General features: G+C 42.6%; 55 protein-coding genes (2 of these 55 cut by a window edge). 14 read left to right on the top strand and 41 right to left on the bottom strand.

What is annotated here, in order from left to right:
* The 10 genes from glnA to galU form a co-directional block, all read right to left on the bottom strand.
* Positions 1-1,149, bottom strand: partial view of a type I glutamate--ammonia ligase gene (gene glnA, locus JOC27_RS02630; RefSeq protein ID WP_205005451.1) — the 5' portion only. Its footprint begins 186 nt before the window's first position; 1,149 of the gene's 1,335 nt are visible here — the first part of the coding sequence; its start codon is at positions 1,147-1,149; its stop codon lies beyond the left edge, outside the window.
* A 62-nt stretch (positions 1,150-1,211) separates the two neighbouring features.
* On the bottom strand, positions 1,212-1,598 hold the full coding sequence (locus JOC27_RS02625; protein WP_205005450.1) for a MerR family transcriptional regulator: 387 nt from the start codon (positions 1,596-1,598) through the stop codon (positions 1,212-1,214).
* A 104-nt stretch (positions 1,599-1,702) separates the two neighbouring features.
* Positions 1,703-2,983 (bottom strand): methionine gamma-lyase family protein, encoded by a 1,281-nt coding sequence (locus JOC27_RS02620; protein WP_205005449.1) that lies wholly within the window; start codon positions 2,981-2,983, stop codon positions 1,703-1,705.
* A 31-nt stretch (positions 2,984-3,014) separates the two neighbouring features.
* Positions 3,015-4,244: a GTPase HflX gene (gene hflX / locus JOC27_RS02615; RefSeq protein WP_205005448.1), complete on the bottom strand. Its 1,230-nt coding sequence runs from the start codon at positions 4,242-4,244 to the stop codon at positions 3,015-3,017.
* A gap of 15 nt (positions 4,245-4,259) precedes the next feature.
* Positions 4,260-5,225 carry an AAA family ATPase gene (locus JOC27_RS02610; RefSeq protein WP_338062759.1) on the bottom strand — a complete coding sequence of 322 codons (966 nt, stop codon included), beginning with the start codon at positions 5,223-5,225 and terminating at the stop codon, positions 4,260-4,262.
* A 425-nt stretch (positions 5,226-5,650) separates the two neighbouring features.
* Positions 5,651-5,884 carry an RNA chaperone Hfq gene (gene hfq / locus JOC27_RS02605; RefSeq protein ID WP_205005446.1) on the bottom strand — a complete coding sequence of 78 codons (234 nt, stop codon included), beginning with the start codon at positions 5,882-5,884 and terminating at the stop codon, positions 5,651-5,653.
* Positions 5,885-6,076: 192 nt separating this feature from the next.
* Positions 6,077-7,018 (bottom strand): tRNA (adenosine(37)-N6)-dimethylallyltransferase MiaA, encoded by a 942-nt coding sequence (miaA, locus tag JOC27_RS02600; protein WP_205005445.1) that lies wholly within the window; start codon positions 7,016-7,018, stop codon positions 6,077-6,079.
* Positions 7,019-7,084: 66 nt separating this feature from the next.
* On the bottom strand, positions 7,085-8,356 hold the full coding sequence (locus tag JOC27_RS02595) for an MDR family MFS transporter (protein ID WP_205005444.1): 1,272 nt from the start codon (positions 8,354-8,356) through the stop codon (positions 7,085-7,087).
* A 530-nt stretch (positions 8,357-8,886) separates the two neighbouring features.
* A complete protein-coding gene (locus tag JOC27_RS02590; protein WP_205005443.1) occupies positions 8,887-9,264 on the bottom strand; it encodes a FlxA-like family protein in 378 nt (125 codons plus the stop codon).
* Positions 9,265-9,342: 78 nt separating this feature from the next.
* A complete protein-coding gene (gene galU, locus JOC27_RS02585; protein ID WP_205005442.1) occupies positions 9,343-10,224 on the bottom strand; it encodes a UTP--glucose-1-phosphate uridylyltransferase GalU in 882 nt (293 codons plus the stop codon).
* Positions 10,225-10,439: 215 nt separating this feature from the next.
* On the opposite strand from galU, the gene JOC27_RS02580 reads away from it, so the two are divergent.
* A complete protein-coding gene (locus tag JOC27_RS02580; protein WP_205005441.1) occupies positions 10,440-10,832 on the top strand; it encodes a hypothetical protein in 393 nt (130 codons plus the stop codon).
* Positions 10,833-11,109: 277 nt separating this feature from the next.
* Here JOC27_RS02580 and JOC27_RS02575 read toward each other — a convergent pair whose 3' ends face one another.
* From JOC27_RS02575 to JOC27_RS02535, 9 genes are all read right to left on the bottom strand, one after another.
* Complete coding sequence (locus JOC27_RS02575; RefSeq protein ID WP_239529396.1) at positions 11,110-12,006, bottom strand: AEC family transporter; 897 nt, start codon at positions 12,004-12,006, stop codon at positions 11,110-11,112.
* Between the two features lie 39 nt (positions 12,007-12,045).
* Positions 12,046-13,011, bottom strand: coding sequence for a DMT family transporter (locus JOC27_RS02570; protein WP_239529394.1), 966 nt, complete (start codon positions 13,009-13,011; stop codon positions 12,046-12,048).
* A gap of 18 nt (positions 13,012-13,029) precedes the next feature.
* On the bottom strand, positions 13,030-13,653 hold the full coding sequence (locus JOC27_RS02565) for a thermonuclease family protein (RefSeq protein ID WP_205005440.1): 624 nt from the start codon (positions 13,651-13,653) through the stop codon (positions 13,030-13,032).
* Between the two features lie 200 nt (positions 13,654-13,853).
* On the bottom strand, positions 13,854-14,612 hold the full coding sequence (locus JOC27_RS02560; RefSeq protein ID WP_205005439.1) for a DeoR/GlpR family DNA-binding transcription regulator: 759 nt from the start codon (positions 14,610-14,612) through the stop codon (positions 13,854-13,856).
* Positions 14,613-14,960: 348 nt separating this feature from the next.
* Positions 14,961-15,782, bottom strand: coding sequence for a rhamnulose-1-phosphate aldolase (gene rhaD, locus JOC27_RS02555; RefSeq protein WP_205005438.1), 822 nt, complete (start codon positions 15,780-15,782; stop codon positions 14,961-14,963).
* A gap of 19 nt (positions 15,783-15,801) precedes the next feature.
* Positions 15,802-17,058 (bottom strand): L-rhamnose isomerase, encoded by a 1,257-nt coding sequence (locus JOC27_RS02550; protein WP_205005437.1) that lies wholly within the window; start codon positions 17,056-17,058, stop codon positions 15,802-15,804.
* 36 nt (positions 17,059-17,094) lie between these two features.
* Positions 17,095-17,409, bottom strand: a complete 315-nt coding sequence (rhaM, locus tag JOC27_RS02545; RefSeq protein WP_205005436.1) for an L-rhamnose mutarotase — start codon at positions 17,407-17,409, stop codon at positions 17,095-17,097.
* Complete coding sequence (rhaB, locus tag JOC27_RS02540) at positions 17,406-18,869, bottom strand: rhamnulokinase (RefSeq protein WP_205005435.1); 1,464 nt, start codon at positions 18,867-18,869, stop codon at positions 17,406-17,408. Before rhaB ends, rhaM begins: the two co-directional genes overlap by 4 nt.
* 60 nt (positions 18,870-18,929) lie before the next feature.
* A complete protein-coding gene (locus tag JOC27_RS02535) occupies positions 18,930-20,219 on the bottom strand; it encodes an MFS transporter (RefSeq protein WP_205005434.1) in 1,290 nt (429 codons plus the stop codon).
* 131 nt (positions 20,220-20,350) lie between these two features.
* On the opposite strand from JOC27_RS02535, the gene JOC27_RS02530 reads away from it, so the two are divergent.
* Positions 20,351-21,394, top strand: a complete 1,044-nt coding sequence (locus JOC27_RS02530; RefSeq protein WP_205005433.1) for an AraC family transcriptional regulator — start codon at positions 20,351-20,353, stop codon at positions 21,392-21,394.
* A gap of 343 nt (positions 21,395-21,737) precedes the next feature.
* Here JOC27_RS02530 and fucO read toward each other — a convergent pair whose 3' ends face one another.
* A complete protein-coding gene (fucO, locus tag JOC27_RS02525) occupies positions 21,738-22,910 on the bottom strand; it encodes a lactaldehyde reductase (RefSeq protein ID WP_205005432.1) in 1,173 nt (390 codons plus the stop codon).
* Between the two features lie 336 nt (positions 22,911-23,246).
* Between fucO and aldA the strand changes: the two genes are divergently transcribed.
* Positions 23,247-24,686, top strand: coding sequence for an aldehyde dehydrogenase (aldA, locus tag JOC27_RS02520; protein WP_338062758.1), 1,440 nt, complete (start codon positions 23,247-23,249; stop codon positions 24,684-24,686).
* A 426-nt stretch (positions 24,687-25,112) separates the two neighbouring features.
* On the opposite strand, the gene JOC27_RS02515 is transcribed toward aldA, so the two are convergent.
* From JOC27_RS02515 to JOC27_RS02500, 4 genes are all read right to left on the bottom strand, one after another.
* A complete protein-coding gene (locus tag JOC27_RS02515) occupies positions 25,113-25,691 on the bottom strand; it encodes a TetR/AcrR family transcriptional regulator (RefSeq protein WP_205005430.1) in 579 nt (192 codons plus the stop codon).
* Positions 25,688-26,413: an MBL fold metallo-hydrolase gene (locus JOC27_RS02510; protein ID WP_205005429.1), complete on the bottom strand. Its 726-nt coding sequence runs from the start codon at positions 26,411-26,413 to the stop codon at positions 25,688-25,690. Before JOC27_RS02510 ends, JOC27_RS02515 begins: the two co-directional genes overlap by 4 nt.
* An 80-nt stretch (positions 26,414-26,493) precedes the next feature.
* On the bottom strand, positions 26,494-27,483 hold the full coding sequence (locus JOC27_RS02505) for a bacteriophage abortive infection AbiH family protein (RefSeq protein ID WP_205005428.1): 990 nt from the start codon (positions 27,481-27,483) through the stop codon (positions 26,494-26,496).
* A gap of 369 nt (positions 27,484-27,852) precedes the next feature.
* Complete coding sequence (locus tag JOC27_RS02500) at positions 27,853-29,316, bottom strand: DHA2 family efflux MFS transporter permease subunit (RefSeq protein WP_205005427.1); 1,464 nt, start codon at positions 29,314-29,316, stop codon at positions 27,853-27,855.
* Between the two features lie 196 nt (positions 29,317-29,512).
* Here JOC27_RS02500 and JOC27_RS02495 point away from each other — a divergent pair, with 196 nt between their 5' ends.
* The 11 genes from JOC27_RS02495 to JOC27_RS02450 all read left to right on the top strand — a co-directional run bounded on the left by JOC27_RS02495 (position 29,513) and on the right by JOC27_RS02450 (position 38,175).
* Positions 29,513-30,100 (top strand): TetR/AcrR family transcriptional regulator, encoded by a 588-nt coding sequence (locus JOC27_RS02495; protein WP_205005426.1) that lies wholly within the window; start codon positions 29,513-29,515, stop codon positions 30,098-30,100.
* A gap of 188 nt (positions 30,101-30,288) precedes the next feature.
* Complete coding sequence (locus tag JOC27_RS02490) at positions 30,289-30,471, top strand: hypothetical protein (protein WP_415641012.1); 183 nt, start codon at positions 30,289-30,291, stop codon at positions 30,469-30,471.
* Complete coding sequence (locus JOC27_RS13630; RefSeq protein WP_415641011.1) at positions 30,444-30,524, top strand: YjcZ family sporulation protein; 81 nt, start codon at positions 30,444-30,446, stop codon at positions 30,522-30,524. The genes JOC27_RS02490 and JOC27_RS13630 overlap by 28 nt, the downstream gene beginning before the upstream one ends.
* A gap of 273 nt (positions 30,525-30,797) precedes the next feature.
* On the top strand, positions 30,798-31,865 hold the full coding sequence (locus JOC27_RS02485) for an LLM class flavin-dependent oxidoreductase (protein WP_205005424.1): 1,068 nt from the start codon (positions 30,798-30,800) through the stop codon (positions 31,863-31,865).
* A gap of 2 nt (positions 31,866-31,867) precedes the next feature.
* A complete protein-coding gene (locus tag JOC27_RS02480) occupies positions 31,868-32,434 on the top strand; it encodes an NADPH-dependent FMN reductase (protein ID WP_205005423.1) in 567 nt (188 codons plus the stop codon).
* A gap of 281 nt (positions 32,435-32,715) precedes the next feature.
* The gene (locus JOC27_RS02475) at positions 32,716-33,147 is read left to right on the top strand and encodes a sugar 3,4-ketoisomerase (protein ID WP_205005422.1); all 432 of its coding nucleotides are present in this window, start codon (positions 32,716-32,718) and stop codon (positions 33,145-33,147) included.
* Between the two features lie 62 nt (positions 33,148-33,209).
* On the top strand, positions 33,210-34,085 hold the full coding sequence (gene rfbA, locus JOC27_RS02470) for a glucose-1-phosphate thymidylyltransferase RfbA (protein WP_205005421.1): 876 nt from the start codon (positions 33,210-33,212) through the stop codon (positions 34,083-34,085).
* Between the two features lie 22 nt (positions 34,086-34,107).
* Positions 34,108-35,124: a dTDP-glucose 4,6-dehydratase gene (gene rfbB / locus JOC27_RS02465; protein ID WP_205005420.1), complete on the top strand. Its 1,017-nt coding sequence runs from the start codon at positions 34,108-34,110 to the stop codon at positions 35,122-35,124.
* 56 nt (positions 35,125-35,180) lie between these two features.
* The gene (locus tag JOC27_RS02460; RefSeq protein WP_205005419.1) at positions 35,181-36,110 is read left to right on the top strand and encodes a glycosyltransferase; all 930 of its coding nucleotides are present in this window, start codon (positions 35,181-35,183) and stop codon (positions 36,108-36,110) included.
* A gap of 7 nt (positions 36,111-36,117) precedes the next feature.
* Positions 36,118-37,227 (top strand): DegT/DnrJ/EryC1/StrS family aminotransferase, encoded by a 1,110-nt coding sequence (locus JOC27_RS02455; protein ID WP_205005418.1) that lies wholly within the window; start codon positions 36,118-36,120, stop codon positions 37,225-37,227.
* A 69-nt stretch (positions 37,228-37,296) separates the two neighbouring features.
* A complete protein-coding gene (locus tag JOC27_RS02450; RefSeq protein ID WP_205005417.1) occupies positions 37,297-38,175 on the top strand; it encodes a beta-1,6-N-acetylglucosaminyltransferase in 879 nt (292 codons plus the stop codon).
* Between the two features lie 248 nt (positions 38,176-38,423).
* Here the strand turns inward: JOC27_RS02450 and JOC27_RS02445 are convergent, their stop codons facing one another.
* The 17 genes from JOC27_RS02445 to JOC27_RS02360 all read right to left on the bottom strand — a co-directional run.
* Positions 38,424-39,869, bottom strand: coding sequence for a flippase (locus JOC27_RS02445; RefSeq protein WP_205005416.1), 1,446 nt, complete (start codon positions 39,867-39,869; stop codon positions 38,424-38,426).
* A 95-nt stretch (positions 39,870-39,964) separates the two neighbouring features.
* Positions 39,965-41,068 carry a glycosyltransferase gene (locus JOC27_RS02440; RefSeq protein WP_205005415.1) on the bottom strand — a complete coding sequence of 368 codons (1,104 nt, stop codon included), beginning with the start codon at positions 41,066-41,068 and terminating at the stop codon, positions 39,965-39,967.
* Positions 41,069-41,138: 70 nt separating this feature from the next.
* Positions 41,139-42,125 (bottom strand): glycosyltransferase family 2 protein, encoded by a 987-nt coding sequence (locus tag JOC27_RS02435; protein ID WP_205005414.1) that lies wholly within the window; start codon positions 42,123-42,125, stop codon positions 41,139-41,141.
* 17 nt (positions 42,126-42,142) lie between these two features.
* On the bottom strand, positions 42,143-43,378 hold the full coding sequence (locus JOC27_RS02430) for a glycosyltransferase family 4 protein (protein ID WP_205005413.1): 1,236 nt from the start codon (positions 43,376-43,378) through the stop codon (positions 42,143-42,145).
* Between the two features lie 16 nt (positions 43,379-43,394).
* Positions 43,395-44,615 carry a glycosyltransferase family 4 protein gene (locus tag JOC27_RS02425; RefSeq protein WP_205005412.1) on the bottom strand — a complete coding sequence of 407 codons (1,221 nt, stop codon included), beginning with the start codon at positions 44,613-44,615 and terminating at the stop codon, positions 43,395-43,397.
* A 14-nt stretch (positions 44,616-44,629) separates the two neighbouring features.
* A complete protein-coding gene (locus tag JOC27_RS02420) occupies positions 44,630-45,865 on the bottom strand; it encodes an O-antigen ligase family protein (protein WP_239529392.1) in 1,236 nt (411 codons plus the stop codon).
* A 40-nt stretch (positions 45,866-45,905) separates the two neighbouring features.
* A complete protein-coding gene (locus JOC27_RS02415) occupies positions 45,906-47,042 on the bottom strand; it encodes a glycosyltransferase (protein ID WP_205005411.1) in 1,137 nt (378 codons plus the stop codon).
* Positions 47,043-47,140: 98 nt separating this feature from the next.
* Positions 47,141-47,842 carry a sugar transferase gene (locus tag JOC27_RS02410; RefSeq protein WP_205005410.1) on the bottom strand — a complete coding sequence of 234 codons (702 nt, stop codon included), beginning with the start codon at positions 47,840-47,842 and terminating at the stop codon, positions 47,141-47,143.
* Positions 47,843-47,929: 87 nt separating this feature from the next.
* A complete protein-coding gene (locus JOC27_RS02405; RefSeq protein WP_205005409.1) occupies positions 47,930-48,622 on the bottom strand; it encodes a CpsD/CapB family tyrosine-protein kinase in 693 nt (230 codons plus the stop codon).
* Positions 48,619-49,368, bottom strand: coding sequence for a YveK family protein (locus tag JOC27_RS02400; RefSeq protein WP_205005408.1), 750 nt, complete (start codon positions 49,366-49,368; stop codon positions 48,619-48,621). Before JOC27_RS02400 ends, JOC27_RS02405 begins: the two co-directional genes overlap by 4 nt.
* 422 nt (positions 49,369-49,790) lie before the next feature.
* On the bottom strand, positions 49,791-51,710 hold the full coding sequence (locus JOC27_RS02395) for a PTS fructose transporter subunit IIABC (RefSeq protein WP_205005407.1): 1,920 nt from the start codon (positions 51,708-51,710) through the stop codon (positions 49,791-49,793).
* Between the two features lie 210 nt (positions 51,711-51,920).
* The gene (locus tag JOC27_RS02390; protein WP_205005406.1) at positions 51,921-52,763 is read right to left on the bottom strand and encodes a MurR/RpiR family transcriptional regulator; all 843 of its coding nucleotides are present in this window, start codon (positions 52,761-52,763) and stop codon (positions 51,921-51,923) included.
* Between the two features lie 13 nt (positions 52,764-52,776).
* On the bottom strand, positions 52,777-53,769 hold the full coding sequence (locus JOC27_RS02385; protein WP_205005405.1) for a Gfo/Idh/MocA family protein: 993 nt from the start codon (positions 53,767-53,769) through the stop codon (positions 52,777-52,779).
* Positions 53,770-54,480: 711 nt separating this feature from the next.
* Positions 54,481-55,209: a DsbA family oxidoreductase gene (locus JOC27_RS02380; RefSeq protein ID WP_205005404.1), complete on the bottom strand. Its 729-nt coding sequence runs from the start codon at positions 55,207-55,209 to the stop codon at positions 54,481-54,483.
* A gap of 155 nt (positions 55,210-55,364) precedes the next feature.
* Positions 55,365-56,237: an SDR family oxidoreductase gene (locus JOC27_RS02370; protein ID WP_205005403.1), complete on the bottom strand. Its 873-nt coding sequence runs from the start codon at positions 56,235-56,237 to the stop codon at positions 55,365-55,367.
* Positions 56,238-56,845: 608 nt separating this feature from the next.
* The gene (truA, locus tag JOC27_RS02365) at positions 56,846-57,580 is read right to left on the bottom strand and encodes a tRNA pseudouridine(38-40) synthase TruA (protein WP_205005402.1); all 735 of its coding nucleotides are present in this window, start codon (positions 57,578-57,580) and stop codon (positions 56,846-56,848) included.
* 71 nt (positions 57,581-57,651) lie between these two features.
* Positions 57,652-57,671 carry the end of a TIGR01777 family oxidoreductase gene (locus JOC27_RS02360; RefSeq protein WP_239529386.1) on the bottom strand. It continues 904 nt past the right edge of the window, so only the last 20 of its 924 coding nucleotides appear in the window; its start codon lies beyond the right edge, outside the window — the gene reads right to left on this strand; its stop codon occupies positions 57,652-57,654.

The following is a 57,671-nucleotide window of genomic DNA, read 5'->3' as shown; positions in this document are numbered from 1 at the left end:
GAGTTTTTCACGTTCTTCGTCATCCATTACGTAAATGCTGCGGTCAACCGGAGTCGGAGGAGTGAGTTTCTTTTCGATTCCGTCGAGACCAGCTGCCAGCAATGCAGCCATGCCAAGGTATGGGTTGGTTGCTGGGTCTACGCTACGTACTTCGATACGTGTGCTGAGTCCACGAGATGCTGGGATACGGATCAAAGCACTGCGGTTGCTCAATGACCATGCAACGTAGCTTGGTGCTTCGTAGCCAGGAACAAGACGTTTGAACGAGTTGACAGTCGGGTTCGTAACGGCTGTAAACGCACGTGCGTGTTCCAAGCAGCCAGCAATAAATGCTTTAGCAGTTTCGCTCAGTTTGTCCGGAGCTGTTTCATCGAAGAAAGCATTTTCTTTGCCTTTAAACAGCGACATGTTCGAATGCATACCTGATCCGTTGACACCGAACAATGGTTTCGGCATAAACGTTGCATGCAGGTTATGCTGACGAGCGATCGTTTTAACTACCAGTTTGAATGTCTGGATATTGTCGCAAGTCTTCACTGCATCCGCATATTTGAAGTCGATTTCGTGCTGCCCTGGAGCCACTTCGTGGTGGGAAGCTTCGATTTCAAAGCCCATGTCTTCAAGTTCAAGAACAATATCACGACGGCAGTTTTCACCAAGATCAGTAGGTGCAAGGTCGAAGTATCCGCCGTTGTCGTTCAATTCCATAGACGGCTTACCTTTTTCGTCTACTTTGAAGAGGAAGAATTCCGGTTCTGGTCCGATGTTGAATGCCGTGAAGCCCATGTCTTCCATACGTTTCAGCTGTGCCTTCAGGACGCTGCGCGGATCGCCTGGGAACGGCGTGCCGTCTGTTTTATGGATATCGCAAATCATGCGAGCCACTTTACCTTTTTCAGCTGTCCAAGGGAATACAACGAAGCTGTCATAATCCGGATAGAGCAGCATGTCTGATTCTTCGATGCGCACGAAACCTTCAATTGAAGAACCGTCAAACATAATTTTGTTATCCAGAGCTTTTTCCAGCTGGCTGACCGGAATCTCAACATTTTTAATAATGCCAAGCAGGTCGGTAAACTGCAAACGGATGAACTTGACATTTGCTTCATTTACCTTAGAAATGATGTCTTCTTTTGTAAACTTTGCCATCGTGATCCTCCCCAAAATTAGGTTTCTATAATCCTTGCTAAATATATATACATAGAAGAAAGTCACTTAAAAAAACGCGACAAGTCTCCCTGTATCAACGAAGCTTTGCCGTACTTGCCGGCACTGACCAATTCAGACTTGAGGAACTTCATTAAATCGGCATCAGAAAGAGATTTCTTTTCCGCAGCCGGGCGATTAGCTGTAATGGGCTTTTCACTCAATACACGCCGGATTCCGGCCAAATTGACACCTTCATCAAGAAGCGATTTAATATCCAACAATCGATCAACGTCATTAAAAGAAAAAACACGACGATTGCCTTCTGTCCGCTCCGGATGAATCAACTCATTTTCCTCATAGTATCGGATTTGCCTCGCTGAAAGGCCGGTCAGCTTTTGCACAATGCCCATGGAGAAAAGCGGCATTGAACGGCGTACTGTGTCGTCCATCTCGCCTCACGCCCCTTTCTGTTCACATTATAGCCTCAGACAAAAAAGTTGTCAAATGGTGTTAGTTAATATAACAACGCGTGACAATCACTGTTGCTAATTTGTCACAATTGAACAGAAGCTAGGTCGATTAACCCTTTTTCAGCAAGATGGTTGACTGCCAGAATCATTGCTGACTTCACGTGTTCGAAAGTCAGACCGCCTTGTACATAGAGCGTATAGGGTTCGCGCAATGGACCGTCTGCCGTCAATTCAAGACTTGCGCCCTGAACAAATGTGCCTGCTGCCATAATAACTTTATCTGTATAACCTGGCATCGGGCTTGGCACCGGTAGTACTTGAGCATTGATTGGCGAAGCAAACTGCACGGCTTGGCAGAAGGCAACCATCTGATCCGGATCATGAAAGGTCACGCTTTGAATTAAATCGGTGCGCACGTGCTCCCAAGAAGGTGTTGTTGTCATGCCCAATCTTTCCATCAGCGCAGCCGTAAAAACAGCGCCCTTGACCGCCTGAGCAACGATATGTGGCGACAGAAAAAAGCCCTGATACATATCCTTCAATTCGCCAAGTGTAGGTCCGACTTCTTTACCAAGGCCTGGCACAGTCAAGCGTTCTGCACATTGATCAACTAACGCTTTTTTGCCAACAATATAGCCACCGGATTTAACTAAACCACCGCCAGGGTTCTTAATCAGCGAGCCAGCCATTAGATCCGCGCCGACATGTGTTGGTTCCATCGTCTCAGTAAATTCGCCGTAGCAATTATCAACAAAGACGATGATTTCCGGATATACCTTTTTAATCTTTCCGATGGCTTCACCGATTTGATCAACTGGTAGAGATGGCCTGTCCCCATACCCGCAAGAGCGTTGAATGCCGATCACTTTGGTCGCCGGCGACATTGCGCGAAGAACACCTTCGACATCAATTTGACCATTACGAAGCGGAATCATACGGAAGCTCACGCCGAAGTCCTTGAGCGATCCGTTCGATGTATCATTGAGGCCGATTACCCCTTCTAAGGTGTCATACGGTTTCCCTGTGATATACATTAATTCGTCACCAGGCCGCAACACACCAAATAAGGCCGTGGTAATCGCGTGCGTCCCTGAAATCATCTGTGTCCGAACCAGACCACTTTCAGCGCCGAAGGCATCCGCGTAGACTGCTTCAATCCCTTCGCGACCAAAATCATCATAGCCATACCCTGTTGTTCCGGCAAAATGAGCGTCGCTTATTTTATTCTTCTGAAAACTGGTCAAAACGCGAAACTGATTTTCCAAAGCAATGGAATCGATCCGTTTCGACTGTGCGTCAATTTGTGTTTCGACAGTCTGAACCAGCTGTCTTAGTTTCATACCAAAGGTTAACGATTCATACATTTTTTCGATAAATTCTCCTCATGCCATCTCTCTATTTTGTAAGCAGACGCGATGCAAGCGGGGTTTCCGGGAAAACATAACCTTCAACTTCATAGGCTTGTTGCGCTTCATTAAAAACTCTTTTTTGAATCACTGAATGCATTTCTATTTGATAAAGCAACGTGCCGTCTTCTGCTGCTATCATGCAGTGATAAGGCACCATTTGCTCAACAAGGCATGCTTGAATTCGCTCAAGCAGTTTCAAACGATCAGCCGCGTCACGCGCCGAAATGTAGATGCTGCCAGCCGGTGCAATAAAAGGAACTTTTACTAAGTCTTTTTTGTTATACACGGTTAATACGGGAATTGTATCAGCACCTAATTGGGCAAGCAGTTCATGCACCGTTTCCTCATGCACGGATAGATCGGGGTCGGAGGCGTCTATGACGTGTAAAATAAGCTGCGCACCGACCACTTCTTCGAGTGTTGAACGAAATGCGGCGACAAGCTGCGTTGGCAGATCCTGAATGAAACCAACCGTATCTGATAGCAGACAGGTAAACCCTCCTGTCAACCTTACTTTTCGCGTAAGCGGATCGAGTGTCGCGAACAATTGATTTTCCTCATAAGTTCCTGCAGCTGTCAATTGATTAAAAATCGTCGACTTTCCAGCATTTGTATAGCCGACAAGCGCGATTTGACATTGGTTTTTTGCGGCTCGACGCACACGGTAACGTTCACGATGACGAACAACATTATCGAGTTGGTTCCCGATATCTTTGATTCGATTGCGAATGTAACGGCGATCCGTTTCCAGCTTCGTTTCTCCTGGACCTCGTGTCCCAATTCCACCACCCAGGCGCGACAGATTCACACCAATTCCGCTCAGTCGAGGTAGTAGATATTGGAGCTGCGCTTTTTCGACTTGAAGTTTACCTTCGCGGGAACGAGCGCGAATCGCGAAAATATCAAGAATTAGTTGCGTCCGATCAATAATTTTCACTTGCAATAATTGACTTAACCGGCCCTGCTGTCCGGGAGAGAGCTCATCATTAAAAACGATCGTTTCAGCACCTAGCTGATTGATCAAAGATTCCAATTCTTGAATCTTTCCCTTTCCAATATAAGTGGCGGTATCCGGTTTTGGACGCTTTTGTGAAAGAACAGAGACGACCTGACCGCCTGCTGTCTTTGTCAATGCAGAAAGTTCCTCCAGCGACAATTGAAGGTGATCGTCTGTCATGTCGGGCAATTGACAGCCGACAAGAATCACATTTTCCATAGAAGTGCCTCTTTCTTAGTGACCCGTCACCTCGCCGCTTATGACCGAGGGCTTGTAATCTTCCTCAAGAACCAAATCACACGTGCGAATGGTTCGCAGGGCATCACGGTCAAACGCCGACTCTCTGACAAGCCGAACGGCCTGCTGCCGAATCATTTTTTCAACAAGGTTTCGAACATAACGCCCATTGCTGAAATGCATTTCTTGGTTCAACGCCTTTTGCCGCAAATGCCGTGATAGCCGTTTCTCAGCTTCTGTCGTTAAGACATAGTCGCGTTCCTTGACCATCTGTAAAGCAATTCCAAGAAGTTCGCTGCCAGTGAAATCAGGGAAAGAAAGAATCATCGGAAAACGTGACGGCAGTCCGGGATTTATCGAGAGAAAATCGTCCATTTCTTCTGAATAACCCGCAAGAATCAAGACAAATTCGTCGTGGTGATCCTCCATTTGTTTAACAAGTGTATCAATCGCCTCTTTGCCGAAATCTTTCTCTCCGCCGCGGGCCAATGCATAGGCTTCGTCAATGAACAATACACCACCAAGCGCTTTCTTCACGAGATCACGCGTTTTTTGTGCCGTCTGACCAATATATTCACCGACAAGATCGGCACGTTCCACTTCGACGAGATGGCCTTTTGTCAATACACCCATTTCAGCTAACAAATGACTGAGCAGTCGAGCCACCGTTGTTTTTCCGGTTCCGGGATTGCCTTTAAACAGCATGTGAAGTGACTGACGCTCGGCTTTAAGATATAATTCTTCTCTTTTCCTGCAAACATAAAGCCAAGCGTATAGTTCCTTCACCATTTGCTTAATATCTTTCATACCGACTAACTTCTTCAGACGAAACTCCAGCTTCTCAAGCGGCGCATGGCTTATTTTCTCATCAATAGGAAAAGGCATGGGTACACTATTTTCTTTTTTTTGATTAAAAATAATATTAATCTGGCTATTTTTTGTATATGTGTACGGTTCTGGCACGACTTGATCACCTCGCTGATATTCAGCCCGCCGATGGATCCAATACCCGTGCGTTTGTATCATCTTTACAAGGTATATTGGGAATGTATCCTATCAGAAAACTGAGATAGCCTGGATCTAGCTTATGCCCGTCGTATCGATTTCAGAAGAAGGCAGCTGAAACCACTCATTCCATCCAAAGATTGCCAGAATTCTTATTGTAAGAGAAGCTTGGCTACACCATGTCTTTTTTTCAAAAATGCGCTCCGGCTGCTCGTTTGCCGCAGGCGCCGCACGTCTCCTCAAACAAGCTAGAAACTGCGGGGGCTCACTTGGCTCGTTTTTCCCGCAGACGTCTCACGCCTTCGCTCCATTTTTTGTGCAAAATTTTAACCATTCTTATCTTTTAAGAAAGGCAGCGCCAAACGCTGCCCTCAATAGATCTATTATGCTTCTTCCTGATTCGTCCAATTCACGGGTTTTGATGGTGTAAATGTTGAAATCGCATGTTTAAAAATCAACTGTTGTTTTCCTTCACTATCTAACAAAACGGTAAAGTTGTCGAAAGCCTTTACCTTGCCCTTCAATTGAAAACCACTGACAAGAAACACAGTAACGAACGTTCCTTCCTTGCGTAATTGATTCAGAAAAGTATCCTGAATATTAATGGACTGTTTCATTTTAATCCTCCTCTTTTCTCTCTCAAAACCCAATCCATACAAGGCAGCCTACGCCATCCTTATAGTTTACCCGACCTTTTTCTGAGAAGGAAAACATGTCCCGCCAGAAAGATCTCTAAAATGATTATATTTTAATTTTCCATCATTTGCAAAGATTCACAGAGAATTTGTTATCTTTTTTTACATCGAGCTTTAAACATTTTTCTGCTGTTGAATGATGTAAGACAGCACATCCTCAGCATGTTGCGAAAAACAGTCCTCCGCATGGGTCATATCAAACCACTTGACCTGCATTTGCCCACGAAACCAGGTAAATTGCCTCTTGGCATAATGACGAGAATTTTTCTTTAGTTGATCAATCGACGCTTCGAGACTCTGTTTTCCTTCGAAGTATGGAAAAAATTCTTTGTAGCCGATCGCTTGAAGCGCCTGCGAACCAGCGAGTCCTTGATCATAAAGTTGCTGAACTTCCTTGAGTAATCCAGCCTCCATCATTTTATCAACGCGGCGGTCAATTCGTTGATAAAGGATTTCGCGCGGCATCGTTAAACCAATAAAAACAACCGGATAAATCGGTTGATCCGAGACTTGCTGTTGCTGTTTACTGAAGGGTATACCGGTTAGCTGATAGACCTCCAGCGCTCGAATCACGCGTATGGCATTATGTGGATGAATTTTCGAAGCCGCCATTGGGTCAACTTGCGCCAACTTTGCATGCAGAGCTTCAGCACCATTTACCTGCACATACTGTTCCAATTGTTGACGGTATGCCTTGTCAGCTTTTATGTCAGAAAATCGATAACTGTAAAGCGCCGCTTTTATGTAAAATCCAGTCCCGCCGACGAGAATCGGTTGCTTCTTGTGACTACCCAATCGTTCGATCGTTTGTCTGGCGTCACGTTGATAATCGGCGGCAGTATATGTTTCAGACGGATCACATATGTCCAACAGATGATGAGGTACACCATCCATTTCTTCTGCCGTTGCTTTAGCGGTACCAATTGACATCTCGCGGTAGATCTGTGAGGCATCACCATTAATGACTTCCCCATCAAGTCGTTTCGCTAAATAGACACCCATTTTTGTTTTGCCTACCGCTGTAGGCCCAACAATAGCAATGACCTTCTGTTTCATTGATGCTAACCCCCAATTTCTGCTGAACCATAATCATCCAATTATTTCTTTGCTTTCCGGTCTGCCTCATTCAGAAATAGAAGACGGCTCTTGTTTGTCTCTTTGCATTTTCTGATTTAATGAGGGGAGCAAAATATAGTAAATAATCGTTCCTGTTAGACCAATCGCTGTAATCAGAAGCGATGTCTCGAATGCGCTCAAATAAGCACTGATAGTAATGGTCAATGACGCAATTAAAAGCGCTGCGTTGTATTTCAATCCATTGAATGCCATATAAATACTTCTTGCGTTCTCTGGCGGAATGGCCGCTGCAAAAGATTGCTCCACGGGTACGCGAAAAACCTCGCCAACCGTCAGAACGAGCATAAAGATGAGCAAAACCCACACATTGGTGAAATAAGACAACGCTCCATAGCCGATTGAAAAAAGAAAACAGCTAATAATGAGCGCCACATTACCATTTACTCGTCTGCTGATTTTGGCAACAAACAGCATCAGAACAACAACAATCAATGTATTCTCGCTTCTCAGTGTGCCGAGCATGGCGAGGCCATCGATATGCCAGAACAGAATCTGTTGAACAGGCATCTGATCACTGAGATGAATGCCAATGTAATTCGTTAGCTGTTGTTCCATTGAAAAGACAAGGACACCAGCGGTCACAAAAGCAACAAACAGCTTGTCCTGCATAACTTTTCTATAACCGGCGAGCAGCTGTAAAATATGATGAAATGGTCGTGCCTTTTCACCCAAACGTGCTAAAGGGACACCACTTTCGTTAATGAAAAATAGAACAAGGACTAAGACGAAAAGCTCTGCAAAACAAAGTAGGATGAAAAGCACGAACAAATAATGGCGAAAGAGCAGGGCGCCAAGTATCCCACCGGCTGCGATCGAAAAGTTAGTCGACCAGTAAGTAATTGAATACATCAATTTTCTTTGCTCTGGCGTGCTGACGTCAATCAACATCGCATCACTCGCTGGACCAGCAAGCCCCCATGAAATGCTATTGAGCACAGTCATCGCAAATGTGAGACCCGCAGATTGAAAAAATGGTGAATTGCAAAGCGCCATGATGAGAAAAGCAAGCAAACGAATGTACTCGGCAAGAAGCATCATTCGCCGACGACCAAATTGATCGGATAAATAGCCACCGATTAGCGATACTGCCATACCAAGAAAAACGTTAAACAAGAGGAGAAATCCAGTTACCTTTCCACCGAAATGATAGGCGAAATATACAGTCATGAACGGAAAAATCATATTACCTATAAAATGGCTAGAGAAGGTTTCAATAATACGTATCTTAATATTTCGATGAAAATCCCTGAATCTCATTATAAACCTCCTGATGCAACGTGACGTTTGATTATTATAACACAAACATTTGTTCTGCAACAGAAACTTATAAAGCTGATTCGTCTAGAACGAAAAGATGAATGATGGTAAGGCAAACGCCCGGACACAATTTTGGCTCATGCATCTACTGATAGAGAAAGGGCGTGAGTTAATGGGAAAAGAAAATTTTGGCGGAATCAACACCGCTGGTGCAAACACCAACGTACAACCAATTGTTTGCAATCCGCAGTATGTCTTACATGATAGCTTTGTTCCACGATACATTCCTGTTGTTCATCCGGTAGTCCATGTAAACCGGCAGAATATCGTTAATGTACCGCAGCACTCGGTTACACAATCTCAGCAAACTCAAATTGTTGACCCAGGTCTTCCCGGACGCTATCAAGCTTGCCAATGGTGCAAATGCCCACCGCGGCCAAATTGCTGGTGGTAAAAAAAATCCCCGTTAACGGGGATTTTTTTCGTTGCTCTCATTTCATTTTAATCGTCTGAGGTGCACGCTTCGTTTTTTAATTGTTCTCTGTTTTCTTTATACTCTCTGAACTAATCGTCAACAGATCGCCAAACGAAGACTGGGCGGAGCGCACGTTTGACGAAGACGATGCGTCAGCGGCTAAGTTCAAGGCATTCGTACGAGCTGGAATCCGACTTTGATTTGTTGATTGTGCTTGCAGCTTTTGAATTTGCTGATCAATTTGTTGAATTTGTTGCTGGATTCCTTGAATCTGATTTTGTTCTGTCTTATTACTCGAATTACCCGTCTCCAGTTGATTCAGCTGTGCTTCGAGTTTTGTCTTTTCGCTCTCCAGCGATTTCAGTTGACTCGTCGTGGTGCTCGTATCAAACGATACACTACCTGTTCCCAAACTGGCTGTTTGAATTTCCATTTGCAACCCCTCCAATGATGCGATGCATCTATTGGCAGTTTGGATCACAAATCTTAAGAAATAATTAAAAAATTATATTTAATGAAGTAAATGTTTTTTGTCTGCAAGAATCTGTTCCAGTCCCTTCAGTAAGTCAGGACGAATTTCACTATTCTGCAAAGCAATTTCAAGATTAGTCAGGACAAAGCCAAGCGTTTCACCAACATCATAGCGCTTCCCTTCAAACTGATAGGCATAAACACCTTGTAATTCATTCAGTTTCTGGATGGCATCCGTAAGTTGAATTTCGCCGCCTGCCCCAATTTCCTTTTTGCCAAGAAAATCGAATATTTCCGGTGTCAGCACATAGCGTCCAATGATCGCCAGATTTGATGGTGGATTGTCCTTTGGTTTCTCAACAAAGCGATTGACGTTGTATAAACGGCCATCATTGGATTTTGGGTCAATAATGCCATAACGTTGGGTCTGATTTTTAGGCACTTCTTTCACACCAAGTACCGAACAACCTGTACGTTCGTATTGTTCTGCCAACTGTTGAATACAGGGCTTTTCATTCTGGACAATATCATCGCCAAGAAGCACTGCGAAAGGTTCATTTCCAATAAACTTTCGCGCACACCAAACAGCATGGCCAAGACCCTTGGGCGACTTTTGTCGAATATAATGAATATCGATTTTTGACGGTTCCTTTACCTTCTCAAGTAAATCGAATTTCTTTTTCTGCGTCAGGTTCTGTTCAAGTTCATAGGCAATATCGAAATGATCTTCGATCGCACGTTTGCCCTTACCGGTCACAATAATAATATCTTCAATGCCCGCTTGTACCGCTTCTTCAACGATGTATTGAATGGTCGGTTTATTGACAATCGGTAGCATCTCTTTCGGCAAAGCCTTTGTCGCAGGAAGGAAGCGTGTTCCAAGTCCTGCCGCAGGTATGACAGCTTTTCTAATCTTATTCATTTGAAGCCCTCCTCGACGTTTTTAGGCGATCTGCTCTTGAAGAAGAATAGTGCGAAAGCATTTATTTTTCATTAAACAACGAATGTTGCTTTTATTAAGCTTATTTTAATATTTTTTTATTATGTTTTTCTCGGAGTGTTTCAATTCTCTGTAAAATGAATTATAACAGTAGAGAATGATTCATGATTTAATCTTCATGAGAGAAGGTGATTCTTATGGCTGTATCCTTGGATACTGGGCTTCTCAAGCTGATCGCCCCAGCGGCGTCGCAACAAAATGCCAGCTCAACAAAAGCAAATGAGTCAAAGCAATTATCCGACGCGTTTGCACAAATTCTTGCTTCGTCCTTGATGGACAACTCATCATCTCAGATGCTAAATGCACTATCTGATGACACCGGAGATTCTACAAACGACAGTTCGGCACTCGGTAATGCGGATGATTTGTCTACAACCGAATCAACGTCAGGTACGAACGATCTGCTGCTCTATCTGCTCACCCAATCCTTGAACAGCGCAACGCCGTTAAGTAGCAATAGCTTATCTTCAAATTCCAGCGACAAATCGGTAACGAATGGCGCTTCTGCTTCATCGCCTGGGATTTATTAACAGGCGCTTGTATTTTTCACTTTACTAAATTAATGCGGAAGGCATACTTACTGATTCCTTCAGTCTGTATGCCTTTTCAACATGTTAAAGCCCCTGGCATCGGCAAGAGTGATTCCCAATGCCGTACATCCCTCCTTGTAAATTATAGTTCCATTCTACCATAGAACCTCATATATTCAGAATAATAGAATAATAATTGTGATTCAATTGGACCGGCCGCATCTTTTGATAGGGGCTGGATGGTCCGATAGAAACGCTAATGGTTAAACAAAATAACTCATAAAAGGAGATTTAGCAAGACTGCGAGAGTTAAAATACTTGTCACCGTTGTGACGAAGGTTGCACTAGAGACAAACTTAGGTTGCGCGTTGAATTGAATCGCATAGAGTGTGGTATTCGCCGCGCTTGGCATGGCAGACAATAGCACGATCACATCAGTGAGCAGTGGATTGAGCCGAAGTGCCGCACAAATTCCCCAAGCAATCAGCGGTGACGCAAAAAGGCGAATCAGGAGTACAAAACTAATTCGTCCGAATTTGAATTGACGTAGACTGACGTTCGCCAATTGCATCCCAAGAACGACCATCACCACTGGTATCGCGGCATCGCTGACATAGCGGACACTCTGGAAGATATTGCCTGGTAGTGGGATATGGAATTGCTGCATCAGAATGCCAAGAACAACTGCATAGTTTTGCGGTTGTGCTATGACCGTGCGTAGAGCTGTTTTCAATCCACCTTTGCCGCTCACGGCGAAATAGATACCAAACGTGCTCATCATTACATTGTGGATAATCATCATCGGCATCGCATAAATTAAACCCTTTTGCCCGAAAGCAAACAAAACTACTGGAATACCAAAATTACCGCTGTTTGGAAAGACGGTTGACAAAAGGAGTGCGCTGAGCGATGCCCGATCGAAGCGAAAACATTTGACGAGAAGCACAACCAGCACAATTAAAGCGAACATAATTAAGACTGCTGCTGCAAACACTTGATAGAAGCTCAGATTAATTGCTTCTTTATAAAAAATATCGAAGACAAGCAGCGGCAATAGCAGATAAACTGCCATCGTTGAAATTGGCTTGATATCCAAGTGGAAAATCTTTTGAAGGATAAAACCGGAAACAAAAATCAGTAATACAGGAAAGAGCACGTGCCAAAAAACAATCATTAACGTTTTACCCTCTTTTCTTCTGAAACACGGAATCGTTCAACTTTTTGTCGCTGTATTTAAATCGCCTCGCGCTGCAATTGCCCTATCTCCTTGCCGGTTCACCGCATAAATGCCGAAGCAGACAAGTAACAGCGCCAAGGCATTTTTCCATTCGAGAATGTTCTCATGAAGGAAAATGGACGATAGAATCACACCGGATACTGGGATTAAGAAATTATAAACGGCAATCGCTCCGACTTTGTTGTAGGTTAACAAAATGGTCCATAATGTAAACGCAAGCGCAGAAAGCAGCCCAAGATAGAGAAGAATCGTCACAGATGCCACTGTAAAATGGGTTACACCGCCTCCTTGCGACAAACCAGTCGTAAGAAGCACTGCGCCACCTATTAGCAATTGATAACCGGTCACGACCACAGAATCCAAGTGCTGACAGACACGTTTGCCGTAAATTGCCGCAGCTGAAAAGGCGAAGGCAGCAATCGCAATAAATCCTTCACCGGTGAAATTGAAATGAAAAGACAGCAGATCACTGCTAAAGTTGACCAAGAGTACGCCAAGAAAACCAACTAGGCAGCCAATTGTTTTATTAAACGTAATCCGATCATTTTGGTAGATAAAATGGGCGATAATCACACTGAAAAAAACAGAAGTCGCGTTCATTATCGATGCTTTGACACCGCTAGTATGAGACAGCCCTATATAAAAAAAGACGTACTGAAACGTCGTCTCAAATAATCCAAGCAGAATCAACTCACCGACTTGACGCCGGGAGAACTGAAATACCGGTCTACCCGCGATAAGCGCGTAAATAAGAACCATTAATCCTGCAAGAACAAATCGTAGACCAGCAAAAGATAATTCGGAATAAATCTGGTGCGTGCTGATTTGGAACAATGAATAACCTGCTTTAACACCGGGATAAGCGCTCCCCCACAGCACGCAGCAAAAAACGGCAATAAAAATGACTGTTTTTTTGTTTGTAAAAAATTGTTTTCCGCCCAATATGTCATCTCCTCTTCGTCATTTCGATGGATTATAGCCTCTTGATGTCACATAACCGGGGATTGACCAAATTTTCAAATGATGGGATTCGGCGTACGACTGACTTTGTTCTAATTGGGTCAGATGATCGGTATTCGGCTTATACACGTATGCAATACGTGCAAGTCCACGGCGAACCACATCGTTTTCGTATAGCGTCCCATCCGGCTCATACACATACGCAAGCAGGCGGCCATAATGATCGCGTTGATCTGGCGCCTTCCCAAGCTGCAATTTAATGTGTGCGCCTGCCGGCATGACTCGTGCGGCATAGGCAGCGGCTTCCCTGCTGAACGGTTCAACCGGTGTGCCCGGTTTTTGATCCTCCGGTGTGTCGATCAATAAAATACGAATTGTTTCGTTCCTACCGTTTACGCTTGCGTGGAACGTATCCCCATCAGAGGAGCGAGTAACCACGGCGTCAACCAAGCCGCTGCTCTCCGAATTCGCTTCCTGGTGCGAGAAACCGATTGACGACTCAATTTGAGTAACAGCTTCCGTAAGTTTACTGTCGATTCCGGCGATTTGTCCATTGCTCGTCAATAGCAAATAAGCAACCGTGATCACACCGATCAAAGCAAAAATATTTTTCATTTGTTTCATTCAATACATTCTCTTTCTATTTATAAAGTGATAGTTTGATTATATTATAACTTCACTGTTTTTTGGGGCGGAAGCACAATATAAAGCGAAATCTTTCTGGCGATACGCAGACATAAAGGATTCTCACTTCAACGCCAAATTAGCTATGTGCGTTTTATCAATTTTTATCAGTGTAACGGGAATAAAAATTTTTTCATCCTTTAATAAATTAATTCAATTTGGTGTTCGCGGGTAAAATCAAGCCAATCATCAGATGGCTTTCGGTCAGTAATGAGATAGTCAACTTTTTCGAGCGGAATCAAATTTAGCAGAGCCACCTGATCAAATTTCTCATGATCAGCCACTATGATCAGTTTGTTCGCTTGCTTGATCATAATTTTTTTTACGTCTGCGTCATAACTGTTTGATTCGGTTACCCCCGTTTTAATCGCAATCCCTTTACAGCCAAGAATTGCTATATCGACATTATATTTTTTCAAGGCATCGATAGCTTCCGACCCAACCAACGAAAACGAAAAAGGTCTCAGACTTCCGCCTGTCGAAATCATTTGCTGGTCATTAGTCGACCCAAGCCGTAGTGCTTCAATCGAATTCGTTAAGATTGTAAGATTTTTTTTCTGTTTATAAAGTTCATGAATGACTGCGAGTCCCGTGGATGAGGAGTCGACAACGAGCGAATCACCGTCTTTAACCAAATGCGAGACTCTTTGGGCAATGTATTGTTTTTCATTCTGATTTAACGTATTACGAGTTTTATAAGAAATTTCTTCATTGGTATGAGAGTTCAGAAATGCCCCGCCATAAATCCGCGTACAGTAGCCTTCCTTCTCCATTTTTTCCAGATCACGGCGAATCGTCTCTTCTGTAACATTAAAAGAGAGCGCAAGTTCAGAAACGAATACCTTTTTACTTTTTGATAGCTCCGATTTAATTCCCTCGTGACGTTCAAAGGCTAGCATAAGCGTCCTCCTAAATGATAATGCTGTTCCTGTTCAGCTGTTCCAATACAATAATTTGACTATGCTACTTCTATTATAGTTTGTTAGCGTCATCAATAAAATATCAAATGCAACATGAATCAAAGTCGATTTGAGGAAATAAAAATGTAACCTCATCCATTTCTGAATGAAGTTACGTTTTTTATATAGAATTTTTTCAATTTGATGTTGTTTTTATCGTTCATTATCATGTGTTCGCTTACCCGAGCGCACCGTGTGTGTCACCCCGAACTTGCTAATAGCTGCGAGGCCCATCCGGCACGTTGCTCACGCAGGTGTCTTACAGCTTACTTTTTAGAACATTTAATATCAAACTTCCAAATAGCCCTCACGAGGCACAACATGGAATGCTTTGGCTAAATCATTTAAATTTTTATCTGTAATTGTTTGTTCAATTTTGCCACCTTGCTGCTGAACGATTGACCAAATCTGAGCGCCCTTTTCAATCGTTTCAATCAGGCCGAACGCTTCATCAATCGAACTTCCTGAAGCGAATAACCCATGCTGCGGCCAAATGACTGAACTGAAACTCTCAAGTTTTGCCGCAGTCGCTTCGCCAATAGTCGTGGTTCCTGGCACCATCCACGGAATAATACCTACTCCTTCTGGAAAAACAACGAGCGATTCTGTCTGCATTTTCCAGAGAATACGCGTAATTCTCCGCTCATCCAGTTTCTGGGTAAATGTCATCGCTATTAGATTTGTCGGATGACAGTGCATAATCACACGCTGATTCGCATGATGTTTCAAACGCGTCTTGTGTCCCATCAGATGCGTTGGAAATTCGCTTGTCGGTCGTCCGCCGTCATTAAATCCCCAAAGCAAATCAACACTTTTGCCGTCTTCAGTTATTCGGACCAGTCCAGCGTCCCGTTCTGGAAAATCAATCACATTTTTGAAATATCGCCCAGTCCCTGTGACAAGAAAGTACATTCCTGCCAAATCTTTACCATCAAAAGCGATCGGAAAATTTTTCAGTACTGTTTGCGTATCTTCATAAGGCGCGATTTCTTCATGTGTCAAACGGTAACTGACATTGCCACCGTTTCGCTCATCCCAGCCATGTGCGTAGAGACGAAATGTAATTTTTGACAATTCTTTAACATAGGGCGAATCAATGAATTTAGTCATCTTAATGCCACCTCTCTATTTATCTATTGATAAGAACTTTATTTTCATAGTTCCGGATTTCCTTGAGCCAACTTGCTCCAACCGGTACGCCGCTTTCCTGGCAATAATAATCCCAAACAGCGCCAAAAGGATAAGATTTCAGTTCCTCAGTTAGAGCCAGCCGTTTTGTATAATCGCCTTCAAGTTCCGTTTTTTTCAGTTCTTCGATTGGAGCAAGGAAGGCCATCAGTAACGCTTTCAATGTGTCACGTGAGCCGACAACCCATGCGGCCAAACGATTTATTGTTGCATCAAAGAAATCAAGACCTATATTTGTCTTATCCAGTTCATTGTCGCGGACAAGCGCGCGTGTAATTCGAATCAACGCATCATCCAAAATAACCACATGATCGCTGTCCCAACGGACCGGACGGGAAACGTGGAGCATGAGTCCTTTACCAAATGGCAAGAATGCCGAAAATTTATCAGAAACATCCTCAGTTGGATGAAAATGTCCGGCGTCAATCGTCCACAATTTACCACGTGTGAGCGCATAAGCTTCATAGAATTCGTGTGAACCAACTGTATAGGACTCAACACCTGTACCGAATAATTTGCCTTCAACCGCTTCGATCGTGTATTTTTCGGGTATCTTTTCTTTCATAATTTCATCAAGCGACTCGATCAAGCGTAGACGCGGCGAAAGCTTATCAATTGGGTTGTCCTTATAGCCGTCTGGAATCCAGAAGTTATTCACAGACTGTTGGCCAAGTGAGCGGCCGAAAGATTCAGCAATTCTTCTGCTTGATTTTCCGACAGCAATCCAGAAGTCGCGGATTTCCTTATCGGCGCTTGCCAATGTGAATCCACTTTCCGATTTTGGATGAGAGAAGAACGTTCCGTTCATATCAAGACCAACGCCTTCTTCTTTCGCCCAGTCAACCCAGGATTGGAAGTGACGCGGTTCCAACTCATTTAAATCAACTTTTTCTTCTGTATCCGCATAAATACTATGCAGCTGAACTTTGTGCTTGCCGGGAATGACAGATAGCGCTTGACGCAAATCGTTTCTCAAATCATTGGCCGTCTTCGCACGGCCAGGGTAATTGCCACTAACAGAAATTCCGCCAGTCAAATTCTGCTCCGGAAATAAATAACCCAGAACATCATCGCCCTGCCAGCAATGAATCGACAATTTAACTTTTTTAAGCGCTTCAATTGCTTTTTCCGTATCGACACCGATTTCTGCGTAACGTTCTTTAGCCAGTTCATACGCTTTTGTAACTGCTTCTGTCATGTTAATAATCCCCTTCTCTGTTTTGTTTGTACCGATTCAATCAAGATGAAAAACTTCTTTTAGATCAATTGCTACTGGACTGTTATCGGGATTGGTTTTCATCAATGGTTTCATGTAGCCCCACCATTTTTTACAAATGTCGGTATTTGCAATTTCCTTGTATTTCTCTTCGTCAAGAACCTCAAGATAGGCAAACAATTCTCCATTTTCCTTGTTCAAAAATATTGAATAGTTTGTTGCGCCATGATCTTTTAATTCTTTCTTCATTTCGGGCCACAAATTCGCATGTCGTTCTTCATATTCCGCATAATACGCTTTATTGAGATACATGATTTGACCAATTCTGATCATGAGAGACACCTTCCTTGTACAAAGCTTTGATACTTCTCCAACACACCTTCATATTTATCTTCTTCTGGTGCATAAGTCTTAATTATGAAAGAATCAGCAATTAATTGCCTCGCATCATAGAGATTGGCTACTTCACCAGCGCTGATCATCTGAACAAGCAGATTTCCTATCGCCGTCGCTTCCGAAGGACCGGCTTTGACTGTGATTCCAGCGAGCGAACTCGTCAACTGATTCAAAAATTGTACATTGCTTCCACCACCGACAATATGAAGCACATGAATGGGTTGACGAACGATCTTTGCCAATTTTTCCAGTTCATTGGCGTAAAACAGTGCAAGGTTGCAATATGCTGCAGAAACGAGTTCGCCTGTCGTCATTGGCACTTTCTGTCCGGTTTCCCGGCAATAGTTCTGAATTTCCTCGATCATACTTTTTGGATTAGTGAAGCGTTCATCATTGACATTAATGAATTGTTGGAACGGAGCGACTTGTTCCGCTAGAGCAGCCATTTCCGAAAACGAATATTTGTTGTTCTGCTCGCCTCGAATACTCTGAACAATCCATAAACCCATAATATTTTTCAAGAAACGGTACGTACCATACGCACCCCACTCATTGGTGTAATTTTCTCGAAATGCTTCAGAACCGTTTTCAGGTATATTTAGCTCTTTGCCGAGAAGCGACCAAGTCCCCGAACTCAGAAATGCCCAGTCATCGCCCTGCCCCGGTGTTCCTACAACCGCGGATGCCGTATCATGCGTGGCAACCGTGATCACCTCACAATCGGGGATTTCATATTTCAATCGCCATTTATGACGAATCGTCCCAAGTATCGTTCCTGATTCAACAAGACGCGGAAATTGCTCTGGATAGACATTGACCTTCGCCAGTAAATCCTTATCAAACAATCCTTCACGTAAATTAAGCATCTGTGTCGTCGATGCATTTGTTACTTCCGCAACGGCATTTCCTGTTAAAACATAGCCGATATAATCGGGAATCATCATAATTCTGTCTGTCTTTTTCAGATCCTCTTTATTTTCTTTGTACAATTGATAGAGCGTATTGAGTTCAAGGAACTGAATGCCTGTTTTCTTGTAAATATATTCTTTTGGAAAATCCATTGTCAGTTCCTCAATCGCATGATGCGTCCGCTGATCCCGATAACTGATTGGGTTTTGAATCTTGCATCCGTCCATCCCTACAAGAACATAATCGACGGCCCAAGTATCAATACCAACTTTTGCTTTCTCAACCCCTAATTTCTTCGCTTTTTCAAGACCGATAAAGATCTCATGAATTAATTGATCCACTGCCCAGCGATCATGTCCATTTTCTTTGTTAAAACCATTGACAAAGCGGTGGATCTCCTCTAATTCCAACTTTTGCTGCTGATTCTTACGCCCCAGAATCAGCCGTCCGCTGGAAGCGCCGATGTCTACGGCAATATAATCCGTCATAAGACGATCACCCCTAAGCTGAAACAGTTCTTTTTTGTATAAATTTGACGAACCTCATTGTTACATGCCTACCCCTTTGCCATAGCGTTCTTCTGTAATCTTCTCAAGCGACTTTCCTCTTGTATTCGGTGTCCAAATGACGCCAATCAGAAGGGAAATCACCAATAGAACAATCATAAAAGTTCCGGCAACAGTAAATCCGAGTGAGGTCAATATAGTTGGGAATATAATCGACCAGATACCTGCACTGCCGCGGACAATGAAAAACATAATTCCTTGAGATGCACCGCGTACTTTGGTCGGGAACAGCTCTGTCGCCCATAAAGCATAGAATGCTTGAGCGCCGATACCTGCTGAAACACCCCATGTGACAACGAAAACCCATAGTGCCGGCCAACTCATATGGAAGTAAGTAAGCACCACCCAAGAAATCAGCGCCAGTGCTGCGCCCGCGAAGAATAAACCGCGTTGACTTACTTTGTCACCAAGGGGAACAAAAAGCAGATAGGTCGCTGCTGCCGTTAGCACCCACAAAACGGCTTGCAACAGGTTCGCCTGCAAATTAGACAAACCACCGACGGTCGAATAGACGTATGGCATGAAGAAGCCCATCGCACCAGCAACCAGGTTCCAGAACATATAAACGCCAACCAAAAACAGCAGTGCTTTTAAACTGATAGCGTTTGCAAAAAGTTGTTTGTAAAAATTGTCCTTGTTTGTTGTGCCTGCTGCAGCCTGCTTCTTCTTTTCTTCTTCCCATACCTTCGATTCATTCAATTGCCGTTGGAGCAGCCAGGCAATAAAAGCAACGATAAAGAGCGAACCAAAAATAATGCGGTTTCCAAGCAGACCGAGCGGTGAGAATACAATGCCAAGAATGAATATGATCGCCGGACCGCAAGACCAAGCGAATTGCGAGATGCCAATATGTTTTGCCCGATTTGATTCATCTGAGATTTCAGAAATATAGGTCCAGGATGCTGGAACACCGATACCTACGGCGACACCGGTTATAAAGAAACCAGTCAGTAGCATCAGAAAATTCGCTGAAAACATGATAATTGCAACACCAAGCATATAGACCAGCATGTTGTACGTATAAATCAATTTCCGCCCATACTTGTCAGCCAGTCTTCCGCCAATCAAGGCACCGACAGCTGATCCGAACGCATTGGCGCTTATCGCTCCAAGAAGACCAACCTGGAGACTACTCAAATTCAATTCTTTAGCCCATAGTGTCAGTCCGCTCGCCCCAGCAACGATTGATCCCGAATCCAGATAGTTTGTTAACGATACTGAGGCTGTCGCCTTCCAGCTTTTCTTTTCCGCTACGACCCTTGTGTCACTCATAAATACCGCCTCCTCATAAAACTATTATCGCAAGCGCTTACATATATTATTAAACAATGATTCTGATTGTGGTACAATGGCAATATCAAAGGAAAGTCGTATCAAATAAACATAATCGGTGGTAATCTAACATGAACAATAATGAAGAAAAAGTTATCGCAGATAAACTAAATAAAATCACCCCAATCGAACAGGAACAAATAAAAAAAGGGCTGTTTATTTCAGATATTCCAGATTTTTCAACCCGAATTATCGAAAATAAATTGGAATTATTAACAAATTACTTTTTTAAAAAGCAAGATCTCTACATTAGCAAACATAATCGTTTTGCTAATTACCCGCTGCACGCGCACCAATTTACTGAATTGAATTATATGCTCACTGGTTCCTGCCACCAGCTTATCAATGGCTCACCTATTGTCTTAAATCAGGGGGAACTTCTACTGATTGGTACCGGCGTCAGTCACGAAATTAAAGCGCTCGGTGAAAAAGATATCTTAATTAATATTTTATTCAAAAAAAGTTCGATTACGTTTGAATGGCTGAGTAAAATGGGAGGCGTGTGCAATCCACTCATCCAGTACCTTACGAATCTGTCCATCGATAATGGACGAACCGATCAGTATATCATTTTCCGAGTCAGTCAAGTACAAGACGTGCAGGATACCCTCAGTAAAATGATTGATGAATATTATTCGGCTGATGCCTACTCGAGTACAATTGCTGAATTGTATTTACCAATACTTTTCACCGCGCTTACTCGGAACTGCAACAGTCCTATCCCATCGGTCAATCCACTACGTGACAATCAAAAAATACTGCCCGTTCTTCAATTAATTGAAGAAAATTTCAAAGAGATCAATCTGTCCAAAGCCGCTGAACAACTCGGTTACAATAAGACTTATCTCGGTAATCTGATCAAAAAAACGGCTGGGGTAACGTTCACGCAACTGGTCGTTAAACGTCGACTTTATCAAGCTCGCCTACTCCTAAGTACAACCGATTTACCTATTTGCGATGTCGCTCAGGAATCCGGATTTTCAAACAAAACATACTTTTACAAAGTATTCAAGAAAGCATTTGGCTATCTGCCCGGTGAAGAAAGAAAGAAAGATAGAAAGAAAGAAGGAATTAGCAGCTTACCTGATGAACGGACGCTCTTCTTGATTCGCTGACGCTTCGCTCCACTTAATCGCACTTGTAAATGGCGCAGCATTTGTTTTGCTTTTACTCCATTTCTTTGCGCATCAGAAAAACTTGGCATAGTAAGTCCTTTTTTTAACTATTGCGCTTCGGCTGCTCGCTTTTCCCGCAAGGCACCAGCGCACCTCGCTGCGTTTTAGTGCGAAAAACTTTCTTATCCGTTTAGAAAAACGTGAAAAAACCAAGTCTTGAAAATAGCAGAATCTTTGTTTTTCTGTTACTTTATCCCTCAGAAATCTTATACATTCTTAACGCACAAAAAGACCAGGGCTCGTTTGAGGCCTGGTCTTTTTATTTGCAACTACCCTTCTCGATTTAACGGCTCGGAACGGAGAGCAGCAACGAACGATACAGTGCGCTGATAGCGTCAACAGTAGTCCCTCTTGGGTTGCCTCCAGTGCAAACGTCAGCCAGCGCATCCTTTGCGATTGCCGGAATGTCTTCTTCTTTAACGCCGAGCTCAGTAATATTCTGCGGAATTCCTACGTCTTTTCCAAGCTGCCGGACAGCGGCAACTGCCTGATTGCGAACGTCATCGAGTGGCATTTCGGCGGCGTTCGGAACATTCAAGGCAACAGCGATCGCGCGATATTTTTCTCCAGTGTAGTCTTTATTATAAGCCATAATTGTCGGGAGCAGCGAAGCACAGGCAACACCGTGTGGCACGTTATACCAGGCACTAAGCGGATGCGCCATGCCGTGTACAAGGCCAAGGCCAACATTTGAGAAGCCCATACCGGCAATATATTGACCCAACGCCATTGCTTCTCGAGCCTCATGATCGCCTGCAACAGAGTCTTTGAGTGAGCGGCCAATGATCTCAATCGCTTTCAAATGCATCATATCTGTCAATTCCCATGCACCCTTGGTAATATAGCCTTCAATCGCATGCGTCAGAGCGTCCATGCCTGTTGCCGCGCACAAGGCCTTTGGCATACCCATCATTAAATCACTATCAATAAAAGCAGCAATAGGGATATCATGTGGATCGACACAAACAAACTTTCGATTATGTGCTCTATCAGTAATTACATAGTTAATTGTTACCTCTGCAGCCGTCCCAGAAGTAGTTGGTACAGCTAAAATCGGCACACTTGGCTGACGCGTCCCCGGTTCGCCTTCAAGACTGATAATATCTTCATGCTCAGGATTGGCAGCAATAATCCCTATCGCCTTCGCGGTATCAATTGATGATCCACCACCGATAGCAAGAATATAATCCGCGCCAGCTTCCTTATAAGCTGCCAATCCCTCACGAACAACCTCCAGTGTTGGATTCGGGATGATCTGGTCAAAAATCGTATAGGCAAGTGCGTTTTCTTCAAGTAGCGTCGTCACTTTTGTCGCCACCTGATACTTTATTAGATCTTTGTCTGTCGCGATCAATGCTTTTTTAAACCCGCGTTTTTTCACTTCATCCACAATTTTCTTAATGGCACCGCTTCCAAAATACGATGTTTCATTCAAGATCATTCTACTGACAACCATATCGATCCCCTCCATAATGTGATTTTATTCACATACCATTTTAAAAAAAGAAAAACCTAGTTATCCCAAACAAAATGAATCAAAGACGAATAAAAGTAATAACATTGAAACAGTTATCTTCCAACATTTATTCTGCCTTATTTCTGATTAATAATCAACTGTTTTCATGTTATTTTAACAAATACGTAAAAAAATCGTTTGGTTTTAAGCTGTTTTATTTGAAACGATGCTACAGCTATGATAACTTATTTTGTAAGCCCTTTCTTATTTTTATTTTTGACGTACAAGGGATGTACGGCTTGTCAACTTACGATTTGTTATAAGGAGGAACAACAAGTGACAAAAAAATTATTACCGTTTATTGATGGAAAATTCATTGAGCCGCAGACAGAAAAATGGATTGATGTGGTCAATCCTGCGACCGAAGAAATCCTCTCCCTGATCCCAGACACTAGCACCGCCGATGCGGAATGTGCTGTTGCAGCCGCCTACGAAGCCCAGAAAACATGGGCGCGTGTTCCGGCAATTACGCGTGGTAGCTATCTTCACAAGATTGCGGACGGTATCCGACAGCGAGCGGGTGAACTGACTGCAATTATTGTCAGAGAAGGCGGAAAAACGCAAGAACTCGCAAACACAGAGGTGCTGTTCACCGCTGATTATCTGGACTATACAGCCGAATGGGCGCGTCGCTATGAAGGCGAAATTATTCAGAGCGATCGGCCAAACGAAAATATCTTATTATTTAAGAAACCAATCGGTGTGATCGCCGGCATCCTCCCTTGGAACTTTCCTTTCTTTCTTATTGCCCGTAAAGCCGGTCCTGCCCTTGTCACTGGTAATACGATTGTCATCAAGCCGAGTCAACAGACACCTGAGAATGCTTACGTTTTCTCACAGATTGTCGAAGAGGCTGGTCTTCCGAAAGGCGTCTTCAATATGGTGCCAGGGAGAGGCTCTGTCATTGGCCAAGCCTTGGCGGAAAACGACAAAGTGGGCATGATCAGCCTAACCGGTAGCGTCCCTGCAGGACAAAGAATAATGGAAACCGCCGCCAAAAATATTACAAAAGTCTCTCTTGAACTCGGTGGCAAAGCGCCAGCAATCGTGATGGATGATGCCGACCTTGATCTCGCCGTCAAAGCCATTGTCGCCTCTCGTGTGATTAATACAGGACAGGTATGCAATTGCGCCGAACGCGTCTATGTCCATAAGAACATTAAAGAAGCTTTTACAGAGAAATTAATTGAAGCAATGCAACTTGTTAAGTATGGCAATCCTTCTGAAATCCATAATCTGGATATGGGGCCACTTATTGAAAAAGCCGCTCTCGAAAACGTTACAGAAAAAGTAAATCGCGCTGTAAACCAAGGTGCTATACTCGCTTTAGGCGGCAAACGTGCTTCGGATAAAGGTTATTTCTTTGAACCAACTGTTCTGACGCACGTCACAAATGAAATGGATATCATGCATGAAGAAACATTCGGGCCGGTCATTCCTGTTGCTGAATTCGCAACGCTCGATGAAGCAATCGAACTCGCCAACGATTCCGATTTCGGACTCACTTCTTCCATTTACACAAAGGATTTGGAAAACGCCTTTTTCGCCATTCGACGGCTCCATTTTGGAGAGACCTATATCAATCGTGAGAATTTCGAAGCGATGCAAGGCTTTCATGCCGGTTGGAAAAAATCAGGTATCGGCGGTGCCGATGGCAAACATGGCCTTGAAGAGTATTTGCAAACGCATGTTGTCTACCTTGAAACTTCGAAATAATTGGATGATAGAATTAAATGCTTTACCAGGCAGGGACAACTGCGCTCTTCTTTACAAAATGATATTATGAAAAAGCATTGGGGGATCTAAATTTGCGTCTCCCAATGCTTTTTAATTGAGGGTTCTTGTCAGCCTCTGATTTTTCGAATCGTCTCTTAGCCTACTTTTAAGCGCTTTGTCATAGGCTCTGCTAAAATCTGTTGTTGTTATTAATCATTTATTGGCCCTATTGTTCGCTTGCCACGGGCGTACCGTGAGCCCCCTCAAACAGGCAATAATCTGCGGGGCCTTGGAGGAAATAAGCACCGATCTATTGCCCGGGCAAGCGCAGGATCCGACATGTATCTACTTTTTTTTGACAAAAATCTGTTCTTGACTGTGTCTCACAAGGATAGTTTGGTCTTGTAAAAATCACCGAACATTTCATTACCGCATCGTGTTTACAGATAACGCGCCAATCAGGCCGCGAATCAATGTGTCAAACGCAAGGTCGATCGATTTTTCAAGAGGAATGTTCATATTAAATCCGCCTTGTTTCTCCAATGTGCTGAAACCATGCGAAAGCGCACGTAATCCTCTGACAAAGTGGATTGCTGATGCCTCACGCAAATGATACGGTTCCAACACGCGTAGAAAAATGGCAATAATCTCTGAACTGACTTGAGCGATTTGTGGATCACAAGAATCAGGTATACTTATTGTCAATCCATATAAGCCGGGGTTCTCTCTCATAAATTGAATTTGAGCAAAACCAATCGCTTTAAGTGCCCTTTCACCTGACTTTCCAATTGCGGCGCTTGTAATCGCATGCTTTAATTGATTTAACGCATTAAGAGTTAGCATATACTTTAACTCTTTCAGGCCAGACAAATGATTATATAATGAGGGTGTCTTAATTTTCAAAGTCTTTGCGACTTTAGCAAGCGTCAACGCTTCAAACCCTTGCTGATTGACAATCTCTGTACTCACCTGCAAAATGGTTTGTTTGGTAATTTTCTCTCTCATGATTTACCGCTCTTTAATGCCTGAATCCCATGTTGAATCGCCTGTTCCATAAATTTTACAGGATTATGCAAAATTTTACCGTGTCCAACGGCTAATAAATTGGGTGACAATCTTTGGAGCTTTTCAGCACTTCTGAGCGCTACTTCTTTATTCCATGTTGCCAGAGCAGGAAAAGGAAAAAGTGGCTTTAAATCACCTGAAACAGCTACCCCTCCCCGTACCTGAAAAGCATCACCGACTATCAAGGCTTTAGTCTCTTCGTTAAATAAAGCGATATGGCCTGGGGTATGACCTGGGGATTCAATCACGCGAAAAGGTCCGACACTGTCCCCTTCAGAAACGAAACGAGAAGGTTTTGTCTGGATTTCCCCAGGTTTTGGAACGCCTCCTTTAATGGGTGTCTGCGGCTCATTCACTTCAAGCGTCAGGTCGCCACATAGCAATTTGGCATCCCTCGTAGAAATGATAACTTCGCATGCAGGCAACAATTGTGTTAGTTTATCAAGCGAGCCGATATGATCGCCATGGGCATGTGTTAAAATAATCCGCGTTATCGGTTTACCGATTTTTTCAGCAAATTTCAATATCCCTTTATAACTGAATGGCAAAGCAGTATCGATAAGTGTTAATGTTTCCCCTTCATCCACCATATAACAATTGACTGGAAAGCAAGACGGAAAGAAAGTTAGCTGAAAAATGGAACCTTCCCTTGTTATCTTCATCTCTTCAAGCCCCCATAAACTAATATATTTAGTATTTTAACTAAGCATATTAGTTTATGCAAAAGAAAAGCATCTGTTGCTCATTCGCTCTTTTCAAAATTGGCTTGATTGAAATCTTCTGCGATATGAAAAGTCGCGAATTGGCCATCGAAGCCACAATTAATTAGTATTTTCTTGTAGCCTTCGAAATTGTTTTTGTCATAATCATTAAAATACCATGTCAACTGTCCAAGTGGCACGTCGATTACGATACAGTTAAAAATTTTTCTCAAATAAATTTTATCCACATCTGAAAATGAGAAGCCATACGAATAAATTTTATTTACTGGGTGCATTTTCAACACGTCAAAAAAGTCTTTATTTCGCATGCATGCGGATTGACAATCTTTTTTTAATGATTTTCGAATATAATTTAATGCATGCTCCGCGCCGATATTCTCATGGATACATGCATCGTTATACCCCTGGCTGTTTCCATGTCCAAAAATTAGCTTTTCTCCTTGTTTGCCATGAATATGCCAGACATTCCGCGATACACCGTATACTTTTTCTAAAGTATTCGTGTAATTAAAAGTCAAAAAAAGATCCTCGCTGAGGTTGATCAATTTTTGAAAATCTTTTTTTGCTACAATATCCTTGTCTATTTTTATTGAATCAATCCAACTTGAAAAAAAATCAAGGATTTTTAAAGTCGGTCCCTCAAGATCTGCGGATATATCTTTATTTATCTGAACTAATTTTTTTCGATCGACAGCACCGTTTTTCTCTAAAGGCTTTTCAAACCAGTCAAAACAGTAGGAAAAGTCCAAATGACCCAGCGCTTCTTCTAAATCGCTCCAGTTATTCCCGGCTCTTTGAGAATTAGCGATTAATGTCATCAAAAAGCCAACAATCTGATCCATTTCATAGACCCACTCACCTCGGGGTGTTTTATGGGGCTCAGGAATTATCTGTTGCTGTGTTTCCGCTTCGGTATATAAGTTTGAGAGATAGCGATGAAAATCCTGGTAGGCCGTTGGAAGCCCATGTGCCAAATCAAATCCGTTCCCTATAATAAACAATTTCGACATCTCTATGATCTCCATGTGTTCAAAGGAACTAGTCTAAGGAACTTTTTAGCTTCGCCTCGCCAGATCTTCTGCGTCGGGCGCTTGAGACAGGAAATCATCTTTCTGGTATTTTGGTTCTGATACAAATTTAAGATAACTGTCCAAATAAAATTCCCTCTGCTATCTTGCTCATTCACAGCAATTTCTAACCAACTGAATCAGCTGATGCACACGTCGAGATAATTCACAGCATTTTAACCAATTTCTGCTTTACGGTCTTGCTTACGAGAAAAATGTGCCCCTATCTAGAAGAAAAAATAATAACTGATCTGCTTATTTCAAATTAAGGCGATAATTAATTGATGCGGCGCCTCATCCTGTTGCTTTCACTCAATGTTCTGCTGCAACTTTTGCCGAACCTGTACCGTCCTCTTTATTCTTTGGTTTCCTGAGCATGAGACTCAAGACCATGCCAACGATTGCAATCCCCATCAGGACAGAAAAGGTTTCGCCGAACGAAGTGGATAACGCATGAAGCGGCTGAAAACCGTCTTTTAGATGTAGCTTCATTCGGCTGGACAAAATAGTCGATAATCCTGCTACAGCAAAAGACATCATTACTTGTTGAAAAGCATTGGTCAACGAAGTGACCCGGCTGACAATATCCTCAGGAGCAGCTTGAATGATATGCGTATTCAGTGGCATCATTGAAAGCCCCATTCCTGCACCAAGCAGCGCCAATGGGAGAATTAGCGCCTGCGATCCATCACTTGCCGAGATACCAGACAGCAAATAGGTTGCGGAAGTTACAAAAATCAAACCGGTGATAACAACCGGTCGTGCGCCAAAGCGATCAAATAGTCGGCCACCAATCGGCATGAAGACAGCTGCAGCAATCGCCTGAGGAAGCACTGACAGTCCTGATTCAAAAGGCGTGAACCCTTTACCCTGCTGTAGAAACAACGGAAGAAGAAACATTGTACCAAATAAGGCGATTTGGGTCACCCATTGTACGACGATGCCACGCGAAAAATCTGCTGATCGAAAAACACGAAGTTCTAGTAACGGCTGTCTGCGGCGAAGTTCCGTGATGACAAAAAGTACAAGCAAAATACCACCAAATATTAATCCAATCATCGTTCGCGCTGAAGTCCAGCTCGAACTGCCTTCATTGACACCATAAACCAATGAAGCAAAAGCGAGCGGCGCCAGAACCATGCCGAGAACGTCCAACACAGGAACAGACTTTCTCGTAAAATTTGGCAATGTTCGAATACCAGTCAAAAGCGCAAGTACGCCAACTGGCAAATTAATAATGAAAATCCAATGCCAGCTCGCGTATTCGACGAGCCAACCGGACAAAACAGGACCGAGTGCCGGTGCGAGTAACATCGGAATGCCAATCATCCCCATGACTGCGCCGACCTTGGCTCGAGGACTGAGCCGATACACAAACGCCATGGCAATTGGCGCGACCATGCCGCCACCCAGTCCCTGAATAATTCTAAATACAATCAATTGATTGATTCCTAAGGCAAGCGCACAAAGTCCGGAACCGATCGTAAACATCAAAACAGAAAATAAAAAGACCTTTTTCGATCCAAAACGATCGGAGAGCCATCCTGCCAGCGGAATGACAGCAGCCTGCGAGAGCGCGTAGCCGGTCACCGCCCACTGAACGACCGATAATGTGCTATGAAAATCTTTAACAAGCCCAGGCAGTGCAACATTCATGGCCGTTCCATCCAAAATAACCATAAACATGCCGACAATGATTGCCAGAAGTGGCGCAATAATTTCTCTAATTGTTGTTGCTTGCACGGAATAGGCACTAGATTCACCTTGTAACGTCATTTTTCATCCTCCATTTTGCTTCGCTATCACTTATGTTCTTTTATTGACCTGTAAACCATTCGTGTTTAAAATAAATCACAGAAAAGACTGGTCAATACGGACAATTGTCCAATTGCCTAAAAATAATACTGGACAGTTGTCCGCTTGTCAATCAATCGGACTTCAAAATAGAAAGGCATTACTTATGGAGGCTCACATGCAAAGGCGCAGCAAGGATACCATCAGTCTAGCGATCCTGCAAACGACGGAAGCTTTAGCTGAAAAATATGGAATTGAAAAAATCAGCATGCACCAAATCGCACAAACAGCTGGCATAGGACAGGGAACGATGTACCGTCGCTTTGTGAATAAAGGCGCATTGTGCATGGAACTGATGCATGAAAAATTTCACTTGCTTTCAGAACACGTCGCCCAAATTGTGAAACAGCCTAATACCGTGGAAGAAAAATTAATCGCGATCCTAGAAGAACACGTCCATTTTCTCGAATGTCATGTGTCTTTTATTGAAACCATTCACGATGCGGCTACTTGTGAAGGAAAAAAACAAACCTTCTATGAATCGCAGCCCTATCAATTGTTACACCAGATCATACGTCGTCTACTTGAAGAAGCCATTACCACAAAAAAGATAAAACCGATCCAAACAGATTTTACCGCCCACACATGGATTGCTTCAATCAATCCGAAAATCTATCTTTACCTTCGCAAGGAGAAACGATACAGTGAACAAGATGTCGTTGCGTATTTCATTCAATCATTTATTAATCCTCTGTTTATAAAATAATAGGCGTCGCTTTCCGCTGATCATCGCCCATCCCACCTGCATGAACCCTGAAAAATAACGGTTGCACCTGTGATGCCTTCCCCACCTTTATTCATCTCGCTTCCGATTCATTAGGCATTTGCCTCATACACGTTTATCTCTGTTGACATATAATGCAGCATCACGTTGATGAGGAGGTGTCGTTATGGGTGGTCCTTATATGGGAGGCTGCGGTTGCGGTCGTCCTGGCTCTGGTTACGGTTATGGCTCTGGCTCTGGTTACGGTTATGGCTCTGGCTCTGGTTACGGCTCTGGCTATGGTTATGGTTGTGGTTGTGGAACCGGCTTTGGCAGTGGTTTCGCTCTGCTCATTGTTTTGTTTATCTTGTTAATTATTATTGGTTCAACATTCCAACATCATGAACATCATGAGCATCATGAATAAGACTTTGATTCACAAATGCCCATATACATCCACTCTCCATTAAGAGCACCTTCACAGGTGCTCTTTTTCTGTACTCTTTTTTAGAATATGTTTATAAGAGCAAGTTAATCGATATTCTTTCTCATTTGTATTATCCTTGACAGAGACAGAACTAAACACGAAACATGCTACGCTTGACAATTGCTATTAAGCAAAGCTGTTGCGCACATCCATTGTGCCAAATTCAGGAATGGCAATCCCAACAATATCAAATTAAAGGACAGGATCATATAAATGAGTGACTCCCAATTCAAGCCAAACCATAAACTTGAGTTTGGCATCTATACGCTCGGCGATCATCTGCCGGATCCCGTGACGGGTAAACGGATATCCGCCGAACAACGGATTCATGAAATCATTGAATATGCAAAACTGGCTGATCAAGCCGGCATTGACTTTTTCAGTGTTGGCGAAAGCCATCAGGACTATTTCGCAACCCAAGCGCACGCAGTCGTACTCGGAGCGATTGCTCAGGCAACAAAACATATAAAGATCGGAAGCTCATCAACCATTATCAGTACATCTGACCCCGTGCGTGTTTACGAAAATTTTGCAACAATCGATCTGATCTCAGGCGGACGAGCCGAACTTATCGCTGGACGCGCATCGCGGATTGGATTATTTAATTTACTTGGTTATAATTTGCGCGATTATGAAGATTTATTTGAAGAGAAATTCGATCTGCTTTTGAAAATCAATGCGGCGCAAGTCATTGACTGGCAAGGCAAATTCCGCCCGCCGCTTAAGCATGCAGAAATATTGCCGCGTCCGAAAAACGGATCCATGCTGATCTGGAGAGCAGTTGGTGGCACTGCAGCCAGTGCGATAAAGGCAGGTTACGCCGGCGTGCCTATGTTTATGGCACATTTAGGCGGGTCAGCTTCCACCTTTAAGCAGACGATTGACGCCTATCGACACGCTGCAGAGGCAAGTGGCCATGATCCTGCAACACTTCCTGTCACCACAGCTGGCTTTTTCTTTGCCGCTGATACTGGGCGCGAAGCGCTTCGGGAATTGTATCCGCGAATTAACGAAGGCATGAAACATACGAATGGTCAGGGCTTTCCAAAGCAGTTATTCGCCCAAGGGACTGATCCGCATAGTATAATCAATATCGGTAGCCCGCAGCAGATCATCGAAAAAATTCTTTATCAGCATGAACTGTTCGGGAATCAACGTTATATTGCCCAAATCGATTTCGGCGGCATGCCGTCTGATAAGGTCAAGAAGAATATTCAAGTAATTGGCGAGAAAATCTTGCCAGCGATTCGAAAATATACGCAAACGAATAAGAAGGTGTAAGAATGAATCTTGTCGTATTATCCAGTTCAATTGTGGGCAGCAAAACAAGAATAGCCATGGATTATGCTTTAAAAGCGCTCAAAGAACACTATCCAGATGTTGCGACGACTTTAATCGACCTCGCTGATTATCAACTTCCATTCAGCGATGGACGGAATTATCTCGAGTATGAAGGCGATACGCAATGGGTTACGAAAACGATCATGGATGCGGATGCATTAATCATTGGTACCCCCATTTTCCAAGCTTCGATTCCAGCCACGCTCAAAAATATATTTGACTTGCTTCCAGTCAACGCATTTCGCGACAAAGTGATCGGCATGGTTATCACCGCTGGTTCGCCGAAGCATTACCTTGTGGCCGAACAACAACTCAAACCCATTCTCGCTTATATGAAAGCGCAGATCGTACAGACCTATGTCTTTATCGAAGAAAAAGATTTCTATCAAAAGCAGATTATCAATGACGATATTCTGTTTCGAATCAATCGTCTGATTGAGGATATGGTCCTTGTGACAAAGACCTATACTACGTTGCGTCAAGAGAAAGAAAAGGAATATGGTTTTTAACTTCATCGTCCAATAATCATCCCTTCGTGACAACGTTGGGATTTTTTTTTGTGTGAAAATCTTCAAACTCGCCTTTCTATTAGGCTTCCTGAAACAAACACTTGTCACAGGCTCTACACACATTTGCGCCCCTTCCTCCAAACAACTCACATGGTAACAACCGAACTTGTTGTACTCTTTTTGGAAAGCAGCGCATATACAAAAGATGCGAGAGGCTTTGTAAAATCATGCGACCATTTATTTCGAAGGCCGACTTCTAATGGGAGGTTGATCCGTTCATCATGTATAATTGCGCGTTGCTGAAATTTAAGGATATCGCCAGTCAAGACGGTCATTTAACGTCTATTGAAGAAAAGATTCATGTCCCATTTAAAATAAAGCGCATTTACTACATTACTGGTGTCGCGCAAAACATCGCCAGAGGCTTTCATGCACATCGAAGGCTGCAACAAGTGCTTATCTGTCTGAATGGTTCGATAAAAATAAAGGTTAAGAACCCAAACGAAGAACAAATCATCGAGTTAAACAACCCTTCGGTTGGTCTCTATATTGGTCCACTTGTCTGGCATGAAATGTTTGACTTTACAAAAAAGAGCGTCCTATTAGTCGTCGCTTCAGAACATTATGCTGGAGAGGACTACATAAGAGACTATAACCATTATTTAACGGAGGCAAAAGCCACGTTCGCAGAACATCCTGTAAACCCTTTATAATTTATTACTCACCGATTTTCTTCTGCCTTGTCGAAAGGATTCGTTCGAAATGGGGGATTTTCTTGAAAGGAATTGTCATGGCTGGTGGAAGCGGTACGCGTTTATATCCGATTACGTGCTCGATATCGAAGCAACTACTGCCTGTCTACGATAAACCGATGATTTACTATCCATTGTCCGTTTTAATGTTGGCTGGCATCCGGGATATACTCATTATTTCGACACCCAAAGATACCCCTCTTTTTAAAGCATTGCTTGGTGACGGGTCACAGCTTGGGATACAGCTGAAATATAAGATTCAGCCAAAGCCCGACGGATTGGCTGAGGCTTTTCTATTGGGTAAAGAATTTATCGGTGGCGATCCTGTCGCGCTTATTCTTGGCGATAACATTTTTTACGGAGATGATTTTAAAAAGATTATGCATAAAGCTGCCTCACAAAAAAAAGGGGCAACCGTATTTGGCTATAAAGTGAAAGATCCCGAGCGATTCGGCATTATCGGATTTGATAAAATGGGCAACGTCACATCAATAGAAGAAAAGCCAAAACGGCCGAAATCAGCCTATGCGGTAACCGGTCTTTATTTCTATGATAACCAGGTGGTCGATATTGTAAAAGAGATTAAACCTTCTGCCCGAGGCGAGTTGGAAATTACTTCAGTGAATGCAGCCTATTTAAAACAAGGAGCACTCACTGTTGAAATACTCGGCCGCGGATTTGCGTGGCTTGATACAGGTACTCATGAAGCTTTGTTAAGTGCTTCCCTATTTATTCAAACCGTTGAGAAGCGTCAAGGATTGCAAATTGCAAGTCTTGAAGAAATTGCTTATCGTATGGGTTATATAGATGAAGATAAATTATTTCGGCTGGCTCAGCCTTTAAAAAAAAATGATTATGGCCAATATCTTTTGAATATATTGAAGGATCATGTTCAATAGCATTGAACGGAGGTAAGTATTGATGCATGTATTAGTAACTGGAGGTGCCGGTTTTATAGGTAGTAATTTTATTCATTATATGTTAAAGACCCACCCCAACTATCAAATCGTTAATCTTGATTTACTGACCTATGCCGGCAATTTAGACAATTTGGAGGCGGTTCGAAACCATCCAAACTATCATTTTGTTCATGGGAATATCTGCAATAGCGAACTGATTCATGCTGTCCTTGATCAATTTGCGATTGACACGATTGTTAATTTTGCCGCTGAATCCCACGTTGATCGGAGTATCACCCAACCGGATTTATTTATCAGAACAAATGTGCTTGGCACACAAACCTTGCTTGAAGCAGCAAAAAACAAACACTTGAACAAATACCTGCAAATATCAACCGACGAAGTCTACGGATCCTTAGGACCAACGGGTTATTTCACCGAGAAAACCGCATTAGCACCAAACAGCCCCTACTCTGCGAGCAAGGCTTCAGCAGACATGATCGTCCGTGCTTATTATCAAACGTACGGATTAGCGATTAATATTACACGCTGCTCCAATAACTATGGACCCTACCATTTTCCTGAAAAACTCATTCCCTTAATTATCACGAATGCTCTAGAAGATCGAGAATTGCCCGTCTACGGTGATGGGAAAAATGTGCGTGATTGGCTCTATGTTGCCGATCACTGTGCAGCAATTGATCAAGTCTTACATCAAGGAAAGCCCGGTGAAATCTATAATATTGGTGGTCATAATGAAATCTGCAATATTGATCTTGTCAAACGCATTCTCGATAAGTTGAACAAGCCGCATTGCCTGATTAAATATGTTTCCGATCGCCCGGGACATGACCGGCGCTACGCAATTGACGCAACAAAGATAGAAAAAGAACTTGCTTGGAAGCCAAAATATAACTTTGAAACAGGAATTAACGAAACCATTCAGTGGTATCTGACTCATAAAGAATGGTGGCATAAACTAAAAACTGGAGCATACATGAATTTCTACAAAAAACAATACGGTAGAAGTATTGAGTGACTCGGGATTAAACAATATTTATTTGATCATACACCATGAAAAAGAGGTGTTTCCTATTGGGACATCCATTAGTGTCTGTGATGATCTTAACCTATAATAATTCTAATTATTTGGAGCAATGCATCGATTCCGTCCTCCACCAAAATTATCCAACTATCGAGATCATCATAAGTGATGATTGCTCGAAAACGTTTAATAAAACCGCTTTTGAATCTTATATAGAAAAAAACAAACATGGGAACATCGTCAATTATCAAGTGATGCAAAATGAGGCAAATCTCGGCATTGTAAAAAATTCGAATCACACACTAAAAAGATGTAAAGGAGACTTTATTGTCCCCTTAGATTGTGATGATTGTTTCTACGACGAACAGGTCATTCGTTTATTAGTGGCTGAATTTCAAAAAACAGATGCTACGATTATTACCGGCTATATGGACGAATATGACCAAAGTTTGAGAACATTTTTACGCCGATCCCCAGAAAAGAGAAAATTGATATTTTTCAATAATATGGATCAACTTTTCGAGGAATTGTGTAGAAGAAATTTCATAGCTGGCGCTTGCACCTCATATAGTCGGAAATTAATTGACAAATATGGATTTTTAGATGAAAATTACAAAGTTTTGGATGATTACCCGTTGTACTTAAAATTAGCGCGATCCGGCGAGCGCATTCATTTCATCAATCGTACGATCATAAAATACAGACTAGGCGGGATCAGCACCGGTAAAGCAAAGAATCCACTGTTAGAAGCAGACATTAACCGAGTCCTCTCACAGGAGATATTGCCCTTCAAAGAAAAAATAAGCACGCATTTATACCGAGAAAAGATGTTTGACTACCGTAGACGAACGGAGAAAAAGCTTCGTCTGTTCCTGATTAGCTGGATCTATCTTGACGTCATTGTGGCCAAAATGATGCTCCGAGTGAAAAACCTCCTTAAAAATCTAGTTAAGCGCAAACTTCAAATTTCTAGGAGATGACCGAACGATGAAGGTATCTTTCGTTAGTTTTGGGCCAATGCACAAAGAGCTTGAGAAAGAAATTTTAAATAAGTTTCATGATCTTTACCAAAAAGATTGGTATATCAATGGCCCAGAGGTTAAAAGCTTCGAAAGCGAATTTGCAAACTTTTGTGGTGCAAACTACTGTATTGGCTGTGGGAACGGACTCAGCTCGTTATACTTAATCCTAAGAGGATATGAAATTCATGAAGGAGATGAAGTCATCGTCCCTTCCAACACCTATATTGCGACGGCCCTTGCCGTATCCTATACAGGCGCCAAACCCGTATTTGTTGAGCCGGATATCAAAACCTATTTGATCAACCCTGAGCTCATTGAAGAGAAAATTACAGAGAAAACAAAGGCAATTATTGTCGTTCATTTGTACGGTCAACCTGCGGATATGGATTCAATTAACCAGATTGCCAAAAAATACGGGTTGAAAGTAATCGAGGATGCTGCTCAAGCACATGGTGCCAAATACAAAGGCATCCGGGCAGGAAATCTTGGCGATGCTGCTGGATTCAGCTTTTACCCGAGTAAGAACTTAGGGGCGCTCGGGGATGCAGGAGCCGTGGTCACAAATGATCTGGCATTAGCGACAAAAGTAAAAGCATTAACCAATTATGGATCCGATCGGAAATACCATAATATTTATCAAGGCATTAATTCCAGGCTCGACGAGATTCAGGCAGGTTTTTTAAGGATAAAACTGCGCCATTTAGATCAGTGGAATAAGCAGAGACAAATGATTGCTGAAAGATACCTCACGCAAATTACTCAGACTCAAATCATAAAGCCATCAATCAACCAGGATTCTGAGCCTATTTGGCACGTTTTTGCTGTTCGAACCAAGAAAAGGCAGGATTTCCAGAAGTACTTAGAAGAAAACGGAATCCAGACCGTGATTCACTATCCAATCCCCATTCACCTTCAGGAAGCCTATAAGGATTTAAACATGAGTCGCGGGCAGTTGCCAATTGCCGAACAAATTGCCGATGAAGAAATCAGTCTCCCGATGTGGTATGGGATGACTGATGAGGAAATAAGCTATGTGATTGAGACAACAAATGGATGGAAACCAAACGCCCTTTGAAAAAGAACACCGATCAACATTTTTCGCACAGCTAAAAGGAAAGCTTAAAAGAAAGCAGCGTGTTCAAAAATGAAGATTGCCTACTTAGTGATTGCCCATAATCATTTTGATCATCTAAAGCGGTTAATCCGAGCGATTCAAACCAAGGATACGTACTTTTTTATTCATATTGATCGGAAAGCACCCACGGTATCCTTTGATGAATTTTATCATGTCCAAGTAATTCCGCAGCATTATGCCATCAACTGGGGCGGGTTCAGCATGGTGGAAGCGACTATTGAACTGTTAAAAGCCGCTTTCCATTTTGAACGTTTTGATCGCTTTGTACTCTTAAGCGGCGTGGACTACCCAATAAAAAGCAATGCCTATATTGAAGAATTGTTTGAGAAAAATCAAGCAATAAATTTTATCGAAGCTGAACCCATGCCTACGCTCAATAAGACTTTTGATCGCTTGTTTTGTTATCGCCTCGAATGTGATCGAGACGTGACGCTACAATCCTTACCAGCTAAGGCAACAAACCGGTTGGTTCGTATTTCCGGAATCCGAAGGGCTTATCCCCAAACGCACCAAGATTATCGGCCCTATGCCGGCAGTCAATGGTGGGCATTCAATAATGCATTTGTTGACTATCTGTTAAGCTTTTTATCTACGAATGATGAATGGGTCTCATTCTTTAAACATACATTCGTCCCGGATGAAATGTTTTTTCAAACGATCATAATGAACTCCCCTTTCGCACATACGGTCCGGAATACGCTAACCTATACCGATTGGGAATCTGGTCCTCCCTACCCCTCGATTATTCAAAGCATGCATCTACGACAATTCAAAAATGAATTTATTTATGGCAATCACAAGTTAGCCATTTATTGCTTCGCACGAAAATTCAATGATGAATCATCAAAAATCATCGATGAAATTGAAAAATTCAGGAACGTATATTGATTGAAGCGGACATCGCAATGTCCGCTTTTTTTGTAATAATAAACAAATATGATTTTGTGTGGAAAATACAGTGTAACGCGCTTGCATCTTGTGAGAGCACCGTGTTAGAGCCGCGCAGATTCTAGTTGTCTAATGAGACGCGCGGCGTGTATCTTATACTTATTTCCTCTGAAATCGTATACATTCTTAACGCATAAAAAAAATTGGCACCGGCACTTTTTTTCTATCAGGACCCTTCACCCTATTTGTCACCTGCTCCTGTATTTCTGTAACACCTTTCCAATTTCATGATAAACCATACCGTCATGTTTCATCGTTTCAATAAGCGCGATGCTTGCAAAGTAAACGACACAGCCAAGTGCTACTTGAACACCAGTCGTTAGGATTGACGCCCCCATCATACGCCCGATCATTTGAAGCAATAGAAACATCACGGTGCCTGCCCCTAAATAATACATCGTTTTTGGAACAATATGTTTGAATGGAATAAGTGCCCGGACATAATAAAGCTGCACGAGTGTCACCACGACCTCCGCAGCAAGCGTCGCGAAACTTGCACCAATCGATCCAAATGGCTTTATGAGTAACAGATTCGCTCCAAAATTGACAATTGCTCCCGCATAGACCGAAGCCGTATAGGCCTTCATCTTTCCAAGCGGAAGCAGATACTGCGTGCCAAAAACGCCGCTCCAAGCCATGAGTACAATTGTCGGCGCAAGGATAATCAAGACAACAATGCTTTTTAAAAAGTGCTCGCCCATATACCAAGGAATAAATTCTTTGGCAATAGCCGCAACACCGAACATCAGCGGAATCGCTAAAAGTGTGGAGAAATCCAGTGATTTAAGAAGATACTCCTTCGCTTTCTCAATCTTTCCGACAGCGAATGTATGCGCCATTCTGGGAAGCATGACCGTTCCAAGCGACGTCACCACGGATAAAGCCATCATTCTAATTTTATCTGCATAGTCAAAAATGCCAACCTCACTATTATTGGCCACAATGCCGATCATTGTTTTGTTCAGAACGAAATAGACCTGAAGCGCAATGCCTGGAATAAAATAGATCATCGATGGTTTTAAATGCGTCATGATCTGACGAAAGGAAACCCTAACGATCATGATTCGCCCTTTAAGGTAAACCCACATAATTAGCGAACTTAGAAAAACAGAAAGACACATAATTACTGTATAAACCGGTAAATCCGATGGCTGTTTCACCAATATGAAAATCGCTGCTAAAGAAAGTAGCTTAATGATAATATTCCGCGTGACAATTTTTTTGAATAGTTCGATGCCGAAAAAAAACCAGGAGCAATCAAAAACGGTTCCAAGTAGACTAATTGTCTGAATCAAGGCAATTGACCGGTCCTGCTGAATGAAGAAAATGGCAGTGATTATATAAACGATCAATGAAGTCATCGTAAGCATCAGCTGCAGAAAATAGAGGCTGAAAAAGTTCTCACTCATCTTTCGCTTATCATCCCTGGACATGGCAATCAGCTTATTTCCATAAGTATCAATGCCAAGGATGCCTAAAAAAGAAAAGTAGGAAACGATCGAAGCTGTATATGCGAAGGTCCCAACGCCATGCGGAAGCAGGACACGCGAAACATAAGGAACAGTGATGAGTGGCAGGATCATGACTAAAACTTGATAGATCAGATTATATAAATAATTTTTTTTAATACTCATTTCAGCGTTCACCCTTAACTCAATATAGTAAACCTGCTCGTACAACGTGTTGCTCGGGCAAGAGAGCATCGCTTAGACAAGTTGATGTTCATAAATCAAGTCAGGCGTCTTAATAACTTCACAAACTGGCCCGTCTGACACTCTAGGTCAAAACCGCTTGACTTTAATTCCTCTGTCGTATCCTTATGCTCTGATATATCGGATAGAACGATTTCCACCCAGTATGCGATCGGTTTTTTCAAGGAACAAAACTGCACCCGTTCTGTTAGCTTTGTTTCAGTGCTGATCGTATCTGCTAGCACTAAAGGCAAACCGGCAGCCTGTGCTTCTACGGCGGAAACCGGTAACCCCTCGAAATAAGACGGAAGTACAAAAACATCCATCGCCCAGAGCAGTTCAGGAATATTTTCTCGTTTTCCGAGAAACAACACAGCGTGATCCAAACCTAAAACATGGACCTTGTTCTCAATGGCTGATTTTAACTCCCCCTCCCCGATCAAGAGCAACTTCGTCGCATCATTCTGTTGATGAATCGCATAAAAAAGTTCGATAAGGAAGTCATGGTTCTTCTGATCAACAAATCGACCCACGTGACCAATCACTAGATCATTGCTGATATTTAATTGCCTGCGAATCTTTTGCCGTACGTCTTCGCTGAACCTGAATTTCTCACAATCAATCGCATTGTTGATGATGATCACTTTGTTTTGATGCATAAAACGTTTTCCGAAAATCCATGCACCTGCCGCCTTAGAACAGGCAAAACAATATTTAGAAATCCGTCGCACGTAGATGCGATTGATCCAATGCAACAGCTGGGCAGCTCTACTTCGTCCATGGTCCCGCGTATTATGACCATGCGTGATGATCGTATAGTGGTATTTTTTCGCTAATAAAAAAGGCACCACGTTATAAAAACCACAGGACTGGAAATAGAGTATCTTGTGGCTGATGCGCAATGCTTTTAGTTGCTTGTTTAATTCTTTCATTGATTGGAGCAGATGCTTGGCTTGTGAAGTAATTTTATACACTTTTCCGCCTAGTTGATTGACTTCGCGCTCGGCATAGAAAAAATTCCCGCCATGCGGAATAATATCAAAAACATATTTAGATGAGTCGATCGTTCGGAATAGGTTCATCACGTATTCTTCCATGCCGCCGACAGACGTTCCCAGACCATAAACTAACACGCGTTCCATCCACGAACCGCCTCCCTTTTGTTATTTTCCAAAGACGTACAGGATCGGTTTCTCATTGATTCAAAAAAACTCAATGAATACTCCGGTTTTTCCACCTGTAATAGAGCTTGAATAGAGGCGTGTAAATCAGTGAAAACCATCCCAAAAACAGTAATTGCAAACGCCTTGGAGTCGGCAGTTCAATGAATGATGCAAGTTTTGAATAATTCTTACGGACAAGTTTACGTGTCTCTTTCTGGAAAGCCTTCCATTTCGGTTCGTGCGCATCTGTGCGGAGGAGCAAATCGTAAACACCGACCCTGGCAAAAAGATAACCGGAGAGAGCATACGTTTCAATCGATGGATATTTTTTTCTGACGAGAGTCAACATTTTTTCTGAGGATTCAACCGACCAGAGGTCTATTTCTGTACTGTGGGTCAAACTTCCGCTACGCTGGCGATAATAGTATTTCGGTGTCGCGTCATAAACTATGGTGCGCGCCCGATCCAGTATTGTATAGGTAAGCATATAGTCCTCACAAATGCGCCCTTCAGGGAATCTCAGATGATCGAACAAATGCTTGGCATAGAGCTTATCCCATACACCCACTCCGAAATAACCAATGCTGTTGATTCGTTGGAAAGCTTCCTCACTATTCATAACTAAATAAACATTTTCCTTTTTTTCAGGTCGCCGAATGCTCTTTCCAAAAACCTGGAATTCACTGCAGATCGACAAGTCTGCATGTTCTACCTTGAGATTATTCATGAGCAGTTCATAAGTATCACAATGAATCCAATCATCGCAGTCAACGAATGCTAGATAGTCGCCATTTGCAAGATCCAGGGCAGTATTTCGAGCTGACGAGGCTCCGGCATTTTCTTTATGGATGACGCGAATGCGTGGATCACGTTCTGCCCAATCGTCGCAGATCTCAGGACAGCGATCTGGGGATCCATCATCGACCAAAATGATTTCCAGATTGCGATAAGTCTGCACGACAATACTTTCAATACATTGATCCAGATATTCTTCTGTCTTATACACCGGAACAATCACACTAATTAGTGGTTCCATAGTAAGCACTGCCTCCTTCAATACGTCTCAGTTGTTTCGTCCGATATTTCTTTAATAAAGGACCAATAATAACGATCAAGAGTCATATTTTTTGAGATTAATTGACTTCGCTTCGCCATTCTGCGGCGCAATTCATCATTCGTGACCAATTCACTTAGCGCTCGGACAATGTTATTAACGATATACTCATCTCGAGGTAAGAGCATGGCGCACTCTTCATTTACATATTCTGGAATACCGCCAGATATAGTTGTAATAAGCGGTAATCCAGACGCCATGGCTTCAACCATCGTCAATCCAGCCGGTTCATCCCAAATGGAAGGCAGAACGGCAATATCAGCAATCGCATAAATCGTTGGCATCTCTTTATTGGCTATAAATCCTGTAAATATAACCCTATTTTTCATCGTTTCGCTCATTTGCTTGAGTTGTTCTTCAAACGGGCTCCAAAGATTGCTATCAAAGAAAAGACTACCGACAATCAGTAGTTTTATGTTTGGCGTATCCATTTCTCGGAGCGCCTCGAGCAGCTCTTTTATCCCTTTTTCCGGGGTTAATCTGCCGACAAAAATGAGGACGATATCGTTTGATTCAAGTCCAAATTTTTCGCGCAATTTAACACTGTCTTTTTTACTGATAATGCGAAAAAAACGTTTGGTATCAATTCCGTTATAGACCACATGACGATTTTGCCTCGATATCGTTTGCATAAAGTCCGGCAACGTTTGATTGATATAGTTACTGACTGCTAGAGTCTTGCATCCTTTGATAATCTGTTTGCAACCATAACTTCCGCTGACCACATTATGAATATGAAAATAATAATTGCCCGCGTATTTTTTCGCATTGCCCTTTCTTTTCAGCGTTCTAAACAATGTGGCGCTGTTTTCTAAGACTACTTTGTCAAATTTTTCATCGGCAAGGATTTTCGTTGTCTTACGCAAAATAAAAAACCTACGGAAAATATTGCGGAAAGAGGCAGTGCCTCCTCTCTTTAGCAGCTTTTTGGCAATAAGATAAACGCACTTGTCAAGTGCTTCAATAAACCGACTGGATCGAAGGAAGATAAATCGAGTGTGAGGGTATTGATGGGATTGTTCCTCCGCAATTTTATCGAAAACCCCAATAATCACCAGTTCAAGAAAACGGTATTTTTCGTTTTCTTTCGCCAAATTCTCAACCAGCGCTTCAACCGCCCCGCCTTTAACAGCAGGTACCGGTAACGTGCCCGCGGTCACGATCGCAACTTTCATCCAAAATCCCCCAATACTAGTCTGAGATTTTCGCAATGAAGTCTTTGTAATACTGATCTACGTTCATCCGTTCAGCAGTTTTGCGGCTGGCTTCCGCCATGTTTTGACGCAATACAGCATCAGACAAAACGTCATTTAGCGTAGCTGCAAGTCGATCAACAATCTTTTTATCTCGTGCTAAAAGAACAGCCCCTTCACTGCACGCATACTCCGGAATGCCGCCTGAGACTGTTGTGATTAAGGGTAACCCAGAGGCCATTGATTCGATCACCGTTAACGGAGCCGGATCATTCCACATGGACGGAATCACGGCAACATCTGCCATGCTATAAACGGCCGGCATGTTGGGATAGGCGATATACCCTGTAAAAATGATTCTGCCTTTAAATGGCTCAGCAATCTTCTGCAATTCTTTTTCGTACGCGCTGACCATACCGCTGGCATAAAAATAACCGCCAGCAATCACCAGCTTGGTCTTTGGAAAATTGAGTTTCTTAAAGGCAAGCAGCAATTCTTTAATGCCTTTTTCTTTGTTTAGCCTGCCGGTAAAAAGAATAACGTGCTCGTTCGGCGCGATGCCATAAGTCTGGCGCATAATTGCGGCTTCCCGTTTGCTTTGGCTGCTTCCAAAACGGCTTATATCGGCACAATTCTTCAGAATAGCAAATTTATCCGCAGGCAAACCACCTAAGAACATTTTCAATGTCTGGTTGATATACTGGCTGACGCCCAGCACCTTTCTGCAGCCAAGCATAATTGACCGGCAGCCATAATCATTCGTAACCTCATTATGGAGATGAAAATAATATCTTCCGGCACATTTATGGGCATTATCGTGTTTCTTCAGAACCAGAAATAACGTCGCATGATTTTCAAGAATCACTTTATCGTAATTGTTTTTCTGTAAATTTTTGCTGACCTTTGTGAGATAATGAAGCCGCTGGGCAATATAGCGGTAAGACATGCTTTTTTCTTTTTTCAACAAATGTTTAGCGACAAAATAGATGACTTTGTCGCAAATCCGGATCAGAGCAGGCGGTTTTATGAAGAAGAAAGTTGTTTTTTTTAGTGGGTTTGCCATCTTAACTGCCGCTTCATGATACGTACTGAAGACCGTCAAATGTATCTTCCCATAGTCTTCATTTTTCAGAATAAGGTGATCGAGCAAGGCTTCGACTCCCCCACCTTTTGCCGCAGGAACAGGTTGATAGCCCGATGTCACAATCGCTACATTCATCCGTTCGCCCCCTTCTAATGAATCGGATGCCTCTCGATCGGTTCACTCTTTCCTTGTTCTATTCGTCCTTGTGCCTCAGACTGGGTCAGTAAACCTGCTAAGAAGAAAAAATTCATCAAAGTTGGCGGGAAGTTAAAAGACCCATCGACTATAAAAGCGATGAATACACAGATAAAACCAATGGCTGCCAGTTTGTTTCGTTCAAAGATGGCATAAATGGTGGTGATTAATAGCAGTAGAAAGCCGATGAAACCAAAAATTCCATAATTGAACAACGTCGATACAAGTCCTTCAATGGTCCCGATTTGATCCCAAGGCAAACCAATCAATAGAAATCTAAGGAAACTGAGGCCATCCAATGTATTGGCCTGGGCAAAGGCTAGTTCAAATTGCGACGTTCGACCGGAACCCGTAGGATCGGACAGTGTCTGATGAATATAACGGGTGTAAAGCTGCTGAAGAAATTGATTATCCGCTTGCAATAAATAGATAATTCCGAGTGCACTTAGAAACAGAAGGCATGAACAAAAAAGCACTTGATTTCGATAGTTCAATTTATACTTGACGAGGGCTAATAGAAAAATGAGGAAGAGAATAAATGGAATCATAATGGATCGGGAACCTGACAGAAGCAGGCCGATACATCCGAAAAAAATTGAGACGATCTTGAGCAGCTTGAATCGAGATGAAGAAGGTGTCCATGAGAGAAGAATAGGGATAGCCAGCGCATAAAACAAGCCTGCCCCATTTCCATTTTGGTACGTCGCTGGCATTTTCAGAGCCTCTCCTGAAGATGCCATACCATAGCCAATCGGTTTTTCAGCCAGGTCTTGTCCAAAGGTATACGTCACGCCAGGAATTGCAGTCGTGACAATTCCGGCAATTTTCTCGATCAAAGCATAGACGCCAACAAGAACCATGGATAGCGCAAGAATTTTCAGTGCGAGTTGTGTGTCAAGTGAACGCCCAATTCCTAGCGCGAGCGGTGAAGCGATGACAACCAAAACCATGGTTATTTGAAACGTTGAAAGATGGCTTAGATTAAATAATAATGAAAGCAAAACGGCTGAGACAAAGAGACTATAAGAGAGGGCTAAACCTTTGACTTGTAGAAATCCGGGAATCACCTGTTCGCGGCATTGGCACAGGGCAAACAGGAATAAAAACATCGCAAATGTTAACGGTACACCCAATTGCGCCCCTGCCTTCGGAAAAGAAAAGGTCATGAATTCAAAGATGTAGTTCAGCATATTTTACCCCTGCACCTCCCCCAAAGATAATTACCCTTCTTCACATTTGCGCTTGATCATCTAAATGGGTTTGATGATCCATCGGATGCCCTTTCCCTTCCATTAGTTGCAGATAAACAGCCATTAACTGTTGATTGAATTTTTCGTCCGTATATCTTTCTTGGAAGATGGCGAATCCTTGTTCACCCATCACCTTTAGTCCCTGTTTGCTCACCGTATTCAATATCTGTGTTAATTGCTCCAGATGGTCCAAGTCAAACAAATAGCCGTTGACTCCGTTTTGAACCAATTCTGGAAGATCGCCGCGATTACTGGCAATCACTGGCTTTTTATTTTTCATTGCCTCAATTGCCACCAGTCCGAATCCCTCCCATCGCGAAGGAATAATGACCGCGTCGAATTTCTCATAATAACTATCGATTTGGTTGTGATCAATCCATCCGAGCGAGACGATCGTCTCTGGAATCTTCATCAGAACAGGATCAAGAACATTTTCACCGATTGTGTATAATCGCACATGCTTCAAAGGATTGGACTTAAAAAAATCGATGAGGATGTCGATACCCTTTTGCCGATCAAAACGACCGACGAACAATAAATTTAATTTTGCGGGATCAAGAGTTAACAGTATGTCTTGATTTTTATTAAGACGCTTTTCGATACCATTTGGGATGACTAGCGATTTCTCTGCAGGGAGTTTGTATTTCTGTGATCCAATAAACTCGTGTTGCGAAATATTAATAATGCGATCCGTTTGTTTGGCAAGCACCCGTTCCAGAATTCCGTACAACTTCTTTTTGACGCGTGAGGTTTCCATCAAAAAAGACCAACCATGTGCACAATAGACGATTTTGGGACGTTTCCTCTTAAAAAAGAAACACAGTCGCACAAATAAACCGGCGAAGGAGCTGTGGCTGTGTATGATGTCTGGTTGGATTTGTTTAATTGTTCTGTTAATCTGAATTATCGCCGGAATAAACTTCACTAATTTTCGTTGATAACGGTAGTAGGCGACTTGGACGCCTTCGATGTGGATGCGGTCAGAATTGTACTGACTCATTAACACAACGACACTGCTTATTTCCCTCGCTCCGACCTGATGTTTGAGAATCTCATTCAAATAAGTAGTGATTCCGCCACGGACATACTCGCAAACATGTAAAATTTTCATTGCCATTTGCCCCCACCCTCCAAGAGCTGTATTTGGTTTCCTTACTGATTCACAAGGGCTTAAGAAAAGCGGAGCCGCAACAGATTCCAGGTAGGGGAGAGCGTTCAATAGGCATTCTTTGAATGGAATAAAATGGGTATCGTTTTTAAGATAATTTTGATATCAAGAAGAATTCCTCTCTGGTTGATGTAGGCAAGGTCTAACTGAACCATCGTCTCGAAACCAACACTGCTTCGCCCCGCGACTTGCCAAAGCCCAGTACAACCCGGTTTAACAAGTAAGCGTTGTTTATCACGCTCGGAATATTCTATTACTTCTCTTGGCAGCGGTGGACGCGGACCGACTAAACTCATCTCTCCTTTTAAAACATTCACAAGTTGCGGGAATTCATCAAGACTCGTTTTTCTTAGAAAACGGCCAACACGGGTCACTCTTGGATCATCTCTCATCTTAAACATCGGGCCATGCGTCTCATTCTTATCGAGAAGATCATCTAGTAAGTCCTCAGCATGATGCACCATTGAACGAAATTTGTAAATTTGAAATGGTTTTCCATCCATTCCAACGCGAACTTGTTTAAAAAATATAGATCCCTTCGGATCACTTAACTTTATAAGGAAAGAAATCAATAAAAAAATCGGAAACAATAGGATGAGACCTGCTAGCGCACCACATATATCCATTGCTCTTTTCACGGAAAAATAAAATACATCCTGGTTCGATTTCACATGAAGCTGCCGCACATTGTGTCTACGACGCACAGTGGAAACGACCCTTTTATCTGCTGGCGGCTTTGATAAACCCATAAGACTTGCCTCCTGTAGACAGATAATAATTATCTTTTTAAATAATGCTGGCCCAGTTTATGAGCAACCAGCTTGGAGCGTCGATCATTAACTGTTATAAGCATCGTAATACTGCTCTTTTTTACTTAATTTCATGTCATTTAAGACGACACCGAGAAACTTTCCCTGACCTTCAGTTAATACATTTGCGGCTTTTTTGACCTTATCGATCTCGGCAGACCCGCTCTTGACGACAAGTAAAATTCCTTCGCAGAGAGTGGCCAGCAATCGGGCATCAGACACAGCCAACACGGGCGGGGAATCTAGAATCACCACATTAAAATGATCCTTTGCCTGCTGAATCACACGCGACATTTCCGGCGCGCTCAGTAAATCAGCAGGGTTCGGTGGAACAGGCCCGCTTGTCATGAGAAACATTTGCGCCAAACGCGTCGGACGAACGACATTGCCGAATTCCGATTGTCCTGTCAGTACGTTGGTCAACCCTCTGCTGTTATCCGTGTCAAAGAATTCATGTTGCGACGGTTTTCGCGTATCGGCATCAATCAGTAGCACCTTTTTCCCCTGTTGAGCCATTACGATTGCCAGACTCGAAGCTGTCGTTGATTTCCCCTCTCCCGCTTCAGAAGAAGTGACGAGCAGCGATCGCAAATCGCCGCCCGCCTTAGCGAAGGAAATGTTCGTGCGCAAGGTTCGGTATTCTTCAGAAAGTGAGAAGTTATCTTGCAGATAATTGATATGACGCCATCTCTGCACTGAAGTGTTTTTCAATCGTCTCATAAAAAACGCCTCCCTCTCCTTAACCGTTCCGATCGAGTGAGAAATTCCGAGTTCTGATCATTCTTGCTGCTCATCTTGTCATGATATTCAATATGCTTGATGACGCCGACAACAGACAGGCCTAATTTCTGTTCGATATCTTCTTCCGTTTTAATCGTCTGATCAAAATATTCAATTAGAAATGCAAGACCGACTGAGAGCAATAAACCAAGCAGCATGGCAATTATCAGATTTTTACTCAGGCTTGGTGAGACCTGTCCGCCGTGCGTTGCCGGTGCGAGCAAGCTGACATTATCAACTTTCAGCATCTTTCGAACCTGTACCTTGAAAACACGCGCCACTCGATTGACAATCCGAACGGATAAATCTGCTTGATCGGTTTCCGCTGTGATTGAGAAAATCTGAGAATCTTGATTCGTTTGAACGGTTAACATCCCTTGTAAATCCGTTGCAGATAGTTTCAAATGCAATGAACGAATCACTTGATTTAAGATCGATGGATCATTTATTAGTTCACTATAAGTGTTTACCAGCTGCACATTGGTTTGAACCGCGTTCGAATCGTATAGCGTTTTCCCATTGCTCTGATTCACGAAAATCCGCGTCGTTGCATCATACATCGGCGTCATGAAAAAGTGTGTCACGATCCCTGAGAGGATTCCGGCGGCTATTGTGATCGTGGCAATGAGCCATAACCGCTTCCTCACAATCAGATACATTTCTTTTAAACCCACGTTACGTTTCATTAGCCTTCCTCCCGATGTAGGTCAAGCTCGTCGATATGAAAAGATGGCGGTCGGCAATTTTTCTTTTTCTCTAATCCATCCGTACGATTATCCTTTTTGACGATACAGGAAGAAGTATATTCTGCCTCTTGCAAATCTCGAACAAGATTTTTCAAATATTAAGCGAAAGTTCCGGGAGGAATTGTTAGAAAAACTTGGCGAGCCAAGTTTTTTTTGTAACCATGAGCCATGGGCGCCTTCGCTCCATTTTTCACGCAAAATCATTTACTTTCTTTACAAAAAAAATAGGCTGAATGCTCTAAAACGAGACGCATTCAGCCTATTTATCGTATTGTCATTTTCTATTATTTGTGATTCCACACAGCCGACAAAGATGTTCGATCCGCTTTGAAACAAATTCCTTTGTCACGGTGCTTAAGGAATTACAGTTTCAATGCATCCATCGTATTGGTCCCTTGCTGTTTCCGATTGTCCAATGGCTTTTTCCAAAAGCCGAGAATCAGCCCAGAAATTATGGCACCGATCAGAATGGCGGCGATGAACAAAAATGGTTGATTGCTCAAGGCAACGACGAAGATACCTCCGTGTGGCGCCGGAATGTTGACTTTCCATAATTGCGTCAGAGCACCCGCAGTTGCCGAACCGATAATACTTGAGGTGATAATCCGCAGCGGATCTGCGGCAGCGAACGGAATGGCGCCTTCCGTAATAAAGGATAGTCCAAGCACATAGTTCGTGATCCCGGCTTTACGTTCTTCTTCAGTGAATTTTGCTTTAAAAATCGTTGTAGCCAAAGCAATCGCAAGCGGTGGAACCATACCACCAGCCATAACCGCAGCCATCATCAGCCCGCCGTTGGACGCGCCACTTGTAAAGACACCAATCGCAAAAGTATAGGCCGCTTTGTTTACTGGGCCACCCATGTCAACGGCTTGCATCCCGCCAAGAACAAGTCCGAGCAGTATCGCGTTCCCGGTACCAAGGTGACTCAATGCCCCAACCAAACCTGTGTTAATCCATGTAAAAATAGGATCGAGAAGATAATACATGAGTCCGCCGGTAATAAGCAAACTGAACACTGGGAAAAGGAGAATCGGTTTTAACCCGTTCAATGTTTTAGGAAGTCCGGCGAATACTTTTTTCAAAAGAACAATTACCCATCCAGCTAGAAAGCCGGCAGCAAGTCCACCAAGAAATCCGGCGTTTGATGAGTAGGCCATAAATCCACCGACAACACCTGGCATCAGCGCAGGACGGTCGCCAATGCTGATAGCGATATAGCCGGCTAAAATCGCAATCAAGAAGTGAAAGGCACCGGTTTGCCCACCAGCAATCGCACTCAACATTTGAAAGATTGGATTGTTCTTGCCGAGGTGTTCGAACATGAACGAGACGGCAAGCAAAATACCGCCACCGACAACGAATGGAAGCATATGCGAAATACCATTCATCAAGTCTTTATAGATCTTGTTCCAAACACGAGTCGTGCTTTCGATCCCGGCATCGCTTGCGCCGATTTCCGCGTGATACACCGGTGCTTGTCCATTCAACGTCTTGGTAATTAGTTCTTCCGGTTTACGGATACCGTCGCTGACGGGCACCTGGAGTACCTTCTTATTATCAAAGCGCGCCATTTCAACCTTTTTGTCAGCTGCAACAATCACACCTGCCGCACGCGCGACTTCATCGGCGGTCAGCACATGCTTGGCGCCTTCAGATCCATTGGTTTCGACGCGTATTGAAACGCCCATCTCTGCGGCTTTCTTCTTTAATGCATCTTCAGCCATATAGGTATGCGCTATCCCAGTTGGGCATGCGGTAACAGCAACAACAAAATTCTTATTATTGGTAACTTTTGAAGTCTCTTTCTTTTCCATTTCTTCTTTCTCAGCTTGCTGATCGTCAAATAATTTAGCCACTTCCGCAGGTGTCTTGGCTTGTTTCACTTTTGTGACAAATTCCTGATCAATCAGCAACCTCGAAAGCGCCGCCAGTGTTTGAAGATGCACATTGGCTGCTCCCTCTGGTGCGGCAATCATAAAGAAAAGATCAGAAGGTTTGTTGTCAAGTGCTTTGTAATCAAGCCCCTTCTTACTGCGTCCAAACACGACGGTCGCTTCATTAACCGCTTTGGTTTTCGCATGCGGCATTGCAATGCCGTCTCCGATTCCGGTGCTTGATTCTTTCTCTCTTTTTAGGATCATCTCTTTGAAGAGCTTCGCGTCATTTATCCTTCCGTTCTTCTCCAGACTGGCGATGAGTTCATCAATGGCTTCTTCTTTTGTTGTCGCCTGCATATCCATCACCATTGCACGTTCAATCATCAGGTCAGTAATCTTCATATTATGCTCACTCCCCATGTTCTTCTCATGCAGCATTATCCTCTCGTTTCCGTTCAGATGTTACGTAAACGATTACATTTTCTATCGTCAGAAACCGAACCGTTTCATCGATTCGGTCAATCGCCGCCTCTTAACAGGTGCGAACTTGTTTATGACAAGGTTTTTTTACAGTGACACACGCGCAGTGATTTAACCATGAACCGTTCCTTGTTAAATCTTTTTTGATGCGATTAATAATTCATGTTTTTGAATCTTTTTCTTAAGTTGAGGGTTATCCGCGATGAGCAACATAAAAATAGCTTCAATCGCCGTGACTGCGGATACTCGAGAGAAAAAATACTCAGACATAAAAATAGTACCCCTGCTGGCTGTGTCCACATTATAGTCAGACAGCGCAGCAATGGGGGAACTACTATTATTCGTAAAGGCGATGACTTTTACCTGATTTTTCTTCGCAACTTCAATCAGTTGAATCAACTGCCTAGATTCTCCGGAGTTAGAAATGACGATCATCACATCTAATTCCATTAAATTTAATGCCTGTCCCATAGCCACTTCCCAAGAAGAAGCGGTAAATGCTAATCGACCAATTTGATTAAATTTAAAGCAAGCATCAAGTGCGACAGGAAATGTATTGCCTTCAGCCATCACTTGAATTAATCGGGCATCCTTAATCGTTTGAATGATTTCCTTCGTTTTCGACTTATCAAGACCCTCTAAAGTTGCTTGAATCTCTTTCTCTTTGTCGTTCATGAGTTTCTCTAGTGTTTTATCATGACTATTCAAAGAACTCTCTTGAGGTTCAACATTAATTAATGAGCTTTGCGCCAATAACACTTTTAAATGATGAAAACCATTCAGATCCATTCTTTTGCAAAATCGTGAAATGGATGCTTCGCTCACTTTTCCACGAGTGGCTAGTTGTGAGATCGTTGCATTAATCACAAACTGTGGATCGTTGATAATTAAATCAACGATTTTTTTCTCGGATTTAGAAAACTTTCCTAAATCCGAATAGATTCTGTTGACAAATTCTTTAATATTCGGTTCCATTCACTTGTCCCTATTAAAAAGCCGTACGGTCAAACGGGTATTTCATGCCCCATTGATTGCGTACTTTTGTCAAAATATCCATGATATCTACAGACAATGCAAATTCGCCGTCATCGTGACCCTGTTCAATGTATCTTTGCATGTCTTGAACTTCGTACTGCAGGCCAAGCGACGCATCACCGGCGGTGATCACTTCGTGTGTTTCCGTATGGGCATCTTCTGTGATTGTTAAAGCGGCTTCTGTAGCGCGCGGATAATTCGAGATTTCAATATAGCCTTTGGTACCTGAAATAACCCCGCGTTTTGGCTGTTTCGCACGCATCGACAATGCCATCACAGCGATTTGATCCTCAAGATTTTTTAAGATAATCCCGGATTGTTCATCAACCCCTGTTTCAAAATATTTTACAGTGGTCAGAACATTAACCGGCTGTGATTTCAAAAATGAACGTGCAAAGGCTGTGGCATAACCGCCAATATCAAGTAAGGCACCACCAGCGAGATCTTTATTAAAAAAGCGATTTTTAACATCATAATCTTTTAGACTGCCGAAGTTAACCTGAACCAGATTCACATCGCCAATTTTTCCAGAAGCAATTAATTCTTTGACTTTTTTATAAATCGGCATGTGGAATAAAGTCAAGCCTTCAGTCACAATCAAGCCTTTTTCTTCAGCCAGTTGTTTGACCTTATTTAATTGCTGTGAATTAACCGTAATCGCTTTCTCAGCAAATACATTTTTTCCCGCCTGCAAGGCTTTCATAATATATTCATAGTGGAAATTATGTGGCGTTGCAATATAGATGATATCAACATTGGGATCTTTTAATAAATCTTCAGGATTAGAGAACGCGTGCTGAATGTTTTTTTCCTCACTGAACGCTTTTAAAGCTTTTTCATTCACATCAGCGACAGCATAAATTTCGCCGTTCACACTATTTAAAGCATCGGCCATTTCATGTGCGATCCATCCAGTGCCAATCATGCCCCAATTATACTTTGTCATTCTTACTCATCCTTTCAATCATTGATGTTTTTTGTTTTTGTATCAAGATCACTAAAATAAAAATACTTTTTTAAACGCTGACTCGCTCAAGTATCTCACTACCAAATCGAAACTTAATCCTGTTGTATGATGCTCAGGTGTCAGAAGATCGAAACGTTTTCCTTTGTGTGATCATCCTATACTCACCAAATACCTCAGCACCTCCGCCAAAAATCAAAGACTCGAAATAGTCAAGCGTTTCTTAAGCGGCATCAATCTTTGTTCATCACCATCCCTAACGGTCAAAGTGAAATCCATTTTCACTTTGAAATCACTTATGAAACTATTTTTAATATAATCATTAAAATAATTTTTGTCAATAGATAAATTGCTAAAATAATTTTCATTTGCTGAATTATGTGGCTTCAGAACATTCATTGATTTTTCCAGCTTTCTTTAACCGTATCTTCCCGTAGTTTACCCGTGCATTGACGTGTTTGTATGCGGTTTTTTCAATAGGCGATCATTAAGTTCTAGTTTGCGCTTTATATCATGTTGAGAATCATCACAATCTTTTGTGCAAAAATTTTATACAAGCTCTTAAAAAAAGGATGTCTCAAAGCCAGTTTCACCTGGCCTTAAGACATCCTTTTATTCGTATATTTGCTGTATCCTTTTATATTGTGTCGTTTCAGGCGCTCTTTTTACCTCACAATTGACGCCTTGTCCCACTTATTTTTTTTCTGGCATCATGCAATGGCCATCCGCACAGGATAGATCATCGCCACTGTTTGATGAGAGAACTTGCAATTTTGGTGCAGGGTTTTCTTCTTCCCACACTTGCTGCAACGCAGAAGCAAAGGTGTCAGTCGGCTGCGCACCTGAAATCGCGTATTTGCGATTGATAATAAAGAACGGCACACCACTAATACCGAATTGCCTGGCAGCATCTTCATCATGGCGCACATCATCTGCATAGCGTTCCTTGTCTCTTAACACTTTCAAGGCTTCCGTCCGCTCTAATCCTGATGCTTCGGCAACATCTGCCAGTGTATCCAAAAGCCCCACATTTTTTGCATCGATAAAGTAAGCGCGAAATAGGTTCTCCGTCATTTCGGCTTCTTTCCCGTGCATTTTCGCCCACTTGATCAAACGATGCGCGTTAAATGTATTGGCTAATTTCATGTCATCGAAATTAAATTTCATTCCAACAGTAGCTGCCTGTCTACTTACACCTTGAACATTTTGTCTCGCCTGTTCAACACTAATCCCATAGTTTGTCGCCAATTTTTCATAGATAGTTTTATCAGTGTGAATCGGCGCATTGGGATCAAGTTCAAAGCTTTTAAATTCAACCGCTACTTGTGCTTTATGTGGAAATTGGCTGAGCGCATTTTCTAAACGACGTTTTCCAATATAGCAGAATGGACAAGCGACGTCTGACCAAACTTCAATTTTCATATGAATACCTCCGAGATAATTGCTTACTTCTTAAAGCTTTAGTAGTTGCTTCTATTTGTTTAAAAAACTGCGGTGAGCTATGAACTCTTTTATTTTGTAAGTTTTGTTATCACTATTGAGTACACAAAAAATATCCGAATTCAAAAAAAGTTCAATTAATGGCTGCGCGAATATTCATTTATGATTTGAGCAACTGCCTCTTTGATTGGGGTAACCGGATGGCCAAGCAATTGCTCAAAATCATCGCTTGCGACTTCCAATGTGTGATCCCGAATACTTTTCTGGATACCGACAAGCATTGGAATAAGAAATTCGGGTACACCTGCATCTTTGACAATCTTAGCATAGGCCGCGTCATCAACTTGCTGCACGAATACTTCTTTTCCTATTCGCGTACTGACTACAGAAGCAAGTTCTTCCTGTGTCATTAATTCTCCCGAAAGCTCAAAAACTGTATTTTCATGTCCCTCACCAGAAAGCACTGTTGCCGCAGCTTCTGCATAATCTTGTTTCAATGCCCAACCCACTTTGCCCTCTTTTGCGGCTGTTACCCATGGAGCCCCTATTAAGACTCCCTGAATATTAGAAACCTCATTTTCCAAGTACCAGTTATTACGGAGAAAAGAATAAGGAATGCCTGTTCTCAAAATAGCCATTTCTGTTGCTTGGTGGGTCGAAGCGAAGATATTTTTGCTTTCCTGCGCATTGACGATGCTCGTATAGGCAATAAATTTAACCTGAGCATATTCGGCAGCGGCTACCGCATTTTTATGCTGCTTCGTTCTTGTCTCATTATCACCGTCTGTCGAAATAATCAGCAACCGGTCAATGCCGGAAAAAGCAGTAGCCAACGTTTCCGGGCGATCAAAATCTCCTTGGCGGACTTCTACGCCAAGCTGCTGAAATTTTTCTGCTTTCTCAGGGTGTCGCACACTGACAACCAATTGACTTGCCGGTACTTTTTTCAATAATGAGGCAACAACTTTAGAACCTAAACTTCCTGTCGCTCCTGTAACGAGAAATTTCATCGGACGCATCCCCCATCGGAGTTATGATTTTTTGAGAATTTTATTACAGATTGATTCGAAAAACATGGTGTAACCACTCATTGGATGTTCGTAACCTTAATTCTTTTAATGCCTCTGAGAATTTATTCAAACGTATAAAAAAACGCTTAAAAAGGTAAAAAATATTGGGGATCGGTTGGTCTTTCAATGCCTGTGCCCGTAGAACAGTGATAGAAAATCATACATTGAATGACATCAATAGTTCTTCCCTACTAGATGTAACTATTTTAGTTACAATTATCTCACCTGTCAATTGAATTGCTTGAGCCAAATTTTTTCAGATCGCTCGCAGCAATTATGACGTTATTTTTTTATGTTCTGAATACAACTTTAATAAGATGCTGTATACCGAATTTTGGCGAAAGATAGCTAGATCCTAGCACTCTTTACCAGGCTTAAGGCGTCATTGACTTCATTTACTTCTTAAAGGCTCGGGGGTCCACCCAATTATAGAAAAAAGCATCTTACAAAAAGACTTGGCATAGCCAAGTCTTTTTGTAAGATTGCGCTTCGGTTGCTCGCTTTTCCCGCAAGGCGCCAGGGCGCCTTCGCTGCACGCAACAAAATTTTTAAAAATCAATTTTTTCCAAGTAGAGTCCGCAGGCATCTGCCATGCGACCTGTTTGTATGCGTTCCTTTGCGATTAAAATACTCGGAATTTTTTCTGGCTCCATTTCGTTTAGTCCGACTTCGATCAACGTTCCGACAATTTTTCTTACCATATTGTAAAGAAATCCATCACCGCTTACTCTGATTTGAATGAGACCGTCCGTCTCTTCGATAGTAATCGAATGGATTCTGCGCACCGCAGTTTTTTTCTTGGACTTGGCATTAGAATACGCAGTAAAATCATGTTCACCTAAAAAAAAGCGGCATGCTTCTTTCATCCGATCACAATCTAATGTTTTTTCAATATGCATACTATATTTTCGCATGAATGGATGCGAATAGTCTCTATTCCAGATCTTGTACAAATAGGTCTTGCCCTTGGCTTGATAACGTGCATGAAAGCGTTCAGGAACGCGCTGAACATCACAAATGCTAATATCTCGGGGCAAATTTCTATTTAAATAATTTTTGATTTCAGATTCAGTCAAAACCTTTTTCAACTTAACATTGGCTATTTGTGCAATCGCGTGCACCCCAGCGTCTGTTCTGCTGCTGCCAATAATCTCAACTATTTCTCCTTCAAGTTCCGATAAAATATGTTCTATCTTCCCTTGTATGGTATTTTCAGTCGTTCCAAGCCGTTGCCAGCCTTTATAACGGCCGCCATCATATTGAATGGTCAATTGATAATTCATTGTCCGCTCCTTTATTTTCAACCCTCATTTTCTCAGTTCACAAAAATGTGTCCGCTCGTGAAAAAATGGATTTATTTTTTTAGCAAATCAA

Source organism: Sporolactobacillus spathodeae, assembly GCF_016908935.1.
GTDB classification, from domain to species: Bacteria; Bacillota; Bacilli; order Bacillales; family Sporolactobacillaceae; genus Sporolactobacillus; species Sporolactobacillus spathodeae.
This window is presented reverse-complemented; position numbering and strand designations above follow the sequence as displayed.

Bases quoted from the DNA above. Each gene is read 5' to 3' on its own strand.
- JOC27_RS02625 (WP_205005450.1), bottom strand. From the start codon at position 1,598: ATGGACGACACAGTACGCCGTTCAATGCCGCTTTTCTCCATGGGCATT.
- JOC27_RS02380 (WP_205005404.1), bottom strand. From the start codon at position 55,209: ATGAAAATTGAAGTTTGGTCAGACGTCGCTTGTCCATTCTGCTATATT.
- JOC27_RS02405 (WP_205005409.1), bottom strand. From the start codon at position 48,622: ATGAGACGATTGAAAAACACTTCAGTGCAGAGATGGCGTCATATCAAT.
- JOC27_RS02400 (WP_205005408.1), bottom strand. From the start codon at position 49,368: ATGAAACGTAACGTGGGTTTAAAAGAAATGTATCTGATTGTGAGGAAG.
- truA (WP_205005402.1), bottom strand. From the start codon at position 57,580: ATGAATTATCAATTGACCATTCAATATGATGGCGGCCGTTATAAAGGC.
- JOC27_RS02575 (WP_239529396.1), bottom strand. From the start codon at position 12,006: ATGATTGTTTTTTGGCACGTGCTCTTTCCTGTATTACTGATTTTTGTT.
- JOC27_RS02535 (WP_205005434.1), bottom strand. From the start codon at position 20,219: ATGAGTGACACAAGGGTCGTAGCGGAAAAGAAAAGCTGGAAGGCGACA.
- JOC27_RS02515 (WP_205005430.1), bottom strand. From the start codon at position 25,691: ATGAGAGAGAAAATTACCAAACAAACCATTTTGCAGGTGAGTACAGAG.
- JOC27_RS02435 (WP_205005414.1), bottom strand. From the start codon at position 42,125: ATGGAACCACTAATTAGTGTGATTGTTCCGGTGTATAAGACAGAAGAA.
- hfq (WP_205005446.1), bottom strand. From the start codon at position 5,884: ATGAAACAGTCCATTAATATTCAGGATACTTTTCTGAATCAATTACGC.
- JOC27_RS02425 (WP_205005412.1), bottom strand. From the start codon at position 44,615: ATGAATGTAGCGATTGTGACATCGGGCTATCAACCTGTTCCTGCGGCA.
- JOC27_RS02385 (WP_205005405.1), bottom strand. From the start codon at position 53,769: ATGACAAAGTATAATTGGGGCATGATTGGCACTGGATGGATCGCACAT.
- JOC27_RS02450 (WP_205005417.1), top strand. From the start codon at position 37,297: ATGAAGATTGCCTACTTAGTGATTGCCCATAATCATTTTGATCATCTA.
- JOC27_RS02620 (WP_205005449.1), bottom strand. From the start codon at position 2,983: ATGTATGAATCGTTAACCTTTGGTATGAAACTAAGACAGCTGGTTCAG.
- JOC27_RS02580 (WP_205005441.1), top strand. From the start codon at position 10,440: ATGGCTGTATCCTTGGATACTGGGCTTCTCAAGCTGATCGCCCCAGCG.
- rhaB (WP_205005435.1), bottom strand. From the start codon at position 18,869: ATGACGGATTATATTGCCGTAGACATCGGCGCTTCCAGCGGACGGCTG.
- JOC27_RS02390 (WP_205005406.1), bottom strand. From the start codon at position 52,763: ATGGAACCGAATATTAAAGAATTTGTCAACAGAATCTATTCGGATTTA.
- JOC27_RS02455 (WP_205005418.1), top strand. From the start codon at position 36,118: ATGAAGGTATCTTTCGTTAGTTTTGGGCCAATGCACAAAGAGCTTGAG.
- JOC27_RS02495 (WP_205005426.1), top strand. From the start codon at position 29,513: ATGCAAAGGCGCAGCAAGGATACCATCAGTCTAGCGATCCTGCAAACG.
- JOC27_RS02480 (WP_205005423.1), top strand. From the start codon at position 31,868: ATGAATCTTGTCGTATTATCCAGTTCAATTGTGGGCAGCAAAACAAGA.
- JOC27_RS02485 (WP_205005424.1), top strand. From the start codon at position 30,798: ATGAGTGACTCCCAATTCAAGCCAAACCATAAACTTGAGTTTGGCATC.
- JOC27_RS02415 (WP_205005411.1), bottom strand. From the start codon at position 47,042: ATGGCAATGAAAATTTTACATGTTTGCGAGTATGTCCGTGGCGGAATC.
- JOC27_RS02410 (WP_205005410.1), bottom strand. From the start codon at position 47,842: ATGGGTTTATCAAAGCCGCCAGCAGATAAAAGGGTCGTTTCCACTGTG.
- JOC27_RS02420 (WP_239529392.1), bottom strand. From the start codon at position 45,865: ATGCTGAACTACATCTTTGAATTCATGACCTTTTCTTTTCCGAAGGCA.
- JOC27_RS02510 (WP_205005429.1), bottom strand. From the start codon at position 26,413: ATGAAGATAACAAGGGAAGGTTCCATTTTTCAGCTAACTTTCTTTCCG.
- JOC27_RS02590 (WP_205005443.1), bottom strand. From the start codon at position 9,264: ATGGAAATTCAAACAGCCAGTTTGGGAACAGGTAGTGTATCGTTTGAT.
- JOC27_RS02550 (WP_205005437.1), bottom strand. From the start codon at position 17,058: ATGACAGAAGCAGTTACAAAAGCGTATGAACTGGCTAAAGAACGTTAC.
- JOC27_RS02445 (WP_205005416.1), bottom strand. From the start codon at position 39,869: ATGAGTATTAAAAAAAATTATTTATATAATCTGATCTATCAAGTTTTA.
- JOC27_RS02500 (WP_205005427.1), bottom strand. From the start codon at position 29,316: ATGACGTTACAAGGTGAATCTAGTGCCTATTCCGTGCAAGCAACAACA.
- JOC27_RS02440 (WP_205005415.1), bottom strand. From the start codon at position 41,068: ATGGAACGCGTGTTAGTTTATGGTCTGGGAACGTCTGTCGGCGGCATG.
- JOC27_RS02430 (WP_205005413.1), bottom strand. From the start codon at position 43,378: ATGAAAGTTGCGATCGTGACCGCGGGCACGTTACCGGTACCTGCTGTT.
- JOC27_RS02560 (WP_205005439.1), bottom strand. From the start codon at position 14,612: ATGCTAGCCTTTGAACGTCACGAGGGAATTAAATCGGAGCTATCAAAA.
- rhaD (WP_205005438.1), bottom strand. From the start codon at position 15,782: ATGACTAAATTCATTGATTCGCCCTATGTTAAAGAATTGTCAAAAATT.
- JOC27_RS02475 (WP_205005422.1), top strand. From the start codon at position 32,716: ATGTATAATTGCGCGTTGCTGAAATTTAAGGATATCGCCAGTCAAGAC.
- JOC27_RS02395 (WP_205005407.1), bottom strand. From the start codon at position 51,710: ATGAAGATTACTGACCTGATGATTGAACGTGCAATGGTGATGGATATG.
- fucO (WP_205005432.1), bottom strand. From the start codon at position 22,910: ATGGTTGTCAGTAGAATGATCTTGAATGAAACATCGTATTTTGGAAGC.
- JOC27_RS02370 (WP_205005403.1), bottom strand. From the start codon at position 56,237: ATGAAATTTCTCGTTACAGGAGCGACAGGAAGTTTAGGTTCTAAAGTT.
- galU (WP_205005442.1), bottom strand. From the start codon at position 10,224: ATGAATAAGATTAGAAAAGCTGTCATACCTGCGGCAGGACTTGGAACA.
- rfbB (WP_205005420.1), top strand. From the start codon at position 34,108: ATGCATGTATTAGTAACTGGAGGTGCCGGTTTTATAGGTAGTAATTTT.
- rhaM (WP_205005436.1), bottom strand. From the start codon at position 17,409: ATGATCAGAATTGGTCAAATCATGTATCTCAATAAAGCGTATTATGCG.
- hflX (WP_205005448.1), bottom strand. From the start codon at position 4,244: ATGGAAAATGTGATTCTTGTCGGCTGTCAATTGCCCGACATGACAGAC.
- miaA (WP_205005445.1), bottom strand. From the start codon at position 7,018: ATGAAACAGAAGGTCATTGCTATTGTTGGGCCTACAGCGGTAGGCAAA.
- JOC27_RS02530 (WP_205005433.1), top strand. From the start codon at position 20,351: ATGAACAATAATGAAGAAAAAGTTATCGCAGATAAACTAAATAAAATC.
- JOC27_RS02505 (WP_205005428.1), bottom strand. From the start codon at position 27,483: ATGTCGAAATTGTTTATTATAGGGAACGGATTTGATTTGGCACATGGG.
- JOC27_RS02595 (WP_205005444.1), bottom strand. From the start codon at position 8,356: ATGAGATTCAGGGATTTTCATCGAAATATTAAGATACGTATTATTGAA.
- JOC27_RS02565 (WP_205005440.1), bottom strand. From the start codon at position 13,653: ATGAAACAAATGAAAAATATTTTTGCTTTGATCGGTGTGATCACGGTT.